The following is a 57,671-nucleotide window of genomic DNA, read 5'->3' as shown; positions in this document are numbered from 1 at the left end:
GCGCCTCAAGTAGTCGTAGTGGATGAACTTGCGCATAGTAATGTTCCTGGTTCTAAACATAAGAAACGTTATATGGATGTGCAGGAATTGTTAGAGGCTGGTATATCGGTATTATCAGCTTTTAATATTCAACATTTAGAAAGTGTTCATGATATTGTAGCTCAAATTACGAATGTAAAAGTAAGAGAACGAATTCCAGATTTTATTTTACAAAAAGCAAATGAAATTCAGCTCGTTGATGCAACACCGGAAGTACTTCGGAAGAGGTTAATAGACGGAAAGATATATAAAGAAGAAAAAATTCAGCAAAGCTTACAAAATTTCTTTACGCTTAATAATTTAGGAGCACTTAGGGAATTATCACTTCGCGAGGTTGCCGATGATATGGACGAGAAAATTAGCCAAACAGTAATAGAACCAATTGGCGTAAAAGAAAAAATTCTTGTTTGTGTACAATACAGTTCAACAGCGGAGAAATTAATAAGACGGGGATGGCGCATGGCTGATCGGTTAAATGCTGAATTGTATGTATTAAATGTTGAAAGAGAAAATATAGACTCTCTTTCAGCTGGTAAAAAACAAACAATTGAAGAGTGGAAGACGCTCACGAATCAATTTGATGCGAGTTTTGTATTAGAAGAAGCAAAGGGAAGAAAGCCAGCGGATGTTATTATTGAAGTCGCGAAAAGATTGCAAGTAACACAAATTTTACTTGGGCAATCAGCGAGAACGCGGTGGGAAGAAATTCGAAAAGGTTCTATTGTAAATGAAATTATGAGACAAACAAAGTATATTGATATTCATATTGTTGCGGATCAAAGAGGGTAAAATAGAGCCAACATTTTTGGGGCTCTATTTTAATTTTTGTACAGCATGAAGGCTTAGCATTTTCATTGTATATAAGATTACAAGTAAAAACATAATTGCGCCTAGGAAGAAAATCCAAAAGTAATTTTGGTTAAATAAAAGAAATCCACCTATAAGTGGCCCTGTGCCCATACCAAGATAGCGGATGAAGTTGTACATACCGATAGCTGTTGCGCGTTCTTGTACGAATTCTTCTGTTAATAAAGTAGTGTGAGTTGGCATAGAAAGTCCCATACTAAAACCGTACAAAGATGTAACGATAATAATGAATGGGATATTGATGCTATATGTGAAAGAGAATAAAACGACACATATAATATTGAAGAAACTCGTAATAAATAAAGCTTGCTTTGTTGTGAGTCGTTTTTGCAAAAACTTGTAGCAAAAACTTCCTAGCATGATAGAAAGAGACATTGGTACAAACATAAGACCAATTTTATTTACAGTTAAATGAAATGAATTTGTTAAAATACTCGGTAAAAAAACGAGAAAGCAAAAGTAAATACAAAATTGAATGAAGCCAATAAGAGTAATAGAAAATCCAGTTTTATTTTTTAAGATAAGAGAGTAATTCTTTTGTGCTTTAGATTGTTTAATTATATTTGGCTTTGTTTCTGGGAGTAGTGAAATGTTTATAATTAATAAGATAATGCCAAGTGTAGATAAAAAGAGAAATACAGATAAGTGACCATTTATACTGCCAAGATAGCCACCTATGAGAGGAGCCATTGCAGGTGCGAGGGCAAGTAACATTTGGTATAGGCTCATCGCTTCTCCGCGTTCTTTTCCTTCAAATAAATCGCCGATAATCGTTGCTGAAACTACAGGTATAGCCGCTATTCCTATAGCTTGAACAGCTCTAAAAAAGAGAAATAAATAAATGTTTGCCGAAAAGGCACATCCGATTGAACCAATTGTACTAATGACTAAACTAGGGATAAGGACAGATTTTCTCCCTTTTGTATCAATTAAAGGTCCATATACGAGCTGCATAATTGCAAGAACGAATGTGAAAAGTGAAACTGTTACATTTACAAGATAAAGAGAAGTGTGAAAAGAATTTTGAATCATCGGTAAGATAGGTGTGTAAATATTTTGAGCGAAGGAACCCAGTAAGGCACTAATACAGACAACATATAAAATGAAAGTTAGTTTAGATTTTTTCATCTTGTTAACCTCCTTGTGATTTAGTTTCCTTGGAAACTAAATTTATTTTAACATGATTTTCTTACTTGTAAAGATGAAAAAATGGTTTTAAAATGGTATATAGTTAAATTGTTTCTTTGGAAACTTAGGAGGCGAACGGATTGAAGCATGCAACGAAGCAAATGGAAATACTGTCGGACATTCGTACACTTTTGCATAAAAAAGAAGAACATTTAAAACGACAAAATGAGAAGTTTCTTCGTGAGACAGGCGTAAGTAGTATGTCTTTATCTGAGTTACATGTAATCGAATGTATCGGAAAAAATGGTTTGATGAATGTAACGGCAATTACGACAGAAATGGGCATGACGAAGGGAGCAATCTCTAAAATTTGTACAAAGTTGTTTCAAAAGCAATTCGTTGAGAAGATGCAAATGTTAGATAATCAAAAAGAAATCTTCTTCAGCTTAACGGAGAGTGGGAATGAAATATATAAAGCTCATGAAAAATTGCATAAGCAAGCTGAAGAAAAGTGGTTGTTACTTTTAGATGGATATACGAAAGAAGAGCAAGACTTTATTCAAAGGTTTATAAAGGATGTCTCCGGTCATTTGGAAATATAATTGGAAGAAAAAACTCCTTTTTCTCAAGTCTTTTAAATATAATTTCTGAAAGAACTCATATATAATAGAAAAAGATACTTAACATGGTGAATAATTAAAGAGTCAATATATATAGAGGAGAGAGTAACATGCTTGAAAATACGGGGTTAGTATTAGAAGGCGGCGGTATGCGTGGTGTATACACGGGCGGGATATTAGAATACTTTATGGAACAAGATTTATATTTTCCATATGTAATCGGTGTATCAGCTGGTGCTTGTCATGCAGCGTCGTATCTTTCCAGACAAAGAAATAGAAATAAAACGGTCAATATTGATTATGCATCACATCCGAAATATTTATCGTATAAAAACTTATGGAGAAAACGTCAGCTATTTGATATGGATTTCATTTTCCACGAAATCCCAGAAAAGCATGTGCCGTTTGATTTTGAAACATACTTTAATAGCCCGGAACGTTTCCTTGTAGGAACGACGGATTGTGAAACAGGGCAATCAGTTTATTTTGAAAAAGAAGGCACGAATGATGATGCGCTAAATTTATTACAAGCGTCTAGTTCATTGCCTTTCATTGCACCAGTAGTAAATTATCGTGGTAAGCAACTGTTAGATGGCGGGATTTCTGATCCAATTCCAGTTCGTAAAGCACAGGAAGATGGATTTAAAAAATCAGTCGTAATTTTAACGAGAAATCATGGTTACGCAAAGAAAAAATCAAGATTTGGGTGGATTGCTGCGAAAGCTTATAAAAAATATCCGAACCTTGTGAACACGATGCTAAATCGTTATGAAGTGTATAATGAAACACTTCACTATATTGAAAAAGAAGAACAAGCTGGGAATTTATTTGTTATTCGTCCAGAAGTACCGCTTCAAGTAGATCGTATGGAAAAAGATACAGCAAAACTACAAAATTTATACGAGCAAGGCTATGAAGATGCAAAGAGGCAATTTGCAGATTTGCAGGCGTTCTTGCAAAAATAAATATTAGGCTGTGGAGATGGAGTTCTCTGCAGTCTTTTTATATTGCTTTTAAAAAAGGAGAATAGAGCATCGAATTTCGATGCTCTACTTTTTATGTATAAAAAAATCCCTCTTTATGAGAGATTTTAATGTGGTAAGAATATCAATTGATAAGCAAACAAAATTCCAAATACATATACAAGTGGGTGAACAGCACGGAATTTACCTTTTGCCACTTTCATAAGTGGGTATGAAATAAATCCAAGTGCGATACCTGTTGCGATACTTGATGTAAGTGGCATGCTTAAGATTACTAAGAATGCTGGGAATGCTTCATCAAATGCGTCCCAATCGATGTGGCGAACTGAACCCATCATAAGACTACCAACGATAATTAATGAGGGTGCAGTAATAGCTGATACACCAGAAACAGCACTTACTAATGGGCCGAAGAATGCTGCTAGTGCGAATAGAACCGCTACTGTAACAGTTGTTAAACCAGTACGACCACCAGCTGCAACACCAGCAGATGATTCAATGTAAGCTGTTGATGGTGTCGTTCCGAACATAGAACCAATAGTTGCTGAGAATGAGTCAGATAGAAGAGCTCGTCCTGCTTTTGGAAGCTTTCCGTCTTTCATAAATCCACCTTGTTGTGCAACGCCAAGTAATGTACCTGTTGTATCGAATAGTGTAACAAGGAAGAATGAGAATACAACGCCGTATAATCCGTAGTTAATTACGTCAGATACAGCAGTAATTGGATTTGAAACGATAATTCCTTCTGGTAAACCAGGCATTGATGTAACACCGTTTGAGAATGATAATTGTCCCGTGAAGAAAGCGATAATACCAGTTAATAGCATCCCGATAAATAGTGCGCCATTTACATTTAAAGACATAAGGATAATTGTAATTCCAAGTCCAGCTAATGCTAGTAGTACTGGAGCAGAGTGAAGATCACCAAGTCCAACTAAGTTTGCATCATTTTTTGTAACGATACCTGTTAAACGTAAACCGATAAAGGCGATAAATAGCCCGATACCAGCAGTAATTGCATGTTTTAAGTTTTCAGGAATTGCTTCCATTAATTTTGTACGGAAAGATGTAAATGATAGCAAAATTAAAATCATACCTGCTACGAATACAGCAGAGAATGCAATTGCGAAAGTCATGCCTTCATGCGCTTTTACAACAGAGTAAGAGAAGTAAGCATTTAATCCCATACCTGGCGCGATTGCGATTGGTAAGTTTGTAAAGATTGCCATAAATAATGTTCCGACAACAGCAGCGATAATTGTTGCTGTAAATGCTTGTTCAAATGGAACACCTGCATCTCCAAGGATAACAGGGTTTACGACAATGATATATGCCATTGTTAAGAAGGTAATAATACCTGCCATAATTTCAGTTTTAATAGAAGTTTTATGTTTTGAAAGGTTAAACATATAAACATCCTTTCTGTTTACGAATAATTTTCACAACAGTTATATATAATATTCGTTTTTTATCTATTTTGCAATAGTTTTGCATAAAAAGTTTATAACAATTCATATTTTGTGTCTTAAATTCGAATATTAATCGTAAAACGATGTGTGAATTTCAGCTTTTTATTGTGCACATGCTAAGGAAAAGGAGTTGAAAGCAGCTATGCCACAGCAAAAAAACTTTATAACAATGCCTGCGCAACATCAAAATAAGCAGCCAGGTATTGAATCATTAATGAGCCCCCTTCCGCAGTTTGAAGATGCAAACTATAAAGGAAGTGAAAAGTTAAAAGGGAAGAATGTGTTAATTACAGGAGGAGATAGCGGAATTGGACGAGCAGTTTCCATCGCTTTTGCAAAAGAGGGAGCAAATGTTGCGATTGCTTATTTAGATGAGGAAGAAGATGCAAATGAGACGAAACAACGTGTTGAAAAAGAAGGTGTAAAGTGTGTATTGTTGCCGGGGGATTTGAGTAATGAACAGCATTGTAAAGATATTGTGGAAGAAACCGCCCGGCAGTTAGGTAGTTTAAATATTTTAGTGAATAACGTTGCACAGCAATATCCGCAGCAAGGGCTAGAGTATATTACAGCAGAACAGCTAGAAAAAACATTTCGTATTAATATTTTTTCTTATTTTCACGTTACGAAAGCAGCCCTTTCTCATTTGAAGAAAGGGGATGTCATTATAAATACGGCATCTATCGTTGCATATGAAGGAAATGAAACGTTAATTGATTATTCCGCAACGAAAGGAGCAATCGTAGCTTTTACAAGATCACTTTCTCAATCGTTAGTGCAAAAAGGGATTCGGGTAAATGGTGTTGCACCAGGCCCGATTTGGACACCGCTTATTCCATCGAGCTTTGATGAGAAGAAAGTCTCTCAGTTTGGGAGCAATGTCCCGATGCAACGGCCTGGTCAACCATATGAATTAGCGCCGGCATACGTATACTTGGCATCTGGTGATTCATCCTATGTTACTGGGCAAATGATACATGTAAATGGGGGCGTTATTGTAAATGGATAGTTTTCATTTATAAGAGCAAAGTAATGTTAATTCCACTTATTATAGGGAGCGCTAGGGGGGATATAGCTGAAAAAGTTATGTTTCATCATACTATTATTTTTCATCCTACCGGTTAGTGCTTTTGCTAATACAGATCATTTAATATTAGTAAATCTTACGACGAACCAGTTGTCTTTTTTTGAAAATGGAAATTACACAAAAACATTTCCAGTAACGACTGGAAGAGATCGTACACCTACGCCTGAAGGTAATTTTTGTATTATAACTAAATTTAAAAATAAAGAATACCATCGAAAAAAAATACCTGGGGGTGCACCGAATAACCCTCTTGGTACGAGGTGGCTTGGACTAGATAAGAATGAATATGCAATTCACGGGACGAACCGGGAATGGACGATTGGAAGTAGGGAATCAAATGGCTGTATTCGTATGCATGACAGGGATATACAATGGTTATATGACCGAGTACAATTACAAACAAAAGTAATCATTTCTCGTTTTCATACGAGCCCCGAATATGAAGCGAATAAACTTGGTTATCGCGTTGTGAGCTGGAATGGTCGAAAAATAGAAAAAGAACAAATTGGAGTACTTACGTTAGTAGACCGCGCGGATATATATTGGCAAGAACCAAATGGACAGTTAACGAAAGTGAAAACGGTATTGCCAAATGAAAGATATCCAGTGTACTCAAAACGAAAAGATGGAATATATTATATAGGAAACAATTCGTATATTATAGATGAAACAGGAGAGAAAGTTCGTTACGAGCAAATTCCTTCTTCGATTTTAAGTAATATATATAAACGGAAATACAATGTTCCGTAATGGCTACCGTATTATAGACGGTAGCTTATTTATACTTGGAGTTTAACTGCAACTATTGTATTTTGCTGAATATAATACAGTACAGATAGGGGGCGGTTATATTATGAAAAGTGAATTTGCGTTTAAAGTTTTCTTAGTAACGACCTGTTTATTTATCGTGTATTTATATGCGTTTCTCGTCTTTTCTTTTTATGTTCCATATGTTGATTTAATATTATTCTTCGGATTTATTTGGGCGTTTGTGAAAGCGAGGGAAGGAGAGAAGAGTATATATCGGCGCATTACCCTATGCGGGACGGCCGTTCTCGTTATTTTGTACTTTTTTATTATGCATGATTTTTGGAGAGGAATGTAAAAAAAGCATACGATTAATCGTATGCTTTTATATCTGTTAATGATGGAAGAGAGGCAATTGCACCGTAATTTGTACATGTGATAGCGCCTACTTTATTTGCAAAGGAGATAAATGCTGTTAAGTCTTTGAAATGATACGAAAGTGTATGTTCACTTTGGGCAATCTGATATAACATTGCTCCAACGAAAGCGTCACCAGCACCAGTTGTATCGACTTGTTGAATGGAAATAGAAGAGACAATAGTTTGACCTTCATTTGTCGCAAGAAGGGTACCGTCTTTTCCAAGTGTAATAGCTACTACTTTTGCGCCATAATTTAATAATTTGAGTGCAGCTTGTTGTAAATCACTCTCTTTAGAGAGCATAGTAGCTTCCTCTTGACTTACTTTTACGAAGTGTGCATGTTTTATAAAGGTTAGACAATCTTGAGAGAATTGTTCTGTATTTGTAATGAGTGCACTTCGATAATTTGGATCAAAAGAAATGAAATGGCCTTTATCTTTCGCATATTGTAACAACTGAAAATACGTTTCTTTTAATGGGCTTGATAGTAAAGCTGTCGCTGAACCGAAATGTATTAAATCATTCGTTTGTATTTTTGATAAATCAATGCTATTGAATTGATATTCACCATCTGCACCACGCATAAAAGTAAAATCACGTTCGCCATCTTGATCGATGGATACGAATGCAAGTGTTGTTTGTTTATCTTTTATGAGCATGGATGTATCGACTTGCGCACGCTGTAAAGTTTGTTCAAGAAACTCACCAAATGGGTCGTTTCCTACTTGCCCCATAAATGTAGCGTGTCCACCTAATTTTGTAATCGCAGCAGCAACGTTAGCGGGTGCTCCACCAGCTTTTTTTTCGAAATCTGAACCGTTTACTAAAGAAACATTAGTATTTCGGCACACAAAATCAATTAATAGTTCACCTATACAAAAGACATTTCTCATACAATCCCTCTTTTCAGCTTATATTGTGTGATGGTAAAGTTTAGTTTTGCATCTGAAAAGATTGCGATATGATGTTTCATGTCTTTTCGAGGAAAAACTCGGGACGTAAAGACTGTTGAACCATCGTATAAGAAAATTTCCACGATGCTTTTATCTACAAATATTTGTAGTTCTATCGTATCTTGAATATCGATTTTTTTACAGCGTTCAAATCCATATTCTCCGCCAAATTGATGGTAGAAGTTGCCCCTGTCTATAGAAATAGTACCTTGTTCCCGATTAAATGTAATGGGGAAACATTCCTCCTCATTGTGGAAGAGAGAAAGACCAAAACGTTTTGCATCTTCTGTTTTAAGTGTAACAATTAATTCATAGGAGTCTTCATCATCAAGCGTTGATAATACATTTAATCCAGCTGTTATATCTCCTGAAATGTCTTTTTTTGTTGTTCGTAGTTTTGTTAATTCTGAAACTGGTTTTTGTTTTAAGATGTTATCTTCTAATGTTAATTCACGTGGAAGTGTTAGGCAATGAGCCCACATATAATCATCAGAAGGATATGTGATTTCACTTGATCCTGCCCAAGCAAACAATAGGCGACGACTAGTAGAGTCTTCTAAAGTTTGAGGGGCATAAAAATCGAACCCTTTATCAGCTTCGTAATAGGAATCAACATGGAAATATAAATTTTTAATATCGAAATGGCCTATAGCATAAACGACATTGTATACATTGTGAAAGTTTTCTCCGTCTTTTTCAATTCCTTGCGGTGAAAAGAGAAGTACATCTTTCCCTGATAATTGGAAGTAATCGGGGCATTCCCACATAAATCCGAATTCTTTTAAGTTTGTTGTAATTTCGCCTTGGAAATGCCAATTGTATAGGTCTTGTGATTTGTATAGTAATAGAGTTCCTGTTTTATTTTCACGTTGGGCACCGAGTAACATATAGTACATATCATTATGTTTCCAGACTTTTGGATCACGTACATGTTTTGTATATCCGTCAGGAATTATATCAATAACAGGATTATTACTATATTTCATCATCGTATATTGTGAATCCATTGTTGCCATACATTGTTTTGCATCACGGGAATCATCAGGCTTTTTTATATTCCCTGTATAAAGTAGATGAAGAAGGCCATCTTTTACGATAGCACTACCAGAATATGCACCGTGTGATTCATAGCTTTCAGTAGGGATGATGGCTACAGGCATACGCTCCCAGTTAATAAGGTCTTTTGACCTCACATGCCCCCAATGCTTCATTCCATGAATGGGACCAAATGGATACCACTGATAAAAAACGTGATATTCATCATTGTAGTATGATACACCGTTAGGATCATTCATTAATCCAAATGGTGGGTGGATATGATAAATTGGTTTCCATGAATCTTGGTTTGCAATTTCATATAAAGAATGTAATTCGTCTTTATTAGATTGCAGTATTGTTTTATATTTTGACATAGGTTTTCACCCCGTTATTATTTACTTTCTTTATATAAAATGAATGTGGCAACAAAAGCAGTGATAACTGCAATAGCGAAACCAATTATATAGTGAATCATGTTCATCATGCCAAGAGGTGCAACAATTGTAAGCATCGGAATACCTGTTAAACCGTATGCATTAGCCGCTACTTGCATCCAAACAACGTAAGCGCCTCCAATTGCGCCGCCAATAGCTGCTGCAATAAATGGTTTACCAAGTTTTAAATTGACACCAAAAATAGCTGGTTCTGTAATTCCTAAAAATGCTGAAGCTGCTGCTGGAATTGCAATTTCTTTCGTTTTTTTGTTTTTTGTTTTGAAATAGACAGCTAAAGTAGCACCGCCCTGTGCAACGTTCGCCATTGACCAAATAGGGAGTAAGAAATTGACACCGATATCTTTATTTGCGAGTAAGCCCGCTTCAATAGCGTGGAAGCTATGATGTAAGCCAGTAAGAACAATTGTTGAATACAACCCACCGAATATAAGTCCAGCTACTGGTCCTGCAAATTGATAAATTGTATTTAAAAGGTACGTAATGCCGTCACCGATTTTATATCCAATTGGTCCGATAATAATAAGTGATAAAAAGCCAGTTATAATAATTGTTAAGAATGGTGTAACTAATAAATCTAAAGAGTTCGGAACACGTTTTCGAAGTTCTTTTTCAATTGTACTCATAACATATACACATAATAAAATAGGTAAAACAGTACCTTGATAGCCAATCATATCAATATCCATACCAAGGAAATGTAAAACTGTGGGTTTTGCATTTGAAAGAGTCCAAGGATTTGTTAAGCTTGGGTGAGTTAATATACCACCAACAACTGCACCTAAGAAAATGTTTCCACCAAATTCTTTAGCGGCACTAACTCCAATTAAAATGGGTAAAATGATGAAAGCTGCACTTGAGAACATATCAAGTAATTGGATAAGTGAGTGATCTCCAGGAACTAATTTAAACGCTTTCAACATTCCGAGTAGACCCATAAGTAAACCGCTTGCAACGATAGCTGGAATAATTGGAACAAAAATATTAGATAGTGTCTTTGCTAGGCGGGCGATAGGATTCATTTTTTTCTTAGGTATATCGTTTGATGTTGTAGAATCTAGTTCGGCTATTCCAATTAGTTTTGAGAATTCATCATATACTTTGTTTACTATGCCAGTTCCAAAAATAATTTGATATTGCTCGGTCGTTGCAAAAGCACCTTTTACTCCATCGATGTTTTCGATTTCTGCAGCGTTTATTTTCGTATCATCCTTTAATATAAGACGAAGGCGAGTCGCGCAATGTGTGGCACGAACAATGTTTTCCTTTCCACCAATATTCTGTATTACTTGAGTTGCAATTTGTTTCATATCCATAAAAATTCCCCCTTACTATAAATTCTCTTTTATGGAACCGGTTCCGTAATAAGTTAAAATAAAAAACAGGGAAATGATGTTGAAAATCCTGTTTTTAAAATGTGGAACCGGTTTTAATTTTATTATAGAGTGCCTTTATATTTTGTCAACGCTTTCTTGGATTTTTAATGTATAACGGGAGTGTAATATTTTTGGTATAGTTTTGTTTTCAACAAGCTGTGAAAGAGAAGTGGCAGCAAGCTTTCCAGCATACTCATAGTCAAACGCAATTGTCGTTAAACTAGGGTGTACCATTTCTGAAATATCATATCCACCGAATCCTGTTACAGAAATATCACCTGGTACAGAAAGAGAGTGGGAGTGAATGACTTTCATTGCGCCAAGAGCGATGTTATCTGTAGCACATACGATAAGAGTTGGGCGATTATTATCTAAAATATGTTGTACTTGTTTCATGGCATCTTCTATGCGGAAAGTTGTTTCGTAATATGAAACGTTGCAAGTCGGTTCTAAATTTTCAATTGCTTTTTGAAAACCATTTTTTCGATTTATTCCAACAGAAATATCATCTTTTTCTATCCCTAAATAGGCAATATGTCGATGGCCTTGCGATAAAACGTATGCCCCTAACTCATAAGCTGCATCATAATCATCGTGAACGAGGCAATATTGATCTTTATATTCTTGCCCGACGAATAAAATAGGGATGTTTGAATTAGCCATAATTTTTTGATGTTCATTCGTCAATGTTTTTGTTAATAAAATAATGCCAGCTACCTTTTGTTTTATAAAGTTTTCAATTGCTTGTATTTCAGTTCCGGTTGTTTGATTTGCATTTGCTACAAGCATTTGATAGTTATTTTCCTGTAATGTTTTATCGATCCCGATAAGTGTTTTCATTGTAGCGAAGGAGTCTAATCGGGGGATGATGACACCAATTAAATTTGTTGTTTTTGCTTTTAAACTTTGAGCAAATGTATTGGGAGAGAAATTTGTTTCTTGAATAATACCTTCGATTTTAAGTTTTGTTTTATCACTTACATATCCGCCGTTTAAGTAACGAGAGACTGTGCTTTTTGCAACTCCAGCCAATTTGGCGATATCTGCAATTGTTTTAGCCATAGTATTTCACCTTCGTATTCATAAAAATGTTAACTTTATTATAGGGAGAATTAGAGATGACGTAAACAAGAAGAGGGAAAGAAAAAACCACCTCACGTATATGAGGTGGAATAATTGTTAATATCTAGGCTTAAATGTATGACAACAAGTCTCTACACTCGTTGCTACAGAACTTTCTAGCGTCTCGTTTGTTAAAACAGCAGCTGTATATGAATCATTTTCAGTTTGACCAGTTTCATCTGCATCAGGCTGAACGATGATCGCACTTGCTTGACAAAAGTTACCTTGTCCCCAAAAAGAACAGTTGGAAACAGAACATCTTACTTCTGGCATAAAACCCCCTCCTTATACATTAGTGTGGGATTTTACGCCCATTTCATGTGTAGAAGGAGTTTCCTTTTCTAATTACTTTTTCGTTTGTTCAAGCCATTCTTTTAATTTGTCTTTCGGCTGTTCACCGCTAATACGGCTCACTTCTTTGCCATCTTTAAAATGAATGATTGTTGGTGTACCTTGAATTTTATATTCATCCCAAGGAGCATCTAATTTTTCAATATCCATAACTTTCATATCAACGTTCAAGTCTTTAGCCATTGGCACTACGACAGGAGATAATTTTTGGCAATGAACGCAAGATGTTTGATAAAAGTATACTGTTTCTTCTTTTTTCTCTTTTAAGTTCTTTTGAAGATCTGAAAGAGAAATTTTATTTGTGTAGTAGTCAGGACCATCTGTTTGACTACCAGTAGCATTATCAATTTTTTGGCTAGTTGAAGCGTTTTTTTCTTCCATTTGTGTTACAGCGAAAATTGCCGCAAACAAGGCGATAATAATACCACCAAATATAAGCATTTTTTTCATTCTTTCATCTCCTTATTTGTTTTTGATGACAATAAAGCTACAAACAGCGATTGTAATAAAGCCGATAAGTGCTAAAAACGGGATTGTCACAAAACCGAACCAGTTTATGTATTCTCCCGTACATGGTACACGTCCACAAGCTGCCCCAGCAGCTGAAAATGCTGCGACTTTTTGAATTGCATAGTGATATAAAGAAATACAAGCACCAATAGTTGCGATTGGTAAAGAATAACTTGCAATGCGATAATCTTTCTTTGCTACAGCGATACCAAGCCATAAAACGAATGGATACATAAAAATACGTTGATACCAACAAAGAACACAAGGCTCAAATTTCATGATTTCGGAAAAGTACAGACTTCCTAGTGTAGCGATAAAAGAAGCTCCCCATGCGGTAAGTAAAGCATATTCTTGCTTTTTTTCTCGTCCCATATTTTATACCTCTCTTATAATAGTTACATACTAAATTATAGTATGAAGTAGTATGGAAAAGAAAGAAAAAATATGTTTATCAATAAAAGTTTTATAAGGAGAAACTTTTATTGATATAAACATTTTAAAAAAGCGCCATTCTCCGGAAGAGAATAGCGCTATATTTTACATTTGAATTTGTTCTACTTCTTCTACATGCGACTTTTGGGATGCGTGGTCAATATATTGAAATAGGAGCTGCAATTGTTTATCCACTTCTGGAAGTTCTTTACTGTATTGATAAGCGTGTAAAAAATGCTCAATACGTTTAGAAAATAATTGATCGTTCGTTTGAACCATGAGAACGAGTAATTTATCCCAATTACAGCAATACGTGTAATAGAGAGCTTTATCATAGTCGTTATATGTTTGCACTGTGTACCCTCCTTACCGAGAGTTATATATAGTGTGTGATAAGTAAGGGGAAATACACTTGAAAGAATTTGTTAAGAAAAAAAGTGAATGAAAAGAAAAAACGAGGAGTTTCCTCGTTTTTTAAGCTTTTGGCATTGGCGTAGGTGTTGGTTTGCCATAGCCTTCTTTGTATTTATTATCGATATAGTTACGAATTTCAAGCGTTGATTTTCCTTTTTGTTTCATGGAAGCAGATTCAACTGCGATTTCTAGGCAATTGACGCAAGTCGTTGCATGGGAGTCCCAAACAACTTCACCATTCTTTTTAATTTCACGAATAAAGCAGTTTTTATTATTTTTATGTCCTACACTTTCACCGCAACCACAATAGCATGGAATCCAATCTAATAGTTCTGCATTTTGTCCAGCGACAGTGTAGATATCTTTCATTTGTGGATCAAGCTTGTCTAGGAAGGTAGGAAGTGTGTCGACTCCTTTTGTTTTCTCTTGAATGTCAGCTTGCTGAGTGTGCGATGCGTGGTCATGTTCTTCTTTTTTTGATTCAGAAGATTTTTGGTCATTTGTACTAGTACTTCCGCATCCAGCAAGAATTAAGCTTAGTACTGCAAGTAAAGAAAATACATACTTTTTCATTCGCTTGTCCCCTTTACAAATGTATTAATCAAATTGTATCAGACTAAGGGACACCTAGGGAGAAGTTTTTTTTGAACGATTTTTGAAGTACCATCTTAGTGAATGAAACAAAAATAAAATTGGGATATAAGCGTATACAATATATAAACCCGCTTGAGATAGTACGGTATTTAATGTGTTGATACTTTCACGGTTTGTGAAAAGTAGAGAAGCTGAAAATATGATGAAAATAAAAAACGGTAATGTAAATTTAAATGAAATATGAAAGGAACGCTTCATCGTTTGACATGATGACCAAATGGTTAAGCAGAGGTTTGGTAAAATAATTAAAAACCAAACGAAAATAATAATATATTCAAAGCGCTGGATAAAAGGAACTTTAATTATTTTTAACATCGTTAAAGTAGGCCAAATAGTACGGTTTAATTGTCCCTCGCTGTAATACATAAAAGATACGATAGCTAAAACTACATAAATTAAGGTGCTAAAAGCAATTCCAGCATGGGCCCATCGCTTTAAAGATTTTCCTTTTTCAATAAAGGGATAAAAGATAAGAATTGTTTCAAACCCCAGAAATTCCAATGCGGATTGTTTTGCAGATATAAGCATGTCAAAAGGTGAATGTGTAAAAATAGGTAAAATATTACGAAAATGAGCATATTTCATTGGATAGATTAAAAAGAATACAACGAAAATAGGAAGAACAATACCCCAAAAACATATCCCTGTCACAGAACGGAAGCCACCTTTTATAATGTAGTAAGTGACTAATAAAAACATAAGCGTAAGTTTCCATAACTTAATGGTAGGGAAAATCCAAACTTGTATCACTTCCATATACGTACGAAGAACCGTAAGGCAAAATAATAAGCAATAAAGAGTGAAAATTACAGAAAATATAGAGCCAACCCATTTTCCAAAGGTTGTTGTATGAATGCTAATTAAATCTCCGTCTTTTTCAAGCATTTTTAACATACAAAACAGCACAATATGAGTTGCAATTCCCGCAATAATAAGAGAAATCCAGGCATCATAACCAGCGTTTTTTAAAATTACACGTTGATATCCGAGAATTCCTATACCAATCTGGAGAGAATGCAATAAAATAAATGCAAAATATGGAGAGACTGTCTTTGTTTTATTCATTGTATTCATTGCTTATTTCACCTCACTATTCTCCGATTCCAGATTGTACAATATTAAGATCTAAATTTACATCCACCGCTACATTTTTATACATATTTCGAATTTGTGTTATATTCCATTTTCTCGTATGGCTTCTAATTTCATCTCGTATTCCTAAAGGATCAATTTCCTTTTCTTGAAATTGTTTTATTAGATCTTCACAGTCTTTTTCAACATTTCGTTCAATTTGTTTTTTTATATAGTTGATATTTGTTTCTTTTCTTAAATCAATCCAATTAGGAGAGTTTTTAATTAATCCATTTAATTTTAAATGGATTTTTACTTTTGGTATGTCGCCAGTTTGATCTATATTATACTTATTTTCCCCAGCTAAGTTTTGTATAACAACCATACCTTTATGTTTATCCTTTTTTATCGCTGCTTCGTAACGTCCATTTTTCGTAGGATTAATAAGTAATTTTGCTAAAACAGAATGTCTTTTATCCGTATACATGACGACTTTATCGCCTTTTAAAAAGGCAAGCCCTTTGACAGCGACAGAATGATTATCGTCCATTTTAATATAAGGAACATAGGCATCACATACGGAAGAGTAATAATTATATAAAAAAGTGTTTAATTCGGTTTGTGGAATGTTTTCATTTCTTATATTTTGTTCGAGTAAGTCAGCAATATATAAAGACCCATTTTTTTTTCCGTAATTTAAAAGCTCTTCAGCTGATCCATCTACAATTGCTAGTTGTACATCACGCCCGATATTTGGGTCACGTTGTAAGTTAGTAATAATCTCTCCCATTCCGCGTTCTCCTAGAGCTTTTCCAAATAGTACGACACGCATTTGACCTACAACGACATTGTGAGGAGATTTTGCATTTAATCGTGAAGCGATTGTCTCAAGTGAACGGGCAGATGTTGATTGCGTTTCTGGTTTAGACTTTACACCATGTGTGTACTCTGGGAATAGAATAGTTCCTTGGAATCTTTTCTTTTTTGTGATGTCAAATCCAGCGATATGAATAATACGCTGCGTATCCACTATATAGGTTTGTGTACAGCCAGTTTGTAAAATGAAGAAGATAATGATAATAAGGTGCAATAAAAATTTTTTCATTCATTCTCACCATCACGTTTTTGCTTCGCTTTGTTTGGATTATAGCGCCATTTTGATTTTGGTCTAAGAAAAGAAGGTCTTTGAGCTGTTTGACTAAATGGTAATCGAAGAAAACCTTCTGCTGTACCTAAACCACGAAATGGATATAAAGGTAATAAATAAGGTGATCCAAGTGATTTTAATTTAATTAAATGAGCTAAAATAAATACAAATCCGACAATAAGACCTAATCCTCCGAATGCACCGGCTAAAAGAATAAGTGGAAAGCGTAATAACCGGATAGTAGAAGACATCTTTACGGTCGGTGTTGTGAAAGATGCAAGAGCGGATAAAGCAACTGCAATTAATAAAATTGTACTAGTCAAAGCTGCCTCCACGGATGCTTGGCCAATTACAATCCCCCCAACAATACCAATCGTTTGTCCGACTTTTGTCGGTAAACGCGCTCCAGCTTCACGAAGCAATTCAATTGTAATTTCTAAAAAGAGTGCTTCTAGAATGGGAGGGAAAGGTACGTTAGCTCTCGAGAAAATAATAGGACCTAGTAAATCAGCTGGAATCATTTGATAATGATATGTTAAAGCCGCTGTATAAATAGCGGAGGAAAAAAGAGAAAATATAGCTCCGAAAAAACGAATAATACGAAAGAACGATCCAATCATCCACGGTAAATAATAATCTTCTGGTGAAATGAAAAAATCCAGTAACGTGGTTGGTCCTGATAAAGCATATGGAGAGCCATCTGTTAAAATTAAAACTTCCCCGTTAATTAATGCAAATACAGCTCGATCTAATCGTTCTGTAGGTAATAGAACTGGAAAAGGTGAATTGCTATTATCACTAATAAATTGCTCAATCATAGTTGAATCAAACGGGACATCAAAGTCAATGTCTTCTAGCCGTTGTATTGCGGTGTTGATAAATTGTTCATTTGTAATTCCTTCTATATAAGCAACTGCTACTTTCGTTTTTGACATAGATCCGACGGTAACTTCTTTAAAAATGAGTTGCTCCGTTACGATATTTCGGCGTAATAAGTGGATATTTGTATCAAGGTTTTCAACGAAACCGATTTTAGGCCCGATTACGCTATACTCATTTTCTGTATCGTTATATAATCGTGTTCCTAAAACAGTACTTTCGGCACGAATTAAAGCATATTGATCAGGATTCGAATTGTTTTTTAAGCGTATTAAAATATATCCACCTAATAATTTCTCACGAATATCATCAATAGAAGGGGAGGTAATAATGTCTTCAATAGAGACGATATTACATAAATCAGAGATGTTTTGGATTTGTTCCGATTCCTTTTTTAGAGGAGTTAAAATGAATTGTTTAATAATAAGTGCTTCCACGACAGATTTATAATAAAACAAGCACAATGTTTCATTTTCAAGTACGTTATGAGAAACAAAGTCGCTTGATTCTTTCATGGTTTGTATAAATTCTGGAATAGAACAAAGTGTTTTTGTATTAGTCTTTTTTGATTTTTTAGATGATAAACCGAACATTTTCTCACCCCTAACTTACATCATTTACTTGTGTTAGTTTTTGGGAAAGACGGGAATTTATACTTAAAAATTGAAAGTTCATAAAGAAAAGGAAGAGTGGTGAATGCCTCTTCCTTTTTAGCATTTTAATTTGTTTTTTGTTCTTTAATAGACTTCACTAATTTCATCATTTCCGCTCGTATATCTTCTCTTTTTACATTTAATTTTTCGGCAATTTGTTTAATGTCCATTCCATCTTTTTTCATCTTTAATACATCATCAAGAGGAGTATTGCTTTTTTGAGAGATGATTGTTAACACAGTAAGATGACGCAATTTGATGTTATATTCTTTCATTTTTTGCTTTAGCTGATCCGGTGTGGATTTTTGCATAGTTGCTAACTGTTGTAGCAGTGCTTGCTTTGTTTCTTTATTCATATGATGCTTTTTCAGCTTACTTGGATCTATACCGAAATGCTCGGCTGTTTTCTCCCAAGATTTATTTTGCTTATAGTAAGCTAAAACATCTTTTATTTCTTTATTACTAATTCTTGCAATATGAGCAGCTTTCCAAATTTCATGTTTGTTATAGCCGAGTTTTTCTAGCGATTGCATTTCTTCTTCTGAAATTGGGTTATGGTGATGCAGTGTTACTTCTTTTGGCGTGGCAGCGGATATAGGGAAGGTGGATATCCCGCATAATAATGCTGCCATAGTCATACAAACAGCAATTTTTTTGTACATGTAAACTCCTCCTAGATGGATAATGTAGAAAACTGTACACATATCATTTCCATAAAATGTGAAATACTTGTGAACAAGTTAAGTTTTTTTATTCACAGCATGGAATGACGTTTTTAGAAGTTTTCCAACATAAAACATTGATTAATAGTAAAAAACTAAGGTATAATCGAAATTGAAAATCAATATCAATACTAATGATAAACTTATACATATAGATAAAAATAAGGGAGAGATAAATATGACTACATATACTTCCATCGCTAATGTGATTAAAGAAAGACGCTCTGTTCGTACATTTACAGACAAAGCAGTAGAAAAAGATTTATTAATTGAACTATTAAACGACGCAACATGGGCACCAAATCATAAGCACCGTGAACCATGGAATTGTAAACTATACATCGGAGAAGGCCGCAAGAAATTAGTAGATGCGGTATTAAACTCTTTCACGGAAGAAGAAAGAGCGAAACGCGGTAAAATTTTATCAGATCGTTTCTTAAGCACGCCTGCACAAATCGTTGTATATATAAATGAAGATCCACGTCAAATTCAACGTGATGAAGATTACGCTGCAACATGTGCATTTATGCAAAACTTCCAACTTCTTGCTTGGGAACGTGGATTAGGTTGCGTTTGGAAATCAGGCGGATTAAACTACAATCCATTATTTATAGAAGGAATCGGTTTAACAAGAGGCCAACGTATCGTTGGAATTCTTCATATCGGCTATTTCGATAAAGCACCAGAAGGAAAAGCTCGTACTCCGATTACGGAGAAGATGGAGATTATCGAAGGTTAATAGATGAGACATTCTCGTTTTTGCGGGGGTGTCTTTTTATTATGCAATCAATCCTCATGAAAGCTTGTTTTTCATCATACACTTTCTTAAGGGAAAGTGTAAGGAGGGAAAATAATGAGAGCAAGTGATGATAAAGCACTGCAATATGCGATTGCGGAAATTACGGAAATTGCGACTGGATTTGGGCTTGATTTTTATCCGATGCGTTATGAAATATGTCCAGCGGAAATTATTTATACATTTGGTGCATATGGGATGCCGACAAGGTTTTCACATTGGAGTTTTGGAAAACAATTTTTCAGAATGAAATTACAATACGATTTAGGACTTAGTAAAATATACGAACTCGTTATTAACTCTGATCCATGTTACGCCTTTTTATTAGATACGAACTCTTTAATTCAAAACAAATTAATTGTAGCGCACGTTTTAGCACACTGTGATTTCTTCAAAAATAATATTCGTTTTTCAAATACGAAGCGAGATATGGTAGAGAGTATGGCGGCAACAGCGGACCGTGTGAAAGCGTATGAGCATAAGTACGGAAAGGCAGAGGTAGAAACATTTTTAGATGCCGTACTTGCCATTCAAGAGCATATTGATCCGTCGCTTATGCGTCCGAAGCTCGCATGGAGTATTGATGATTTAGAAGATGAAGAAGTAGAAAAGAAAAAGGTGTCGCAATACGATGATTTATGGAATTTAGATAATCGCAATAAAAAGCAGGAACGTTCTAATGTGCGTAAAAAGAAGAAAATTCCACCACAACCAGAGAAAGATTTACTGCTCTTTATTGAAGAATATAGCCGTGAGTTAGAAGATTGGCAGCGTGATATATTAACGATGATGCGCGAAGAAATGTTATATTTTTGGCCACAGCTTGAAACGAAAATCATGAACGAAGGCTGGGCATCCTACTGGCATCAACGCATACTTCGTGAAATGGACTTAACCTCTGATGAAGCAATTGAATTTGCGAAATTAAATGCAGGTGTTGTACAGCCATCAAAAACAAGTATTAATCCATACTACCTCGGTATTAAAATCTTTGAAGATATTGAAGAACGGTACAATAATCCGACTGAAGAAATGAAACGACGAGGCGTAAAACCAGGATCTGGCCGTGACAAAATGTTTGAAGTACGCGAAATTGAATGGGACGTATCGTTCCTAAGAAACTACTTAAATAAAGATCTTGTTATGCGAGAAGATATGTACTTATTCCAGCGCCAAGGAAAAGAATATAAAGTCATAGATAAAGAATGGGAGAATGTGCGTGATCAACTCGTAAATATGCGGACAAATGGTGGGTTCCCGTACTTAGTAGTAGAAGATGGAGACTACTTAAAGAACGGAGAATTATACATTAAACATAGTTACGAAGGAATCGAGCTCGATTTAAAATACTTAGAAAAAGTATTACCATATCTTCATCAGCTATGGGGAAGAACGGTGCATATGGAGTCGATTGTGGAGAGTAAGGGCGTTGTGTTTTCTTATGATGGGAAGATGGTGCATCGGAAGTATGTGTGAGGGGAAGAACGGACATAGGATACTGTGTCCGTTCTTTTTATTTGGAACAAAGTTAAATATGCTATTCTTGAAAAAAGGGAGTTACATAGAGAAATGGAGTGATTTAAATGAGCAAAGTAGGGATATGTAAGGTGGATATTACGCCGCCTGTAGGTATTGATTTTGTCGGATATCATAGAGAGACAGGCATAAATAATGTTGAAGAACGTATTTACGGGACAGTTTTTGTATTTGAAAAAGATGAAATGAAGACTGTGTTTATAAGTATTGATAATATTGGGATGCTAGTAGAAGATACGAATATGATTCGTGAGCGAGTAGCAAGTAGGCTTCATGTGCCATTTGAGCGAATAACGGTTGTTTATACTCATACGCATTCCGGTCCAGAGACAGTCGGTGATAATCCGCTAGTGCAGTCGTATAAAACGATTTTAGTAAATAATGTAGTGCATGGTGCTATTACTGCGAATAACAACTTGAAGCCATGTGAAGTTGGCTGGGGTGTTACGACAGGTGATATTGGGGTAAATCGAAGAGAGAGAACATGTGATGGAAGAGCGAAGATGGGAACAAATATAGATGGTGTTGTAGATAAGCGAATTGGTATGTTAGCAATAAGAGATGCTGAAACGAAGGAGTTATCTGGGATTTTAGTATTTTGTACGGCGCATCCGAATGTTTTAAAAGGTGATAGTGATGTATTATCAGCAGACTATCCGGGGATGACAAGAGAGATTCTTGAGAAGACCGTAAATTGTCCTGTTATGATTGTTCAAGGTGCTGCTGGTAATGTGAATGCGAAGTATCGAGGTTCAAGGAAAGCATTAAAACAAATGGCTCACATACTTAGTGGACATATATTAACGATGCTTCCAACAGTTATTTATAGCCCGATTGTAAATGTAAGAACAGTTTCGAGTACGATGCAAATGAAGTTGAAGGATATTCCTGAATTTGATGAGATACGAAGCATGGCTCGATTAGCCGAGAAGCAGTGGGGCGTGAATACGGATGAATGGCTTACTATCGTTTTAGAGAAATATGAGCAAGGTATTCGGCGGTTAAGTATTGATTTAGAAGTGCAGTTATTTCAAGTTAATGATGGTATGTTTTCAGGTTTACCGATGGAACCTTTTTCGGAAACGGCATTAGAAGTGAAAGAGAATCTTCAAAATGAATTAGCTTTCTTTGGTGGATATACGAATGGATATATTGGTTATTTACCAACGAAGGAAGAATTCTTATATGGTGGGTATGAAGTGGAATTAAGCCCTGTTGTGTATGGACCGGTTACGAATTTATTGATACCACCGGAGGAGAATACTGCGGAGTTGGTTGTGAAGAGAGTTATGGAATTATATAACGCGTAAAAAATATATTTAGTAGAATAAAATTTAAAGAAATTAATGATTTTTAATACATCTGTAGAAAACGAATCCATTTTGAAGAAGATGAATCAAAATGGATTCGTTTTTTGTTTACCAGACAGGTCGTATATTTGATGATAATTTCTCTGTATTTTCTTTAGTAACGAATGTTGTTAAATCCTCTTTCAGTATTTGCATTCGTTCTATACCTATGTTTTCAATCCATCGCTGTTCTATTTCAGCTACTATTTCTTCTTTTACTTTCATTACTGACAAACCACGTTCGGTTAAAACGATGATTTTACCTCTTTTATCAGTAGGATGTGTTTTACGTGTAACGTAGCCATTACTCTCAAGAGAATCCACCATTTTACTTACAGCTTGTTTGGAAATCCCCAAATACTCAGCTAGCTCTATACCAGTTGCCCCATTAGGAAGGATGCGTTTGAACATAAAACCATGTGCTGGCCTAATATCTTCAAATCCTAATTCACTTAATTTGTCATGTAGCTCAGTGATTAATGTGCTAAATGATAATGATAAAAGCGATGTAAGATCTAACTCGTTAAATGTTTGATCCATGTATATAACCTCCGCGCTTGTAGTCAATTAAGTTGACTATGTGTAATGCCTATTGTACTATACATAATATAGTCAATCAAATTGACTATATTATGTCGGTAGAACAAATAATGATTTATATAATATAGAATCAATGGAGGTTTCACATGGTTAATATCGTGAAAATTAGAGGGAGTGTATTTGCACCGTATGCATCGCTGGAACCTATTAAGGACCCTGCAACAGGAAGAGTGTTTGAATATGCTGGAGATGCACGTGAGTTTACACCACAAGCTGTGAACACAAAGCGTTCAAGGTTAGAACAAGAAGTGAATATTGATTTTTATAAAAGAGAAATTTTCACATATGCAGATGCTTGTATCGTCACCGTGAAGATTACAAATTCAGATGGCTCAATTGAGTATCAAAAGGGAGAAACAAGTACAGAAAACATTGTATGTACAAATATTGTATGGAGTGAAGATGAAGTTTCATTTGAAATGAGAGCAAGTGCAAGTAATCCTTTAAACGCAGCAGCACCTGCAGCTGATTATTTTTTGACTATACGAGCTAATGAAAGTGGCACTGTGAATATTGAAGGTGTACATGATGGTTTCCCTTGCTATGAATTTTATAAACAAGTAGATTTTGGTTCGTTTGAATTGATATACACACATGATTTCAGAAAAACGGATGATACCCCAGCAGCACTAGCTGGAGAGATGGAATATAGCTTTAAAACGACAGTCTAAACATAAATATAGCGCTATTTTTTAGAAGGAAATAGAAAAGTAAAAGAGAAATCTATTGGTTTTAGGATTGAAATTATGGTCTGTTTTATTTAATAAGCATTCAGCATCTAAAATAAAATTATAGAGGTGTTTCTTATGACTAATATCGTGAAAATTAGAGCCAGTGTATTTATTCCAATGTCTTGGACTGAGGCTAAGAAGGATATGGAAACAGAAAAAGTAATTCAATTCGAAGGTGATTCACGTGAATTCACACCGTATGCGGTAAATGCAATGCGCTCTAGAGTTGAGCAAGAGGTAGTAGTTGATTTCTATAAAGAAGAAGTGTTTTCATATGCGAACACGGGTATTACGACCGAGAAGATTACAAGTCCAGATGGTTCTGTGAGTAAAAGAACAGGGAAAGCAAGTACAGAAAATATTGTGTGCACTGATATCACATGGAATTCTGAAGGTGTGCAATTCAAAATGAGTGCGAGTGCAAGTAATCCATTAAATGTATATGCACCTCCTGTGGATTATGTATTAAATGTATGTGTGAAACAGGATGGTAGTATTGATATTCAAGGGGAGCATGATGGATTCCCTTGTTTTGAATTTTATAAGCAAGTAGATTTCGGTTCATTTGAAAAAATATATACACATGATTTTAGAGAAACTGGTGATACAGCGGCAGCCCTAGGCGGAAACATGGAGTATAGTTTTACAAAGAGATTATAGGAAGTATGATAATAGAACGATGGATTGATTCATTCGTAAAGAACTTGGAAATATCTAAGTTCTTTTTTTGTTTCAAATTTGTGAAAGACATATTGATTGAAATTAAATTTTTTATAATTTATTATATACCCGTACAGGTATAGGTTTTATATGTGTGATATATGAGGGAATTAAATAATAAATAGTATGGAGGTTTGACATATGTCTAGAAAAATTGTTGTAGTAGGCGGAGTTGCTGGCGGGGCATCAGTAGCTGCAAGGCTTCGTCGTTTAAGTGAGGAAGATGAAATTATTATGTTTGAACGCGGTGAATACATTTCGTTCGCAAACTGTGGATTGCCATATTATATTGGCGGTGTCATTACAGAAAGACAAAAGTTATTAGTACAAACTGTTGAAAGGATGTCAAAACGTTTTAATTTAGATATACGTGTATTGAGTGAAGTTGTAAAGATTAATAAAGAAGAGAAAACAATTACGATAAAGAATGTAACTACAGATGAAACATATAACGAGGAATATGATGTTTTGATTCTTTCACCAGGGGCGAAACCAATTGTTCCACCTATTCCGGGCATTGAAGAAGCGAAGGCGTTGTTTACGTTACGAAATGTACCTGATACAGATCGTATAAAAGCGTATATTGATGAGAAGAAACCACGTCATGCGACGGTTATTGGTGGAGGATTTATTGGAGTGGAAATGGTTGAGAATTTAAGAGAACGCGGGATTGAGGTTACTCTTGTAGAGATGGCAAATCAAGTGATGCCACCAATCGATTACGAAATGGCGGCATATGTACATGAGCATATGAAGGTGCACAATGTTGAGCTTGTTTTTGAAGATAGTGTAGATGCGTTAGAAGAGAATGGGACTGTTGTACGTTTAAAAAGTGGCTCAGTTATAAAAACAGATATGATTATTTTAGCAATTGGTGTACAACCAGAGAGTAGTTTAGCGAAAGATGCAGGATTAGCATTAGGAGTTAGAGGAACGATAAAGGTAAATGAGAAATTTCAAACATCTGACCCATATGTATATGCAATTGGTGATGCGATTGAAGTGAAAGATTTTGTTACAGAAACAGAAACGATGATTCCTTTAGCGTGGCCCGCTAATCGTCAAGGTCGCATGTTAGCAGATATTATTCATGGTCATACGGATTCTTTATATAAAGGTACGATGGGAACTTCTGTGGCTAAAGTTTTTGATTTAACAGTTGCTTCGACTGGAGTAAATGAGAAAATATTAAAACGATTAAATATACCCTATGAGGTAGTACATGTACAGGCAAATTCTCATGCGGGATACTATCCGAATGCTACGCCAGTGCTAATAAAATTAATCTTTAATAAAGAAAGCGGAAAAATTTACGGAGCACAGGCTTTAGGGCGTGACGGGGTAGATAAGCGTATAGATGTTATCGCGACGGCAATGAAGGCAAACTTAACTGTAATCGATTTACCGGATTTAGAATTATCATATGCCCCGCCGTATTCTTCTGCAAAAGATCCAGTAAACATGGTGGGGTATGCCGCAAGTAATATAGTAGATGGTTTTGTGGAAACGGTACAATGGCATGAAATAGATCGTATTGTTGACAATGGTGGATATCTTATAGATGTTCGGGAGCCCAATGAACTAAAACAAGGAATGATTAAAGGTTCTATTAATATTCCGTTAGATGAATTACGTGATAGATTGGATGAAGTGCCAATGGACAAAGAAATATATATCACTTGTCAACTTGGTATGAGAGGGTATGTTGCAGCACGTATGTTAATGGAAAAAGGATATAAGGTAAAGAATGTAGATGGTGGTTTTAAATTGTATGGGACAGTATTGCCAGAACGTGTTGTATATTGATATTTTTCATCTTCTACTTCAAGATTTAGTGAAAGATGAAAACCTATAGATTAAGGTTTTAATTTTTGTTTCGCGAACATATAAGACAAAAATTAAAAATAGGGGTTTACAAAATACCCTATAGGGTATAATATATTGTCATAGGTTATAAATGGTGACATAATGGTAATGAGGTGATTATAGAATGGAATATAATCAAGATATGAAAAATAGATTGAAACGTATTGAAGGTCAAGTTCGTGGTGTGCTTCGTATGATGGAAGAAGGAAAAGATTGCCGAGAAGTTATTACACAGTTAACAGCATCTCGTTCTGCACTTGATCGTACAATTGGACTCGTTGTTGGAACGAATTTAGAGCAGTGTTTGCGTGAACAGTTTGAAAGTGGTAATGGTTCAAATGAAGAGTTAATTAAAGAAGCTGTTCAATTACTTGTAAAAAGCCGATAATCTGTCAAACGTAAGTGTTGACAGATTTTCAAAAACGTTTTAATATACCCCTACAGGTATGTGTGTATGAATTGTGGAGGAATCGATTATGAGTATAAAAGTGGATATGAGTTTAGATTGTAAAGGTTTGGCTTGTCCGATGCCGATTGTGAAAACGAAGAAGGCGATAGAAGGATTAGCACCAGGGCAAGTGATTGAAGTTAAGGCAACAGATAAAGGATCTACGGTAGATATAAAAAGTTGGGCGAGTAAAGTAGGACATCAATATATCGGAACGAAACACGAGGGTGATGTATTGGTGCATTATGTTAGGAAAGCAAACGAGCATGAAGTGAATGAAGTTGTGAAATATCCACATACAATTACGAATGCAGAATTACAGTCTATATTGTCTCATGGAGAAGAGAGCATTGTATTAGATGTTCGCGAAGCAGCGGAATTTGCTTTTGGCCATATTCCATCCGCCATTTCGATACCATTAGGTGAATTAGACAGCGCAGTATTAGATAAGATGAAGCAAATTTATGTTATTTGTCGAACTGGTAACCGTAGTGATGTAGCTTGCCACATGTTGAAAGAGAAAGGTTATGCAAATGTGAAAAATGTCATCCCAGGCATGTTAGAGTGGAAAGGGAATGTGGAAAAATAAAATTTTTTAAATAAAAATATACCTATGGGGGTAATGAGATGGATGTTAAAGCATTACAAGCAAAAGATGTTGCAGAGAAAGTTTTATTCGGAGAGTTATTCATTTTAGATGTTCGTAATGAGGCGGATTATGAAGATTGGAAAATTGAAGGGAAACAAGTTTCTTCTATTAATAAACCTTATTTTGACTTGTTAGATGGTGTAGATCATATTGTCAGTGAACTACCTAAAGATAAAGATGTTTTAGTAGTATGTGCAAAAGAAGGGTCTTCTATATTTGTGGCAGAGCAATTAACAGAGGCTGGATTAGAAAATATTTATTATTTATCTGGTGGTATGAAGGCTTGGAGTGAATATGTAAAGCCTATAAAAGTGGGAGATTTAAAAGATGGCGGAAGTATGTATCAGTTTAACCGTCTTGGAAAAGGTTGTTTATCATATATGGTTATTTCAAACGGTGAAGCAGCAGTTATTGATGCGGTAAGGACAGCCGAGGCATATGAAGAGTTTGCGAAAGAGCATGGCGTTACGATTAAGAATGTAATGGATACACATTTACATGCAGACCATATTTCTGGAGGACGTAAGTTAGCGGAAAAAGTAGGGGGTACGTATTGGTTACCGCCAAAAGATGCGGAGGAAGTCGTTTTCTCATACGAACCGCTCGTTGAAGGATCTGTTATTACGGTGGGGGGTACTAAAATTGAAATTGACGCGTTATACTCACCAGGGCATACGATTGGAAGTACGTCATTCATTGTAGATGATTCTTATTTATTATCAGGTGATATTTTATTTGTAGATTCAATTGGGCGTCCTGATCTTGCTGGTAAGGCTGAAGATTGGGTGAGTGATTTACGTAATACTTTGTATAGCCGATATAAAGAGCTATCTCAAAATTTAGTTGTGTTACCGGCTCATTATTCAAAAGTAAGTGAAATGAACGAAAGTGGTATTGTTAGCGCAAAATTAAAAGATTTGTTTGCGAATAATGCGGGGTTAAATATTGAGGATGAGGGAGAGTTCCGTAAAGTTGTAACAGAAAACTTACCACCTCAGCCAAATGCATATGAAGAAATTCGTCAAACGAATATGGGGAAAATTCACCCAAGCGTGGATAAAGAGCGTGAAATGGAGATTGGTCCAAATCGTTGTGCAGTGCACGAATAATGAAATAAATAAAAAATGGAGGAATTGATGATGAATATAAAACAAGTATTAGATGCGAAAGGTTTAGCATGTCCAATGCCGATTGTAAGAACAAAGAGAGCAATGGATGCTCTACAAACTGGAGAAGTGTTAGAAATACATGTAACGGATAAAGGGTCAGTTAAGGATATTCCAGCGTGGGCAAATAAATGTGGCCATGACATCGTAAAGCTTGAAGAAGAAGGCGATGTGCTGAAGTTTTGGATTAGGAAGGCGTAGTGAAGCAATAGTTTTGTAAATATAGAGAGGTTGGTTATATGAACATAATATTAAGTACGCTTTTCATTGTACTTGCTGCATGGTTTGTTATTTCACGATTTTTACCAGTGAAAGGTGTTCAAAATATAAATGGCAAAGAATTGAAAAGTATAGTGGGGAAAAAGGGGAAGTATTTTATTGATGTCCGTACAGTAGGTGAATATAGAGGGAATCATATGAAAGGCTTTCAAAATATCCCCCTAAATGATCTAGCAAGTAAGGCGAATCAATTAGATAAGAATAAGGAAGTAATCGTTATTTGCCAAAGTGGAATGAGAAGTAAGCAAGCAGCAAAGGTATTGAAGAAATTAGGATTTCAGCACGTTATCAATGTTTCAGGCGGTATGAATGGTTTGTGAGGAGGGAATTTAAAATGAAAGAAATGACAGTAAAAGAATTGGAAGAAAAATTGTTACGTAAAGAAGCAGTAAATATCGTGGACGTACGTGAAGTAGAAGAAGTAGCCGAAGGGAAAATTCCAGAAGCGTGTAATATTCCACTAGGACTATTAGAGTTTCGTATGCATGAGTTGGATAAAAAGAAGGAGTATATTATCGTTTGTCGTTCTGGCGGGAGAAGTGCAAGAGCTGTTCAATTTTTAGAAAGTTACGGTTTTCAAGTAATCAATGTGGTAGGTGGTATGTTAGCTTGGGAAGGAAAAGTAGAATAGGGAGAAACAATTTCCATGAAAAAATACCCCTATAGGTAATTGGAGGGAGAACAATATGGAACAACAGAAGAAAACAACAATCGTTTTATTTAGCGGAGATTATGATAAAGCAATGGCTGCTTATATTATTGCAAATGGTGCAGCAGCGTATGATCAAGAGGTAACTATTTTTCATACTTTCTGGGGATTAAATGCTTTAAGGAAAGATGAATATGTGAATGTAAAGAAAACATTTATAGAAAAAGTATTTGGAAGAATGATGCCACGCGGTGCTGATAAGATGGGGTTATCCAAAATGAATTTTGCTGGTATGGGACCAAAGATGATTAAAGGCATTATGAAAAAACATAATGCAATGCCTTTGCCAGATTTAATTGATTTGGCAAAAGAACAGGGGATTAAACTTGTAGCTTGTCAAATGACAGTAGATTTATTAGGGTTAAAAGAGAAAGAGATTATGGAAGGCGTAGAGTTTGCAGGTGTAGGGGCATATTTAGCAGATGCTTCGGATGGGAATGTAAACTTATTCATTTAATCACCTTCTTTTTAGAAGGAGGGGGATGTAAGGTGAGTGGAGTATTATTACTTTTTATAATTGGGTTTATAGGATCGTTTATATCAGGAATGGTTGGAATTGGCGGTGCAATTATTAATTATCCGATGATCTTATATATTCCAGTATTGTTAGGATTTACTGGCTATACGTCACATGAAGTGAGCGGTATTACAGCGGTACAAGTATTCTTTGCAACTTTTGCAGGCGCCTGGGCATATCGGAAAAGTACTGATATGAATAAAATGTTAGTTGTGTATATGGGAGCTAGTATATTAATAGGAAGTTTTATAGGAAGTTTTAGTGCAAATCTATTAGATGAACACGCTGTAAATGTTGTTTATACAGTATTGGCGACCATTGCAGCTATGATGATGTTTGTACCAAAGAAAAATAATAGTGGAGCAGTTAAGTATAATAAATGGTTAGCAAGTGTGTTAGCGTTTATTGTAGGAGGTGTTTCGGGCATTATTGGAGCTGGAGGTGCGTTTCTTTTAGTTCCTATTATGCTAGTTATTTTAAAATTACCATTGCGCATGACGATAGCGACATCTATCGCTATTACGTTTATTTCCTCAGTAGGGATTACGACTGGAAAAGTGATTACTGGACAAGTAGTTATCATTCCAGCTCTAATTATTGCGGTTGCAAGTATATTTGCTGCGCCACTTGGAGCGCGAGTCGGGAAGAGGATAAATCAAAAAGTACTACAATATATGTTATCGATTTTAATTGTCGGCACTGCTATTAAGATGTGGATTGATATGATATCGAAATAAAAGGATGGGCTGCTTGCAGCCCATCCTTTTATTTATGCCCAAATAACTTTCATTAAGTTTTTATATTCGTCATTCGCTAATTTATATAGCATTCTCGTATGTTCAAAGACAAGTGCTGGATTAAAGTTTGGTTCTGAGAATGCAAGAGATGTTGAAATATCAATTGCATTTTGCTTATTTAATGTGAATTTTGCAAAGCGATAAGATGTATTTAATTCATTGATGACATGTAAAATATCATTTGTTGATGTTGCATCAGGTACGTGAGCAACATTGAAGCAGTATATATCCACCGTAGGATGTTCGTTTTGGAAAGCAGCGATAAGTTGAATTTTTGCGCCAGCTTCAGTCTCTAATCCTACTGAAAAATGAACAGAGCCATCATTTTCATCTATATTTTCTTCCATGTATATATCGTTGGATTTTAAGTAGTCTTTAAAATCTGAGATGTTATGTTTTACTGCAGCTTTCATATGTATGAGCCCCCTGATAATTGGAATAGATTGCTACTATTTATTATAATTTAAAAATATTAAAAAAGATAGTTAGAAAGTTCTGATTTTTAATTCTGAAGAAATAAAAAGAAGCCGTACTCTACCTCCATAGAGTACGGCTTCTTTACTATTCATTGTCGTTAGACGATGTTTCTGTATCTTCACTGCTATTTTTGTTCTTATTTTTCACTTCATTGTTACTTGATTCGCGTTCACTTGAATTTTCAGACTTAGATTCTTTTGTCTTTTTCGAATCAGAGTCTGAGTCAGACTTTGTATATGCAGGTAGCCCAAGATGAGTACGAAGTTCATTTGTAACATTAGCTAATTCTTTTTTATCTGGATTGTAGTAGTAAGTTCGACCACCACCAGCAGATTTGCTACATGTATCGTCACCTTTTGCCATATAGCAATCATCACCTTGGATTTGTAATTTCTCAATTTCCGAATCCGATCCATATTTATAGAATGAAAGCATATCATCAAATGTTAAGTTTGTAACGAATTGTCCGTTAATATCATCAATGATGTTGCCAACTTTTGTTACAGAACCAACACTTGTTAGTTTCTTTAAAATAGCCTCGATAACGAGTTGTTGACGTTGTCCACGCATTGCATCGCTATCGATGTGTCTTGTTCTAGCAAGAGCAAGAGCTTCTTCGCCATTTAACTTTTGAACACCTTTTTCTAGATGAATTGCCTCAGCATTATCATTGCTATCTTGCTCAGTAAATTCAACTGGTACATCAACTTCAACACCGCCCAAGTCATCGACGATTTTTATAAATGATTTAAAGTTAAATTTCACAAAATAATCGACAGGAACATTCATTAATTTTTCAACTGCATCAATGCTTGCTTGTGGTCCACCATTTTTTCCGTTTTTAGCAGAACCGAATGCATGAGCGTGTGTAATTTTATCTTTTTTCTTTTCTATTGGGATATAAGTATATGTGTCACGTGGGATACTTAATAGTTTAACAGTTTTGCTATCTTTATTAAATGTTGCAAGTAAAAGCGCATCTGTTCTTATAGCTTCACCATATTCTTTTCCTCGGACATCGCTTTCATCAACACCCATTATTAAAACAGAGACGTTATTTGTAATAGGTTTTACAGCTTTATCTCGTAAATCAGATTTATCACCGCGTGCTAAATCGTGTGCGGCATTTCGAACAGCAGAAGATGCTTTATTTACTAAAAACCAAGTATAACCGCCGCCTATTAATAAAACGAATAGTATAGCGCTTATAATAATTTTTATTTTTTTCTTATTTTTTTTCGGTTTATTGCGTGTATTTTCTTGCAAAGATGGGTTTTGCTCCATTTCCTGTACTCCTTCATTTGGATTGAAATACGACACTCATATCCACTTATTATAATGAAATTTAGCGAAAAAAAACATTACAAAACATTTACATTTCGTAAAAATTCAATATATTTATAAAAAGTCAGATTTTCTATATTATCTTTTTTAGATGTAGAATAAGTATAAGTTGTTTTAGTAGAAATGAAAATATGTATTGTGAGAAAGTGATAGAGAAGTAAGATTTGTTGAAATATAGCCAAGAAGAAATGAGTAAGCTTACTTATTTCTTCTATATAATAAAGAAGAATTTGACGGATAAAGGAGAGAGCATAATGAATCATACATCATTCCGAGCAATCGTTGTGAACGAAACGGAAAATCATCAGTTTGTAAGAAAAGTTGTTGAGAGAGAAGTAAGTAGTTTACCTGAGGGAGACGTATTCATACAAGTTCATTATTCTTCATTAAATTATAAAGATGCTCTTTCAGCTACTGGTAATAAGGGTGTTACGAGAACATATCCTCATACGCCAGGAATTGATGCTGCAGGAGTGGTTGTGAGTAGTGAAGATGCTACCATTAAAGCAGGAGATCAAGTTATTGTAACGGGATATGACTTAGGTATGAATACCTCTGGTGGTTTCGGAGAATATATTCGCGTGCCATCATCTTGGGTCGTGCCTTTACCGGAAGGAATGTCATTAAAGGAAAGTATGATGTATGGGACAGCAGGTTTTACTGCGGCTTTGTCGGTATATAAGCTTATTGGAGCAGGAGTCAAGCCTAGTATGGGAGATGTTTTAGTAACGGGTGCTACAGGCGGCGTAGGGAGTGTAGCTGTTAGTATATTAAGTAAGCTAGGGTTTAACGTAGTAGGAGCGACAGGAAAAATGGAAGAGGAAGATATGCTGCTACGTCTAGGAGCGAAAAAGGTGATTCATCGCGCGGAATTGAATGATGAATCAGGAAGACCGATGTTAAAAGGGATATACGCGGGAGTTATCGATACTGTAGGTGGACATATGCTAGAAACAGCTTTAAAAACAGTAAAGTATGGTGGTTGTGTAACGACATGCGGTAATGTGGCAGGCCAGGAACTACAAACAACGGTATATCCGTTTATTTTACGAGGTATAAGCCTTTTAGGGATAGATTCCGTGCAATGCCCAGTAGATGTGAGAAGAGATGTTTGGACGCTTTTAGCGAAAGAATGGGGAAATAAAGAGTTACTATCTTATACAGAAGAATGTACATTAGAAGAATTAGAGAAGAAGTTTGCACTTATATTGCAAGGAAAGTTAAAAGGAAGGACAGTTGTTAAAATATAATAAGAAAGAGACGCTTAAGTTAGCGTCTCTTTCTTATTATAATGATTGTTTTAGATTAATTTTTCCTTGTTCACCTAAAACACCGTCAGCGATATTTACAGCGTGATCACCAATGCGCTCTAAGTTACTTACCATATCGACGAAGATGATACTTGCATCACCTGAACAGCTGCGTTCGTTTAGACGTAATACGTGACGTTTACGAAGAACACGTTCCATTTGGTCGATTTTGCGTTCTTTGGCAATAACAGTTTGAGCTAGTTCAGTATCGAAGTTTGTTAAAGCTTCAACTGAGTCTTGCAGTGTTGAAATTGTTAACTCAAGCATTTCGTTTAATTCAGCTAATGCTTCATCTGATAGTGAAACACGGTTTGAAATTTGGAAATCTACAAGTTCTACAAGATTTTCTACATGATCACCGACACGTTCAATATCTCCAACAACACCTGCTAAAACAGAATGTTTTTCAGAATCCGTAGGTGAAAGTGGCTTTTCTGATAGTAAAACTAAATACTCGGTAATTTTTTTATCTAAATTGTTAATAGCTCCTTCTAATTGAGTAGCCATGTTTGCGTGTTTTTTGTCTTGTGTATTTAAAAATTGATTTGCTTCTTTTAATCCATGTAATGAGAACTCAGCCATACGGATAATCTCTTTTTGAGCTTCAGTTAAAGCGATGGCTGGAGATTGTTCAATAAAGATTGGATTTAAATGTTGTGGTTTGAAGTCAATCGCTGCATCTTCACCACGAATAATTTTTGTTACAATCCATGCTAACACTGCAATGAACGGGAATTGAATGATTGTATTTGTTACGTTAAATGTTCCGTGTGCAAATGCAATAGTCATTTCTGGATTCAAGTTTAATGATGTTTGGAAATATTGAATTAAACTTGTAAATGGTATTAATAAAATTGTAAAGATAATTGTACCGATAATATTAAAGATAACGTGAACTAATGCTGCACGTCTTGCTGCAATTGAAGTACCGATTGCTGCTAATACAGCTGTAATTGTTGTACCGATGTTATCACCGAATAATACAGGAAGAGCTGCTTGTAAATCGATTGCACCTTGACCGAATAGTTCTTGTAAAATACCGATTGTTGCACTTGAACTTTGTACAATTAAAGTAAAGACTGTACCGACAACAATTCCTAAAATTGGATTATCACTCATGCTCACTGTTAATTCTTGGAATGATTCTAAAGAACGAAGAGGTTTCATACCTGCGCTCATTAATTCTAAACCGAAGAATAACATACCAAAACCGAATACAACTTGACCTACAGAATGTACTTTTTTATTTTTAAAGAAGAATAGTAAGATTGCTCCAACTGCCATAACTGGGAGAGCATATTCTCCGATTTTAATTCCGATAATAAATGCAGTAACTGTCGTACCGATGTTTGCACCCATAATAACACCGATTGCTTGTCTTAATGTCATAAATCCGGCACTTACAAGTCCGACTGTTAAAGCGGTTGTTCCTGAACTGGATTGGATTAATACAGTAACTAACATACCTGCTAGTACACCCATAAGTGGGTTTGTTGTAAAACGATCTAGAATATCGCGAAGACGATCTCCAGCTGCTTGTTGCAGTCCATCGCCCATGTATTTAATCCCGAATAAGAAAATACCTAATCCACCAATGAACTGGAAGATCATATCTTGAACATTATATTCCACGCATTCCACTCCTTAAATTTCATGTACGATGTAATTATTAACTGAACCTTGAGTCACTGTAAACGGTTTGCTAGTAAAATTTACACTAAATTTACAAAGGGAATAAAAGTTTACAATCCCTTAAAGAAACAACTGCATTTCATTGGTTTTTATCTTGTATAAATCTTAATTTTGTAAAGAAATCACACTTTTTAGAATAATGTTGTTCAGTCGAATATCAAGGAAAGCGTATGCAAGTTCATCGTATATTTTTTGATGAACGTTAAAAAAATATGTAGGGAAATGCATGTAGTTTTAGAACAGCAAAATGAGGGAAAACAATTCTTTTAACATGATAAAAAAGCCACTGAATTATCCAGCAGCTTTTTCCGTGTTTTTATCGCCATGCTTTTGTTTTCTTATGCTTGTAATGTAAATGAAGAGAAAAGCAATAAGTAATAGAGAGGAGTAACGATATACAGTTGCATAGTTTGTAAAGTGAGCAATAAATCCAAAGATAATCGCTCCAGCGCCGATTCCAAGGTCAAATGCGGAGAAGAATGTAGCAGTTGCTACGCCGCGTCGATGCGGTGCTACGCGGTCAATCATCCATGCTTGTAGTGCAGGTTGGATCGCTCCAAAACCACTTCCGTAACATGCTGCAGCAATAATTAAGCTCGGAATTGTCGTCGTATACGACAATAAAATAATACCTGTAAACGTTATAATAACTCCCGGAATGATGACGAATGTATGGCCTTTCGCATCATATAGCTTTCCAGAGAATGGACGTGTCACAGCGATTGCTAGTGCGTTACATAAAAAGAAGAGACTAATATCAGCTATGCCGACTTCTGTAGCAAATAGTGTGATAAAACTTCCGATTCCTCCGTACATTAATGTAATACATAATATTAATAATGAAGGAAGTAAAGCTTTACGCTCAATAAATCCATCGAGAAAAGTACTAGATGATTGTTGTGGAGGCTGTTTCGTTTTTTGGATTTGAAGTAGTTTCGTTAATATTAATGAAACAATTGTGCACGATAATGCACATAAAAAAAGAATTGTGAAGTTATATGTTTGCATAAGCCATAGTCCGATAAGTGGACCGAGGGCCATTGCAAGTGTTCCAGAAAGACCAAAATATCCCATGCCTTCTCCGCGGCGAGCTGAGGGAATTAAATCAGAAACGACAGTTCCATATGTAGTCGTTGTAATGCCGAAACCAGCTCCGTGCAAAATACGAACAGCAAGCAAGAGAAAAATAGTTGAGGCGAAAAGGTAACTGCCCATAGCGAGTAAACAGATAGCAGTACCGATCATTAAAATGATTTTTTTATTGAATTTTTGCAAGGCGTTCCCAGTTAGCGGTCTAACAAAAAGTGCCGCAACGGTAAACATGCCGACAACAAATCCGATATTTGAACTTGTGCCACCAATTTCTTTCACATAAACAGGTAAGGTTGGAATTAACATTTGAAACCCTAAAAACATACATAAGTTTGCAAAAATTAAAGCAACAAACTCTTTTGTCCATAACGGTTCTCGTTTTACGAGTATTGCTTCTCCCATATATTCATCCCCTATATAAAATTTTCTCTTTTCTTTCGAGTATATGTATTGGCCAATGCAACAGTCAAGGAAGGTGTCTTGAAAACGGATAACAATTTTTAAGGTGAAAAACTGACAAATTTGTGTAAAGGCTACACAACTATGAAAAAAAGATGTAAAGTATAGATGTATAGACTTGTAGGTGTTAAGAATGATAGAAATTGTTTTTTCTTTAAAGAAAGCGGATTCAAAGGAGTAGTGAACAAGAAGGGGATATATACTTTTTCACTACATATATTTGAAAAGGTTTACAATATGATGAAGAAAGAGGCGTGTACATATGAGACGATTAGGTATTTCTATTTATCCAGAACATTCAACAGTAGAGAAAGATAAGGAGTATTTAACATTAGCAAGTAAATATGGGTTTACACGTGTGTTCACATGTTTATTATCTGTGGATGGAGAAAAAGAGAAAATTATTGAAGAATTTAAAGAAACGATCTCACATGCGAATGCATTAGGGTTCCAAGTATTAGTGGATATTAGTCCATCTGTTTTTGAACAATTAGGTATTTCGTATAATGATTTATCATTCTTCCATGAATTGGGTGCGTACGGTATTCGTTTAGATGTTGGTTTTTCAGGATTAGAAGAATCAATTATGACTTATAATCCGTATGGTTTGAAAATTGAGATTAATATGAGCAATGGTACGAAGTATGTAGATAACATTATGAGTCATAGACCAAATCGTGAAAATTTAATTGGTTGTCATAATTTTTATCCGCATCGTTATTCAGGGTTATCATACGATCATTTCATTAAATGCTCGAAACAATTTAAAGATTACGGTATGAGAACGGCTGCTTTTATTTCATCATTTGATGCAACATATGGACCTTGGCCAGTAACAGAAGGGTTATGTACATTAGAGCAGCATCGTGAATTACCGATGACAACACAGGCGAAACATTTATTCGCGACGGAATTAATTGATGATGTTATTATTGCAAACGCATATGCGTCAGAAGAAGAATTACAAGCACTAGGTGCATTAAATAAAGAGAAACAAACATTTGATATAGAAATATATGATACAACGACAGAACTAGAAAGAATTATCGTATTAAACGAACCACATTTTTATCGCGGAGATGTATCTGAATATATGATTCGTTCTACACAAAGTCGTGTGAAATATAAAAAAGAAGAGTTTAAACCTCATAATACGCGTGAAATTAAGCGTGGGGATTTATTAATTGATAATGAACAATATGGTCAGTATAAAGGCGAATTACAAATTGCATTAAAAGATATGGTGAATACAGGAAAAACAAATGTAGTTGGTCGAATTGTAGAAGAAGAGATTTTCTTACTAGACTATTTACAAGCATGGGATAAATTCGGATTTACATTAAAGAAATAGAGAGAATATAAAGGGGAAAAACTACTGATTTCAGCAGCTTTTCCCCCTTTATATATAAAGAGCGAGAGGAAGAGCTATGACAAAGGTGCATCAGCGATTAATTTCTATTTTAGAGGGATTTTTAGAAGAGAAATCGATGTTAAATCGAGCTTTTTTAGCGGGCCGTTTACATGTATCGACGAAGACGATTCAAAAGGATATAAAATTATTAAATGATATATTGGAAGAAAACGGAGCGAAAATCGAATCGCAAAGAGGGACTGGGTACGAATTAGAAATTATACAAAAGAAGAAATTTGAAGACTTTTGTGTGAGTCTATTTCAAAAACAGACGGAAAAGATCCCAACTTCTTATGAAGAAAGAATGGCGTACATTCTGCAGCGTGTTTTAATGACAGAGGGATATGTGAAGCTTTCAGAATTAGCGGAAGAGATGTATGTGAGCAAATCAACGGTCAATTTAATTATGAAAGATGTTACAGATATATGTGGTCGCTATAAATTACAAATTGAGAAGAGACCGTATTATGGTATACGTATTGTTGGAGAGGAATTTAATATTCGTTCTTGTTTATCACAATATGGTTTACCGCGTTATGACCATACTCCGTTTCATGAGCAATTTGAGCAGACGGAGACATATTTATCGCTACCGCATATATCACTCATTCGTTCAATTATATTAAAGTATATTGAAGGCGGAACAATATATTTATCTGATATAGAAATTGATAATTTAGTCATTCATATTGCAATCGCATTAAAGCGTTGTCAAAGTCAACATTATATGAAAGGACTGCATGCGGAGCAATCAGAACTTATAATAAAGAAAGAATATACAATTGCGAAGCAGATTTTAGGAGATTTAGAGAAAGCGTTAAAATTTTCATTTCCAGAAGAAGAAGTATTATATGTGACGATGCATTTATTAAGTACTGCTGTTACAACGAGAAATCGCTATGAAAATATAGAAGAGCTATTAGGGAAAGATATATATGCATTTATGCAACATATTCTTTTTAAAGTAGCGGAAGAACGGAATCTTATTTTTTATTATGATGAAGAATTATTATTTGGATTTGGTATTCATTTAAAAACGTTATTAAATCGTTTGAAGTATAAGTTAAATACGAGAAATCCTCTTTTGGCAGAAGTGAAAAAGAATTATCCGTATGCTTTTGAAATTGCGGTTCTCGTTGGAGATATCATTGGTGAATATACGGGTGAATCGATCCCTGAAAGTGAAATTGGTTATATTGCAATTCACTTCGGTGGAGCTATGAGCCGTTTGCAGGAGCAAAATCAAAAGAAAAGATGCTTATTAGTTTGTGCGACTGGTCAAGGAAGTGCCCAACTATTAAAATATAAAATTTTATCACAGTTCCGAGATAAATTAGAGATTGTAGGTATTACAGGCTATTATCAATTGAAAGTAGAAGATCTTTATAAAGAAAAAATAGATTGTATTATTAGTACGATTCATATACCGAGTGGCTTGCCTGTTCCAGTTATAAAAGTGAATTCAATATTTGATGATAAAGAGATTAAATCGATTGGTCAGCGGTTGTTTACGCATGTGAATACTAGTGTGCAGCCTTATATTAAGGAAGATTTAATCTTTTTAAATTATAGTGCTTCTACGAAAGAGGATGTTATTCAGTTTTTATGTGAGAAAGCTGCTGAGAAACGCTATGTACCAGAAAACTTTTATGCTTCTGTTATGGAAAGAGAAAATACGTCTCCGACAGCGGTTGGGAATTCAGTTGCAATCCCGCATCCGATGCAGTTATTAAGTGAGGAAACTTTTTTGATGTTTTGCACACTTGAAAAGGCTGTTGATTGGGGAGATAAAAAAGTACAAGTAATTATTTTATTTAGTGTAAAGCGCAATAATAATGAAGATTTGCAAAGGCTTTATGATTTTTTATATGATATTATGTCTAGTCAAACTACGATAGAGAAACTTACTCAGACCGAGGTAATTGAAGATTTTCAAGAGATTTTATTATCATTTTGAAAAAGTATATAAAAACTTCCGTTACATAACGGAAGTTTTTTATGTTTAATTGTATGCGTTTTCATAATAAGATGGAAATATAGAAAACATATAGCTTGGGGGAATTTAAAATGGCTGATATGCAAACTCCATTTGCGTTAATTTTACATGGTGGCAATGCGAGAAGTGCGGCGCTTGAAGCAATTGCTTTTGCAAGACAAGGAGATTTCGGGAATGCCGGTGAAAAGATGAAACTTGCTAGTGAGGAAATTTCAGCAGCGCATCGTATTCAAACGGATTTAATTCAAGAAGAGGCAAGAGGAAATCATGCAGAAATTAGTTTACTGTTGGTGCACGCACAAGATCATTTAATGAATGCAATTACAGTGAAAGAACTGGCTGAAGAATTTATTGCTCTTCATAAACGAGTAGAAGAGAAAGTGACCGTATAAGATGTACATTTTATTATGTTGTGCAGCAGGTATGTCAACGAGTATGGTCGTAAGAAAAATGCAAGAAGAGGCAAAGAAACAGGGGAAGAATTATAAAATTAAGGCAGTTGATTCAGAACTAGTGAAGCTTGAAATTAAGGAAGCCGATGTCGTTTTAATTGGCCCACAGGTGAAATATTTATTTCCAGCTGTAGAGTTTCTTGCAAATTCATACAATATACCAGTTGCGATTATAGACCAACGAGATTATGGCATGTGTGATGGTTTGAAGGTGCTTAAGCAAGCAGAACAATTAGTTTTAGCATAATTATATCTTTTTAAATATAAACATTATAATGTTATAAAGTTTATTTCGTTCTTTTATAGTAGAGAGAAAGAGGAGGGCTATTAATGAATGGGTTTATGAGTTTTATGGAACAAAAGATTATGCCAACAACGCAAAAGATTGCAGGACAACGACATTTATTAGCAATTCGAAACGGGGTTATTTCTACATTACCGTTAACGATCGTCGGATCATTTTTTGTTATCTTTTTAAATTTACCAATTGATGCATATATGGAATGGATCGCACCGTTTCGCCATATTTTAGATATTCCATTCCGATTTACAGTAGGACTAATGGCGTTATACGCAGCGTTTGGTGTAGGGGCTTCGCTCGCGAACTTTTATCAGCTCAATCAGTTAAGTGCAGGGTTATTATCTGTACTCGCCTTTTTACTAGCATCAGTTGAACCAATTCAAATTACGAAAGCTGTACCAGGTGTTATTGATGCAGGGAGATATATTTCAGTAGGAACATTAAGTGCAACGTCTTTATTCGGCGCAATTGTTACAGCATTAATTGCAGTAGAAATTTATCATTTTATGATTAAGCATAATATCTCGATTAAATTACCAGATAGTGTACCACCAGCAGTTTCAAATTCGTTTGCAGCATTAATTCCAACATTAGCAGTTATTCTTTTATTCTGGGGCATTCGCTACGGTTTGAAATTTGATGTGAATACAACGATCACATATTTAATCGCACCATTAAAATCAGTATTAGTAGGAAATAATTTATTCGGTGGTTTATTAACAGTATTCTTAATCGTGTTTTTCTGGTCATTCGGTATACATGGACCAGCGATTTTAGGACCAATTATTCGTCCGATGTGGGATTCAGCAATTCTTGAAAATATGGAAGTATTCACGGCTACAGGAAATGCACATCAGTTACCAAACTTATTTACAGAGCAATTTATTCAATGGTTCGTATGGATTGGCGGATCAGGCTCAACGTTAGCTTTAGTAATTATGTTTATGTTCTCTAAATCTAAGTTCCTAAAAGAGTTAGGTAGATTATCATTCGTACCAGGTTTATTCAATATTAACGAACCAATTATTTTTGGGGCACCGATTGTAATGAACCCAATTCTAATTATTCCGTTCGTTATTACACCGTTAGTGACAACGACAGTATCATATTTTGCAGTTGTTTCAGGTATGATTCCACTTATGATGGCGAAACTGCCATTTACGATGTTAGCACCAATTGCAGCGGTAATTAGTACGGACTGGACAATTATGGCTGGTGTACTTGTACTTGTTAACTTTGTCATCTCATTCGTTATTTACTATCCATTCTTCAAAATGTATGAGAAACAACAATTAGCAGGAGAGGAGAAAACAGAATGCTCGGAGCAATTATCATCTTAATTACATTCGTGGTCGGACAGTGTATTGCCCATTATTCGAAATGGGTACAAAGTAAATCTTTATTAGTGTTACTACTAGTATCAGTTTTATTTATCGGTTGTTCAATGGGTGCATATGTAATGTTAGGATTGCAATCACCGTACGTAATTATTGTACCGACAATTTTATGTGCAACGTGTTTATCTGCAAAATATAGATTTACGAGCATGGCATTAATACAACGTGTGAAGGAGATGCAAAAGCATGGAGCGTAAATTAGGAATTTCACTTTATCCAGAACATTCAACGAAAGAAAAAGATATGGCTTATATTTCCGCAGCGGCACGACACGGTTTCTCAAGAATATTTACTTGTTTGTTATCTGTGAATCGTCCGAAAGAAGAAATTGTAGCTGAATTTAAAGAGATTATCAATCACGCAAAAGATAACAATATGGAAGTTATTTTAGATGTAGCTCCAGCTGTGTTTGATCAGCTTGGTATTAGTTATAGCGATCTATCATTTTTCGCAGAATTAGGCGCAGACGGTATTCGTTTAGATGTAGGTTTTGACGGATTAACGGAAGCGAAAATGACGAATAATCCGTACGGTTTAAAAATTGAGTTAAATGTAAGTAACGATATTGCGTACTTAGAAAATATTCTTTCGCATCAAGCGAATAAATCAGCTTTAATTGGTTGCCATAATTTTTATCCACAAAAATTCACTGGTCTTCCATACGATTATTTCATTCGCTGTAGTGAACGCTTTAAAAAGCATGGTATTCGCAGTGCAGCCTTTATTACATCACATGTCGCAAACATCGGTCCATGGGATATTAACGATGGATTATGTACATTAGAAGAGCATCGTAATTTACCAATTGAAGTACAAGCGAAGCATTTATGGGCAACAGGGTTAATTGATGATGTCATTATCGGAAATGCTTATGCGAGTGAGGAAGAGTTAGAGAAACTAGGAAACTTAAATCGCTACATGTTACAGCTAAAAGTGCACTTTGTAGACGAAGCGACTGAAGTAGAGAAGAGAGCTACGCTGCAAGAATTACACGTAAGGCGCGGCGACATAACAGAGTATATGGTACGTTCTACAGAAGTACGTAAAAAGTACAAAGATTATGACTTCCCAGTGCGTGAAAGTGTGCTGCAGGAAAGAGGGCAAGTTGTAATTGGAAACAATTCATTTGGTAAGTATAAAGGTGAACTGCAAATCATTCTGAAAGAAATGCCGATAGATGAACGGAAAAATATTGTCGGTACAATTGCAGAAGAAGAGTTATTCTTACTAGATTATGTAGGAGCTTGGACGCAGTTTACTTGTGTGGAATAGGGAAGATAGGGGGCGTTCCAAATTTTGGACCGCCTTTTTAATATTAAAGTACTTTTAACGTCAAAATTTGTCGGTAAATCGATATCTCTTGTCGAATCGTTGATATATTATAAGTTACGATAGATATATTCGAAAAATCGTTGATATATTGTAGGTTACGATAGATATATTTGAAAAATCGTTGATATAATTTCATTTACTATGTTATTTTTCAGTAGTTTAATAGAGTAAAAAAAGAGCCAGTCTCAACGATGAGACTGGCTCTTTTTTATAACTAGTTTAATACTTTAACTGTAACTGTTTTACGTCCCCAGCTACTTGATGAACCTTTATCTGGCATTAAAACGTCGATTTTATTACCTTTAATAGCTCCACCAGTATCACCAGCGATTGCTACTCCGTAACCTTCAACCCATACTTTTGAACCTAATGGAATGACACTTGGATCAACTGCAATTAGTTTCATGTTTGGATTAGCTGTTAAGTTGTGGCCTAAAGCTGATTTTACTTGGTCGCCTGCTTTATAACCATTTTCAAGTGGATCTGCTGTGTAAGCTGTTGCTACAACACGTAACTCACGAGAAGATGATGGTGCACTTGTTTCAGTTTCTTTTGCAACAGGTTGTTGTGTAGCTGGTTTTTGAGCTTTAGCCGCTTCTTGAGCCTTAGCCGCTTCACGAGCTTCAGCTGCTTCTTGAGCCTTAGCTGCTTCACGAGCTTTAGCTGCCTCTTGAGCTTTAGCTGCTTCACGAGCTTTAGCTGCTTCTTGAGCCTTAGCCGCTGCTTGAGCTTCAGCATCTGCTTGAGCTTTAGCTGCTTCACGAGCTTTAGCTGCCTCTTGAGCTTTAACTTCTGCTTGAGCTTCAGCATCTGCCTGAGCTTTAGCTGCTTCTTGAGCCTTAGCTGCTTCACGAGCTTTAGCCGCTTCTTGAGCTTTAACTTCTGCTTGAGCTTCAGCTGCTTCGCGAGCTTTAGTTGCTTCCACTGCTTTAGCTTTTGCTTGAGTTTCAGCTACTTCCTGAGCTTTAGCTGCTTCACGAACTTTAGCTGTATCTTGAACTGTAGTCGTTTTTTCAACTTTAGCTACTGGTTGAACTTTAACTGGTGCTTTACCTGTTAAGTAAGGAACATGAACATAAGCTGTTTTTCCGTTATATTCAAATTGAATCCAATCATTTTGTACTTGGTGTGTTGTTTCAATTACATCATCTTTTTTCAACTTACCAAGAATCTCTGAGTCTGTGTTTGCCCCAGCACGTACGTTTAATACGTTTGCTGTTACGTAGTAAGTGTCTTTTGTATAGTCAGCGCTTATGAAAGCTTCTTTACCGCTATTCAATTGAACTTTTGACCAACCATTTTCTGTATGTAAAACATTTACTTTATATCCATCTAATAATTTTCCTACAACTTTTGATTCAGTAGTTGGGTTTTCTCGTACGTTTAGTACGTCAGTCGTTACGATTGTTTCTGCTTTAGCAGATGTTGTGAAAATCCCAAGACCAAAAACCGCTGCTGTTGCTATACCCATAAATTTTTTCATAATAGCCTCCATTGCATTTGTTTTCGTTGACCTCATTATAGCAACCATTATTTTCTTATTTGCGAAAAACATAAAATTACAAAGCTTTCGTAACGGGGCATTAATATTCTGTAACAATTCCATAAATATCCTGATAGCGCTTCCTTGTTGTTTTTTGGCGTATTAGGGCATATGAAACACAAAATGAGTAGTATTTCAATTACTGTAACGTTAATAATGTTACGGTAATATTTCTTGATGATATCTATAGCTTTACAAAAATAGCTTATTTTACTGTTTGAATGGAAATTTAGTTATGAAACGATAATCTTTTTAGGCGTGAAAATATATAAATGAGGTGAAATTTAATAAAATATCGATATAATTGTTACAAAATCAGTCGAAGTATGGAAAAAATTACGCCTTGATTTTCGTCTGTTACATAGTATTTTTGCAATAATAGAATTAGATAATAGCCTTAGTACCTATAAATAATGAAGAGTATTATAATGGTAGTTGTAACGTGAAACATATATAATAGAAGAAACTCAATTTAGTAGATAAATAAAAAACGCAGGAGTGTAAACTCCTACGTTTTTGTTTATTCATATCGTAAACATTCAATTGGATCCAGTTTGGCAGCTTTGTTAGCTGGTAGTAAACCGAATAGTATACCGATTAACATAGATAGGGCAACGGAGATAAGTCCTAGTTTTAGTGAAACGACAAGTGGCCATCCTGCAAACATTGCGACAATCCATGCGAAGAAGATTCCAAGCATAAATCCGACAAAACCACCTAATGCTGTTAAAATGCAAGCTTCGATTAAGAATTGCATTAATACTTTACCACGTGTTGCACCTAATGCTTTACGAATACCAATTTCGCGTGTACGCTCTGTTACAGATACTAGCATAATGTTCATTACACCAATACCACCTACAAGTAAGGAAATAGCGGCAATACCACCGAATACACTTTTTAATATACCTGTGAAGCTATCAATTTCTTTTAAGAATTCTTGTGGATCTGGTACTTCAAATTTACCTGAATGCTCTGGTTTTTTTGCTTCATTTAATGATTTTACAACTGCTTCTTGAACAGTTTCCTTATCTTGACCAGGAGCAATTTTTACCGTTACAGAATCGTAGTTGTTTTTCCCGAATAGTACAGGCCAGTTTTCTGCTGAAATGACACCTTCTTTAAATGTCATGCCACCCATCATTGCTTTTATTGAATATACGCCAACTACTTTGTATGGTGTACCTTTTATATCTACATATAAGTTTGGTTCCCATGAAGAATATAATTTATCAAAAGCATCTGTATTTAATACAATTGTGTGTTCAGGTCTGTCTAAATCAGCTGCTGTTAAAAATCTGCCGTGCTCAAGTTTGAATTTAGATGTATCTTCAAAATAATCACCTTTTGCACCGGTAATATCAAGATCTAATTCTTTTTTTCCTGCATATACTTTTTCTTTTCCTTTTACATCTGGATAAACTTCTTGCACACCAGAAATTTTGGATATACTTTCATACATGCTTGAGGAAATTTTGCCGTCCATATCTGAGTAATCTTCTGTCTTATAATTTACAGAAAACTGATCTTTTTTTTCATTCCCGATTTGTTCGCGGAACTTTGCGTTTGTTCCATCCCCAATCGAGATAATAGTAATGATGGCACTAACCCCAATAATAATACCTAGCATCGTTAATATAGAACGCATTTTATGAGCAAAGATAGAGGAAAGGGCCATGCGTATATTTTCACTCGTATTCAAAATTAACCTCTCCAATCTTGGACGATATTTCCGTCACGAATTACAATTTGACGTGCTGCAGCTTCCCCGATTTCACGGTCATGGGTAATCATAATGATTGTTGAGCCTTGTTTATTTAATTCGTAAAAGAGGTCCATAATTTGTGTACTTGTTTTCGTATCAAGTGCTCCCGTCGGTTCATCGGCTAAAATGAATTTCGGGTTATTTACGATTGCGCGGGCAACGGCGACACGTTGCTTTTGACCACCGGATAATTCGTTCGGTAAGTGAGTAGCGCGATCAGCTAAACCGACTTTTGTTAAAGCGGCTAATGAGCGCTCGCGTCTTTCTTTTTTATCGACTCCAGCGTAAATAAGAGGTAGTTCTACATTTTGAAGCGCTGTAAGTCTCGGTAATAACATGAAGTTTTGGAATACGAATCCGATCTCTTTATTACGTACGTGTGCAAGTTCTGTTTCAGTCATGTTTGAAATATTTTGACCGGCTAGTTCGTACGTACCTGTCGTCGGTTTATCTAAGCAACCGATAATGTTCATTAATGTTGATTTACCAGAACCAGAAGGTCCCATAATTGAAGTGAATTCTCCTTGGTTCAGTGTTACGTCAATTCCGTGTAATATTTGAACGGACTCTGCACCATTTTGGAAGGATTTCGTGATGCCTTTTAAGTTAATCACTGGGCGACAACCTCCATACCATCTTTTAAGTCTTTTTCAGGTTTAGAGATAATTTCCTCTCCTTTTTTCACTCCAGAAACTTTTGCTTCGCTATCAGTCTCGAATTCAACAGTAACTGCTTGTTCTTTCGCCTTACCGTCTTTTACAACGAAGACAACATTTTTGTCACCTTTTTTCACGATACTGCTTTTCGGAACAATTGTACCAGTTGCTTCGCCAGATTTACTTGTTACGTAAACGTGGAAGCCGTTTTGTAATTCGTCACTATTATCTAATGTGACAGTGAATTGATAGTTAGAAACAGTTTTATTTTCATCCATGCTCTTTAATGGTGTAGAACCGATTTCTGTTACTTTTCCTGTCCAAGTCTTACCAGCGACAGTTTTTGATGAAACAGTTACTTCTTGCCCAACTTTCATACTAGCAAGCTCATATTCAGAAATTTGACCTTTTACTTTAAATTGACCAGCGTGACGAAGAGTAATTCCGCTCATACCTGTTTTTTCGTCAGCAGTTTTTACGATATCATCAATTACGCCATCAGCAGGACTTGTTACAGAAAGATTGTTTACTTTCTCTTTTGCTGCTTTAATCATTTCATCAGCTTTTTCAACTTCAAACTTTTTCATTTCAATTTGTGATTCTAATTGCCCAACTTCGGCTTCTGATGCTTTTAATGCTTCAGCAGGAAGGCCTGCATTTTTATCTTTTTGTAATTTTTGTTTCGCTACATCAATTTGTTTTTGGAGCAACGTTACTTCTTTTTGTGCGATTTTCTTTTGCATTTCTGCTTCTGTTACACCTTGTTTCGCAGTCGGATCATTGTATTTAAATAGAAGCTGACCTTTTTTCACTTCATCGCCTTTTTTCACAGCTAATTCATATGTTCCTTTTGTTGGATCGAATGAAATAGTTTCAATTCCATTTGGAATAACTTCGCCACCAAATTTTTGCGCGTTTTGGATTTGTTTTTCGGTTACTTTATATCCGCTATATGCCATTGCTACATCTGAACCGCCACCAGCAAATGCAAAGTATGATCCAGCTGCAATTCCGATTGCTACTACACTAGTAATTAACACTTTATTTTTCTTCTTCATCTATTTATCACCTTTTCGTTCGTTTTAGTATCTACATTAAGTATAGAAGAGGTAAAGAATCTGACAAATCGTTTTAGCTTACAATAACCTTACAGTTTTGTAAGGTATGAATATGTAAATGTAAGGTAGAGGTTGTCCTAGTGTAAGCAAATGAATTGACTCGTCGTTTCTTTCTTACAATAATATTGTATGGAGGAAAGGAGGAAAGGAGGAAGGAAGATGGAAGCTTATTTTAGCGCACACCCATTAAAACCATTTATTCCATACTCAAGGCAACATGCCCTTATATTATTTATTATGTTGGTGGGGATATTTTTTCTGTATCAATACCAAGATGTATTACGTCAAAGTGAGTGGAATATAACGGTTCGATATGCAATTGCATTTTTATTTATAGGTAGTGAAATTGGGCTTCATATGTGGGAGTGGAAAGCGGGGATTTTTGAGCTAGCTACTTCATTACCGTTTGAATTATGTACGATTAGTTTATTATTAGCGTCGATTATGATCGTAACGAAAAGTTACCGCATATATGAGATTGTATTTTTCACGGGAATTATTGGTGCATCACAAGCTATTTTAACGCCAAACTTGCAGTATGCTTTTCCGCATTTTCGTTTCATTGAATATTTTAGCGCGCATATATTGCTCATTTGGGCACCACTCTTTATGACTTGGGTGGAAGGCTATAGACCGACCTTGCAATCTATTAAGCGTACGATGATATTTTTAAACATATTGATTCCGCTTGTTTCGTTTGTGAATTATAAAACAGGCGGTAATTATATGTTTTTAGCTCATAAGCCAGAAACAGCTTCATTACTCGATATGTTAGGACCGCATCCTTACTATATTATTTCATTAGAACTCGCAGCGCTTATTGGGTGTTTTATTTTGTATATGCCGTTTGCAAAAAGAGAAAGGCATGCGCATAAAGAATCACTAGGATCATAACCTAGTGATTTTTTATGTTTGAATATTTACAATTCAGAAAATTAAGAATAAAATTAGAGAGTAAAATATAAAGAGAGAGAAGGGAAAACGTGGTCAAAAAAGTTTTTCTGAATGGGATGGAAGTGACAATTCAATTTATTATTTCGATTTTGGGGATTATTATGTTAGGGGCTCTGCCGAAATTGTTTTATGGATTTAAGCTGGATGTATCAAAGTACATACAGAGTTTAAAAGAAGTGTTTGTGAACTTAATGGATATTTCCAATTTGCAATATGTGAAAGGTAAATTTTTATTTCCGCAGCTGTTCGTCCATTATAAAGAAACGATTATTATTTTTTTAGCTGCTTTTTTTATTTCATTATTTGTAGCATTTTGTATTGTTTATGTAATTATGAGTAGTTCACCGCGTATACAACATCGAATTAAATCATTTCTTATCTTCCTAGAATCTATTCCAGATATCCTTCTTATTTTAGTATCACAAATTTTAGTTATATGGTTTTTTAAACAAACAGGTTTTTTACCTTTTCAAATTGCTTCAATTGGAGGCGAGTCAATTAGAGGATTGCCGATACTTTGTTTGAGCATCCCGACTACGATTATGTTTGTAAAAATGGTCGTGCTTCGTTTTGAAAATGAACTAGAAAAAGATTATGTACTATTTGCTAAGGCGAAAGGGCTGGGGCGCTTTCATATTTTAAATCGTCATATTTTACGAAATGTGTTGCTTAGTACATTATTCTTTGCGAAAACGAATATCTTTTTTATGTTATCTAATTTATATATTATAGAATGGATTTTTAATACGGGTGGTATTTTTATGTTTTTGAAATCTTATTTTGGTATTAGAGTTGAGGTTTTCATCGTTAGTGTGCTTCTTATATATATTCCGATTTTTATTTTATTTAAATTGTTTCATTATCTCATTCCGGCTGCGATGAAGGAGAGATTATAATATGTGGACGTATATAAAACGTGATAAAAGATTTTGGATAAGCATTGGGTTTCTTCTCCTATTAGTTCTTTTGAGCATCGGAAATACGTTATGGAATGATGGACATATTAGACAAGTTACATTGCAATATGATGCGGATGAAAATCCACAAGTGCCACCGTTTTCACCTTCATTCCAATTTTTACTCGGGACAGATCGGAAAGGATACGACCTTTTACATTTAGTTATTGAAGGCGCGAAGTGGACGATTGGTATATCTATTTTAATTGCGGCACTTAGAATGGTAATAGGTGTGTTTTTCGGTGTCGTACTCGGAACGTATATAAAAAGAGGATTTTCAAAAATTGAGGCTTTCTTTGATAGTTTTACAGTTATTCCGACAGTTATGATTGCATATTTTTTTCTTCAATCTGCAAATGCATTTGGAAGCGGGGAGGAAACAACAACCTTTTTTGAAAGGGCTTCGTTTCAAGTTGTCTTACTTGTAATGCTTGTAATGCCAGTTATTGCACTGTATGTTGCGAAGGAAGTTCGTAAATTGCGAACGGAGGAATTTGTTGATGCCGCACGCATATTAGGTGGATCGAGAAGACATATTGTTATAAAGCATCTTTTCCCGCACCTTTATATGACGTTTATACTTGTATTTTTTCAGCAGTTTACGCAGACTCTTACTATTTTACTGCACTTAGGGTTACTAGAAATATTCTTTGGCGGAACGGTTAAGTTTTTAGGACCGATAGAAGAAATAGAATCTTACACACATGAATGGTCAGGGCTAATTGGAGTCTATTTTAGATCTTTAACAGTGCATCCATGGATTCCTCTCGTCCCAATTACATTTTTCGGGCTTACCATTTTTTCAGGAAATATGATTGTAAAAAGTCTAGAAGAGGCGATGTTGAAAGTTCGATTAGGGGGAGAGATAAAGAAGGAAGTTGTAGAAGAGGAACAATCTGCTGTACAGTCAAAGGAAGAGTTGTTTACGTTTAAACATACGATGTGAAGAGAAAAAGAAGCAAGCATGGATTTCATGCTTGCTTCTTTTTACTTTGCAGAAACTTCACCTTCAGCTTCTGTTTGCGGAATAAAGTATCCGATTATACCACCAATTATTGCTGGAACGATCCAGCCGATTCCTAAGTTATAAAAAGGAATCGTGTGTACGATATTAGCGATAAAACTTGGTATCATTCCCACATTATCGAGTGCATGAATACAGCTAATAATGAATGCTGCGATCATTGCTCCGATGTAGACAGAAGGTTTACGTTTCGTATATTTATCGATAAATGATACGAAAATTAAAATGATTGTAATTGGGTACAAAATAATTAATACAGGTAGTGTGATTTTAATTAATAAGCTTAATCCTAAGTTTGAAATAACGAAACTAAAGATACAAACGTATAGTACGAGCTTTTTGTAAGAAACATTTGTTAATACTGTTGCGAAATAGTTGGCGAATGCACTTACAACACCAATTGCTGTTGTTAAACAAGCGAAGATAATGGCGATACTTAATAAAACATTACCGCTTGTCCCAAAGAATTGGTACATAACAGTTGCTAATAGTTGACCACCGTTCTCGAATTGTCCCAAGTTTCCGTTTGAAGCTCCGATATAACCGAGTAAGAAGTAAACAATTGTTAAGAATAGAGCAGCGATACTTCCGCAAATGATTGTATATTTCGCGATAGATTTCTTCTCGTGTATACCGTTTTGACGAATTGCATTTACAACAATTGTTGATAGTACGAGAGCGCCAATTGCATCTAACGTTAAAAATCCTTCAAGAAATCCTTTGAAAAACGGGATGTCTTTATAGTCACCGATAGGCTCTGCAAACGTTCCTGGTGAAAGAATCGCTTTTGTTGCCATAATTGCAATAATTACAAGTAAAATTGGCGTTAATATTTTACCGATATGATCTACTAGCTTGGATGGATTTAATGATAAGAAGTAAACGACTGTAAAGAAAATCGCACTAAAAACTAACATAGAATACCATTGATCTGGGAAAAGTGGTGCAATCCCAATTTCATAAGATACAGATCCAGTTCGTGGAATAACAAATAGTGGGCCGATTGAAAGATAAATAATGATAGCGAATACTGCTGCGAATTTTGGATGAACACGGCTCGCTAAAGTGTTAAAACTACCACCAGCAAGGGCAACAGCAACGATAGCAAGTAAAGATAAACCGACGTCTGTAATAATAAACCCTGTAATGGAAACCCACATATTTTCTCCGGAAGAAAGACCAAGAAGGGGCGGGAAAATCATATTACCAGCACCGAAGAAAACTGCGAATAGTAATAAACTAATCGAAAGTATTTGCGCTGGTTTCAAAGTTGTACGCATATAAAGAAAATCCTCCTAATGAGTATTTTTGTCGAAAATTCAAATAATTTGTCGAGTAACTGTTATTATTTTAAAGGTCTGATGACTAGAAAGCAATAGGGAATTTTGAAAAAATTAAAAAATAATGCATTAAATCGAATAAATATACTATTTGTATGTTTAATAGGGAGGATTTAACTTTTAACGTAAAAAAACACATATCGCTAGGATATGTGTATTAAAAATATATTTTTCTATCGCGTTCTTCTTTTAAAATTTCAACGGCTTCTCGGAAGCGTTGTGAATGGACAATTTCTCGTTCGCGTAAAAAGCGTAAGCTGTCATTTATGTCGGGATCGTCAGATTGGTTGATAAGCCATTGATATGTGGCACGCGCTTTTTCTTCAGCCGCAATATCTTCGTATAGGTCGGCAATTGGATCACCTTTAGCTTGTATATAGGTTGCAGTAAATGGAACACCAGCTGCGTTATGGTAATGAAGTGCGCTGTCATGATCGACGTAATGAGGGTCGAGACCAGCTGCCTTCATCTGTTCAGGAGTCGCATCTTTTGTCAGCTTATAAACCATCGTAGCAATCATTTCAAGATGCGCAAATTCTTCTGTACCAATATCGGTAAGGAGGCCAATGACTTTATCCGGGATTGTATAACGCTGATTTAAGTAACGTAGTGCAGCAGCTAATTCTCCATCTGCACCACCGTATTGCTCAATTAATAATTTTGCAAGTGCTGGATTACAAGTTCCTACTTTAACAGGGTATTGTAATTTTTTTTCATAAATCCACATAGTTTCTCTCCTTTATATTTGCCATGGCCAAGGACCTTTGCTCCATTCCCAAGGGGCATTAGAATAGCTATTTCCATACTGTTGAAGCGGTCCATATTTTTCTTCCATCTGTTGTTTTAATACTCTTCGTTTATAGGAAAAATCATTAAATTGGTTAATAGCTGCTGTATCGTCTGGGTGGGTGTCTAAGTAAAGGGTTAGTTCAACTAATACAAAGTCTAATTCTTGGAGATTCTCTAAAAGTCGATAATACTCTTCTGGTAGTGGCTGGTTCACGTCAGTAGTCACCGCCCTTTTTTATAAGGATTTTCGTAATAATCATAAAAGATAGGCCATAAGGTTCCTTTTTGTAGTGCTTCTTTCGGTGAGAATTGTGGTAAATTTGGCGGTTGAAAACCTAAATATAAATTAGGAGGGGTAGAGTAATATTTTTTACCAATAGGAGGACAAGGATCTTGAGGACTATGATATGGCACATATGATTTCATATATTTATCCATTAATAAACCTCCCTATATTCTTCATCACTACGTATTGTATTCAGACATAATAGGCCTTTATGACACATATAAAAAAGTAATAGGTACGGGGGGAATGAATGTGGAGAATGTGAAACAATTCATTGTATTGGAAGTGAAAAACTTAAAGGAAACTTTGTATTTTTATGAAGGGATTTTAGGAATCAAGCCTAGTTTAGAAAGACCCCAATTAGATGTAACAGGGGTTTGGTATGATGCTGATTCAATGAGAGTTAGTTTTGTAATGAATCGTAGTTTGGGTGGGCGTGAGAAGAGTGTTACGGATTCGGTTGATGTACTAATGTTTTCAATTTCTAACATAGAGAACTTAAAGAAGAGGTTAGTGTTTTATAAAATTGCATATACAGAAAACAAAAGTGAGAAGAGTATTGTAGTACAAGACCCAGATGGATATAAAATTCAAGTGATAGAGAAGGACGAATAAACGGAGGGGATTTAGTGGAGAGGAATTATGAAGAAAGTGCATTGTTTGAGCATCAATTTTGGCTAAAGGTGCTTACTGATCATTCGCAATTTTTACTTGATGCATTAGCTCCGAAGGAAAAAGAGGATATAAAAAAGGCCACTTATTTTGTTGAAACATTTACGAATCTGTTAAATAAAGTTCGTAATGTGAATCTCATTGCGTTTTCAAAAGAGGCAGAACGAGCCGCAAAGGAAATACGAACGTTTAAATTAAGTATTATACAGAAACAACTCGAGGGAAAAATCACTATTCATTTTACGCCAACTTTCATCAATCATATGGTAAACGAAGTAGAAGAGTATATAACAGTGTTAGAATTTTTAAATAAAGGAGAAGTTCCGCCTGTTTTTCATGAATTACATTATCATCTCGTTTGGTTAACGGATGCGGTTGGCCATGCAGGGTCTATTTCTGGTGGATTAGATCTTGTTGAAAAAAGATTAAAAGAGAAAAGCGAAGAATTTACGAAGCACTTTGAACAATTTTACTTAAAGGCAGTTGAAATGACGGGGTATTTACGGACAGAGCTTCATCATTTTCCTGCATTAAAGAAGTTTACAAAAGATGTTTCACTTGAGTTAAAATTATTTTCGCATTTTCTCCATGAGGTCGAAGAGCTGGAGTTATCGAATGAAATATTAAGTGCATTATCTGCTAGAATGGCGGATCATATGGCAAGAGAAGAATGTTATTACTTATTAAAATTAGCACAATCGTCTGGACTTGAGATGCCAAAATGTAATCCGCTTTAAAGAAAAAAGAGGTCAATTTTATTTGGCCTCTTTTTCTGCTTTATTTTCTCTTTTTATTTTTGCTTGTTCAATACTTGCCTGTAATGTCTCCATAATATTGATGATGTTTGGAGTTGGAGAGATTGTTTCGGTTTTTTCCTGTTGTTCAATTTTGTTTTCGATTAGTTCGGTAAGGGCTTCTTTATACTCATCTGTATACATCTCTTGTTCAAAAGGATTTGTAAGATGGTGGATTAAATTGATTGCTGCTGTGAGTTCTTGTTTTTGAATCGGATAATTTTCGTTACTTGGTAAGTTAGGTGTATTTGTTATATCGCGAATTTCATTAGGGTAGTGAATAGTTTGTAATATAAGCCCATCTTCAAAGTTACGGATAATAGCTAAATGTTGTTTTTTTCTAATGGAAATATGGATAAGACCAAGTTTATTCGTACGTTCAAGTGCTTCTTTTAATAATAAATATGATTTTTCATGTCCTGAGGTAGGGCCTATAAAATAAGAACGATCGTAGAGAACAGAATCAATTTCGTTATTTTGGACAAAAGATATAATACGAATAGATCTTGGTTCGTGAGCTTTTTGCAACTCAGCTAATTCTTTTTCATCCATAATAATGTACTTATGGGGTGCGTATTCATAGGCTTTTACAATATCTTTATCCTCAATTTCTTCATCCGTACAATCAGGAGCAAATTTTTTATATTTAATAGGTGTTAAGCATTCTTTATGAAGACTTAAAAATTTTATATCGTTTTCTTCTACGGCACTGTATAGTTTGATTCCTATATTTAATAGTCCAAGTGAAAGTGCGCCTTTCCATACGGTATGCAAATGAAACATCTCCTTTCATTCAAAAACGATTATGTATATTATGAGATAGTAAGAAATTTCCTATACGTTTATTTGTTTTTAGTAAAGAGTAAGCGAGAGAGCTTGAGATATAAAATATATTGACAAGCCCCCCAAAATATTTTAATGTGATTGTATAAAATTGTGTATATAAAGGGGAGTAACTTATTACAGTAAAGTCGTCATTACAGGGAGAAACCCTCGGCTTTATTGGCAACGTTTCGTTGTTAGTGAGACCTTTACCAGCAATGGTAAAGGCCCCTTATTGTCTTTTTTAGGACCCTTACCATGTTTGGTAGGGTCCTTTTTGTATACAAAGAGAGGAGATATAAAAATGAAAAAACTTATTAGTAGATTAAGAGTTGTATTTCATGTTCGCCGATTTGTTCCATTCCTATTTGACTTTTTCACTTCAAAAGAGG

Annotated in this window: 63 protein-coding genes (2 of these 63 only partly in view); 34 read left to right on the top strand and 29 right to left on the bottom strand. The window is 35.3% G+C overall.

Annotated elements, in window-relative coordinates; translation table 11 throughout:
* Positions 1 to 828 carry the 3' portion of a KdpD-like non-kinase potassium sensor gene (gene kdpDN, locus MR136_RS18345; RefSeq protein WP_078421194.1) on the top strand. Its footprint begins 327 nt before the window's first position, so 828 of the gene's 1,155 nt are visible here — the last part of the coding sequence; the start codon falls outside the window, past its left edge; it ends in the stop codon at positions 826 to 828.
* A 24-nt stretch (positions 829 to 852) separates the two neighbouring features.
* On the opposite strand, the gene MR136_RS18340 is transcribed toward kdpDN, so the two are convergent.
* A complete protein-coding gene (locus MR136_RS18340; RefSeq protein ID WP_000748728.1) occupies positions 853 to 2,034 on the bottom strand; it encodes an MFS transporter in 1,182 nt (393 codons plus the stop codon).
* A 140-nt stretch (positions 2,035 to 2,174) separates the two neighbouring features.
* On the opposite strand from MR136_RS18340, the gene MR136_RS18335 reads away from it, so the two are divergent.
* Both MR136_RS18335 and MR136_RS18330 read left to right on the top strand, forming a co-directional pair.
* Positions 2,175 to 2,636 (top strand): MarR family transcriptional regulator, encoded by a 462-nt coding sequence (locus MR136_RS18335; RefSeq protein WP_000679681.1) that lies wholly within the window; start codon positions 2,175 to 2,177, stop codon positions 2,634 to 2,636.
* Between the two features lie 128 nt (positions 2,637 to 2,764).
* Positions 2,765 to 3,619 (top strand): patatin-like phospholipase family protein, encoded by an 855-nt coding sequence (locus MR136_RS18330; RefSeq protein WP_000892679.1) that lies wholly within the window; start codon positions 2,765 to 2,767, stop codon positions 3,617 to 3,619.
* Between the two features lie 125 nt (positions 3,620 to 3,744).
* On the opposite strand, the gene MR136_RS18325 is transcribed toward MR136_RS18330, so the two are convergent.
* Positions 3,745 to 5,046 (bottom strand): NCS2 family permease, encoded by a 1,302-nt coding sequence (locus MR136_RS18325; protein ID WP_017673680.1) that lies wholly within the window; start codon positions 5,044 to 5,046, stop codon positions 3,745 to 3,747.
* Between the two features lie 202 nt (positions 5,047 to 5,248).
* Between MR136_RS18325 and MR136_RS18320 the strand changes: the two genes are divergently transcribed.
* From MR136_RS18320 to MR136_RS18310, 3 genes are all read left to right on the top strand, one after another.
* On the top strand, positions 5,249 to 6,115 hold the full coding sequence (locus MR136_RS18320; protein ID WP_001136261.1) for an SDR family oxidoreductase: 867 nt from the start codon (positions 5,249 to 5,251) through the stop codon (positions 6,113 to 6,115).
* Between the two features lie 66 nt (positions 6,116 to 6,181).
* On the top strand, positions 6,182 to 6,943 hold the full coding sequence (locus MR136_RS18315; protein WP_025921749.1) for a L,D-transpeptidase: 762 nt from the start codon (positions 6,182 to 6,184) through the stop codon (positions 6,941 to 6,943).
* A 103-nt stretch (positions 6,944 to 7,046) separates the two neighbouring features.
* The gene (locus tag MR136_RS18310; RefSeq protein ID WP_000834195.1) at positions 7,047 to 7,298 is read left to right on the top strand and encodes a hypothetical protein; all 252 of its coding nucleotides are present in this window, start codon (positions 7,047 to 7,049) and stop codon (positions 7,296 to 7,298) included.
* A 13-nt stretch (positions 7,299 to 7,311) separates the two neighbouring features.
* Here MR136_RS18310 and MR136_RS18305 read toward each other — a convergent pair whose 3' ends face one another.
* The 13 genes from MR136_RS18305 to MR136_RS18245 all read right to left on the bottom strand — a co-directional run bounded on the left by MR136_RS18305 (position 7,312) and on the right by MR136_RS18245 (position 19,074).
* A complete protein-coding gene (locus MR136_RS18305; RefSeq protein WP_001246640.1) occupies positions 7,312 to 8,253 on the bottom strand; it encodes a carbohydrate kinase family protein in 942 nt (313 codons plus the stop codon).
* On the bottom strand, positions 8,250 to 9,725 hold the full coding sequence (scrB, locus tag MR136_RS18300; RefSeq protein ID WP_086408021.1) for a beta-fructofuranosidase: 1,476 nt from the start codon (positions 9,723 to 9,725) through the stop codon (positions 8,250 to 8,252). The genes MR136_RS18305 and scrB overlap by 4 nt, the downstream gene beginning before the upstream one ends.
* Before the next feature lie 17 nt (positions 9,726 to 9,742).
* On the bottom strand, positions 9,743 to 11,119 hold the full coding sequence (locus MR136_RS18295; RefSeq protein ID WP_000367320.1) for a sucrose-specific PTS transporter subunit IIBC: 1,377 nt from the start codon (positions 11,117 to 11,119) through the stop codon (positions 9,743 to 9,745).
* A gap of 135 nt (positions 11,120 to 11,254) precedes the next feature.
* Entirely contained in the window at positions 11,255 to 12,241 is a 987-nt protein-coding gene (locus MR136_RS18290; protein ID WP_001140402.1) for a LacI family DNA-binding transcriptional regulator, read from the bottom strand.
* 117 nt (positions 12,242 to 12,358) lie between these two features.
* Complete coding sequence (locus MR136_RS18285; protein WP_001115482.1) at positions 12,359 to 12,574, bottom strand: DUF1540 domain-containing protein; 216 nt, start codon at positions 12,572 to 12,574, stop codon at positions 12,359 to 12,361.
* 72 nt (positions 12,575 to 12,646) lie between these two features.
* Positions 12,647 to 13,102: a thioredoxin family protein gene (locus tag MR136_RS18280; protein WP_000738435.1), complete on the bottom strand. Its 456-nt coding sequence runs from the start codon at positions 13,100 to 13,102 to the stop codon at positions 12,647 to 12,649.
* Between the two features lie 12 nt (positions 13,103 to 13,114).
* Entirely contained in the window at positions 13,115 to 13,534 is a 420-nt protein-coding gene (locus tag MR136_RS18275) for a disulfide formation protein C (protein ID WP_000532265.1), read from the bottom strand.
* A gap of 165 nt (positions 13,535 to 13,699) precedes the next feature.
* Complete coding sequence (locus MR136_RS18270; RefSeq protein WP_001195459.1) at positions 13,700 to 13,948, bottom strand: YhdB family protein; 249 nt, start codon at positions 13,946 to 13,948, stop codon at positions 13,700 to 13,702.
* 120 nt (positions 13,949 to 14,068) lie between these two features.
* Entirely contained in the window at positions 14,069 to 14,581 is a 513-nt protein-coding gene (locus MR136_RS18265; RefSeq protein ID WP_000761036.1) for a PCYCGC domain-containing protein, read from the bottom strand.
* A gap of 54 nt (positions 14,582 to 14,635) precedes the next feature.
* Positions 14,636 to 15,736, bottom strand: a complete 1,101-nt coding sequence (locus MR136_RS18260; RefSeq protein WP_001095038.1) for a GerAB/ArcD/ProY family transporter — start codon at positions 15,734 to 15,736, stop codon at positions 14,636 to 14,638.
* A 16-nt stretch (positions 15,737 to 15,752) separates the two neighbouring features.
* Positions 15,753 to 16,838, bottom strand: coding sequence for a Ger(x)C family spore germination protein (locus MR136_RS18255; protein WP_000714133.1), 1,086 nt, complete (start codon positions 16,836 to 16,838; stop codon positions 15,753 to 15,755).
* The gene (locus tag MR136_RS18250; protein ID WP_000467483.1) at positions 16,835 to 18,352 is read right to left on the bottom strand and encodes a spore germination protein; all 1,518 of its coding nucleotides are present in this window, start codon (positions 18,350 to 18,352) and stop codon (positions 16,835 to 16,837) included. The genes MR136_RS18255 and MR136_RS18250 overlap by 4 nt, the downstream gene beginning before the upstream one ends.
* Positions 18,353 to 18,477: 125 nt before the next feature.
* The gene (locus tag MR136_RS18245) at positions 18,478 to 19,074 is read right to left on the bottom strand and encodes a hypothetical protein (RefSeq protein ID WP_000276964.1); all 597 of its coding nucleotides are present in this window, start codon (positions 19,072 to 19,074) and stop codon (positions 18,478 to 18,480) included.
* 238 nt (positions 19,075 to 19,312) lie between these two features.
* Here MR136_RS18245 and MR136_RS18240 point away from each other — a divergent pair, with 238 nt between their 5' ends.
* The 3 genes from MR136_RS18240 to MR136_RS18230 all read left to right on the top strand — a co-directional run bounded on the left by MR136_RS18240 (position 19,313) and on the right by MR136_RS18230 (position 22,776).
* Entirely contained in the window at positions 19,313 to 19,873 is a 561-nt protein-coding gene (locus tag MR136_RS18240) for a nitroreductase family protein (protein ID WP_000214819.1), read from the top strand.
* Positions 19,874 to 19,987: 114 nt separating this feature from the next.
* Positions 19,988 to 21,406, top strand: coding sequence for a stage V sporulation protein SpoVR (gene spoVR / locus MR136_RS18235; RefSeq protein WP_001202693.1), 1,419 nt, complete (start codon positions 19,988 to 19,990; stop codon positions 21,404 to 21,406).
* A 107-nt stretch (positions 21,407 to 21,513) separates the two neighbouring features.
* Positions 21,514 to 22,776 (top strand): neutral/alkaline non-lysosomal ceramidase N-terminal domain-containing protein, encoded by a 1,263-nt coding sequence (locus MR136_RS18230; protein ID WP_017673120.1) that lies wholly within the window; start codon positions 21,514 to 21,516, stop codon positions 22,774 to 22,776.
* Between the two features lie 108 nt (positions 22,777 to 22,884).
* On the opposite strand, the gene MR136_RS18225 is transcribed toward MR136_RS18230, so the two are convergent.
* The gene (locus MR136_RS18225) at positions 22,885 to 23,355 is read right to left on the bottom strand and encodes a MarR family winged helix-turn-helix transcriptional regulator (RefSeq protein WP_000372891.1); all 471 of its coding nucleotides are present in this window, start codon (positions 23,353 to 23,355) and stop codon (positions 22,885 to 22,887) included.
* A 146-nt stretch (positions 23,356 to 23,501) separates the two neighbouring features.
* On the opposite strand from MR136_RS18225, the gene MR136_RS18220 reads away from it, so the two are divergent.
* The 11 genes from MR136_RS18220 (at position 23,502) to MR136_RS18170 (ending at position 31,237) form a co-directional block, all read left to right on the top strand.
* Entirely contained in the window at positions 23,502 to 24,086 is a 585-nt protein-coding gene (locus tag MR136_RS18220; RefSeq protein ID WP_000247265.1) for a DUF3238 domain-containing protein, read from the top strand.
* A 135-nt stretch (positions 24,087 to 24,221) separates the two neighbouring features.
* Positions 24,222 to 24,806, top strand: coding sequence for a DUF3238 domain-containing protein (locus MR136_RS18215; protein WP_000182101.1), 585 nt, complete (start codon positions 24,222 to 24,224; stop codon positions 24,804 to 24,806).
* 201 nt (positions 24,807 to 25,007) lie between these two features.
* Positions 25,008 to 26,672, top strand: coding sequence for a CoA-disulfide reductase (gene cdr / locus MR136_RS18210; protein WP_017673121.1), 1,665 nt, complete (start codon positions 25,008 to 25,010; stop codon positions 26,670 to 26,672).
* Between the two features lie 184 nt (positions 26,673 to 26,856).
* Positions 26,857 to 27,120, top strand: a complete 264-nt coding sequence (locus tag MR136_RS18205) for a metal-sensitive transcriptional regulator (RefSeq protein ID WP_000456206.1) — start codon at positions 26,857 to 26,859, stop codon at positions 27,118 to 27,120.
* Positions 27,121 to 27,208: 88 nt separating this feature from the next.
* Positions 27,209 to 27,769 carry a sulfurtransferase TusA family protein gene (locus tag MR136_RS18200; protein WP_017673122.1) on the top strand — a complete coding sequence of 187 codons (561 nt, stop codon included), beginning with the start codon at positions 27,209 to 27,211 and terminating at the stop codon, positions 27,767 to 27,769.
* 38 nt (positions 27,770 to 27,807) lie between these two features.
* Positions 27,808 to 28,938, top strand: coding sequence for an MBL fold metallo-hydrolase (locus MR136_RS18195; RefSeq protein ID WP_000382623.1), 1,131 nt, complete (start codon positions 27,808 to 27,810; stop codon positions 28,936 to 28,938).
* Between the two features lie 27 nt (positions 28,939 to 28,965).
* A complete protein-coding gene (locus MR136_RS18190) occupies positions 28,966 to 29,196 on the top strand; it encodes a sulfurtransferase TusA family protein (RefSeq protein ID WP_002093886.1) in 231 nt (76 codons plus the stop codon).
* Between the two features lie 38 nt (positions 29,197 to 29,234).
* The gene (locus MR136_RS18185; RefSeq protein ID WP_001021479.1) at positions 29,235 to 29,594 is read left to right on the top strand and encodes a rhodanese-like domain-containing protein; all 360 of its coding nucleotides are present in this window, start codon (positions 29,235 to 29,237) and stop codon (positions 29,592 to 29,594) included.
* Positions 29,595 to 29,608: 14 nt separating this feature from the next.
* The gene (locus MR136_RS18180; protein ID WP_000661817.1) at positions 29,609 to 29,905 is read left to right on the top strand and encodes a rhodanese-like domain-containing protein; all 297 of its coding nucleotides are present in this window, start codon (positions 29,609 to 29,611) and stop codon (positions 29,903 to 29,905) included.
* 55 nt (positions 29,906 to 29,960) lie between these two features.
* The gene (locus tag MR136_RS18175) at positions 29,961 to 30,440 is read left to right on the top strand and encodes a DsrE/DsrF/DrsH-like family protein (protein ID WP_017673123.1); all 480 of its coding nucleotides are present in this window, start codon (positions 29,961 to 29,963) and stop codon (positions 30,438 to 30,440) included.
* Positions 30,441 to 30,472: 32 nt separating this feature from the next.
* A complete protein-coding gene (locus MR136_RS18170; protein ID WP_000017249.1) occupies positions 30,473 to 31,237 on the top strand; it encodes a sulfite exporter TauE/SafE family protein in 765 nt (254 codons plus the stop codon).
* Positions 31,238 to 31,269: 32 nt separating this feature from the next.
* Here the strand turns inward: MR136_RS18170 and MR136_RS18165 are convergent, their stop codons facing one another.
* On the bottom strand, positions 31,270 to 31,710 hold the full coding sequence (locus tag MR136_RS18165; protein WP_000642362.1) for a hypothetical protein: 441 nt from the start codon (positions 31,708 to 31,710) through the stop codon (positions 31,270 to 31,272).
* Between the two features lie 148 nt (positions 31,711 to 31,858).
* Entirely contained in the window at positions 31,859 to 33,058 is a 1,200-nt protein-coding gene (locus MR136_RS18160; RefSeq protein ID WP_000437391.1) for an LCP family protein, read from the bottom strand.
* Between the two features lie 314 nt (positions 33,059 to 33,372).
* Here MR136_RS18160 and MR136_RS18155 point away from each other — a divergent pair, with 314 nt between their 5' ends.
* Positions 33,373 to 34,368 (top strand): YhdH/YhfP family quinone oxidoreductase, encoded by a 996-nt coding sequence (locus MR136_RS18155; RefSeq protein WP_001016967.1) that lies wholly within the window; start codon positions 33,373 to 33,375, stop codon positions 34,366 to 34,368.
* Between the two features lie 36 nt (positions 34,369 to 34,404).
* Here the strand turns inward: MR136_RS18155 and MR136_RS18150 are convergent, their stop codons facing one another.
* Together MR136_RS18150 and MR136_RS18145 are read right to left on the bottom strand one after the other, a co-directional pair.
* Positions 34,405 to 36,060, bottom strand: a complete 1,656-nt coding sequence (locus MR136_RS18150; protein ID WP_000456278.1) for a Na/Pi cotransporter family protein — start codon at positions 36,058 to 36,060, stop codon at positions 34,405 to 34,407.
* A gap of 351 nt (positions 36,061 to 36,411) precedes the next feature.
* On the bottom strand, positions 36,412 to 37,614 hold the full coding sequence (locus MR136_RS18145) for an MFS transporter (RefSeq protein WP_000503245.1): 1,203 nt from the start codon (positions 37,612 to 37,614) through the stop codon (positions 36,412 to 36,414).
* Between the two features lie 319 nt (positions 37,615 to 37,933).
* Between MR136_RS18145 and MR136_RS18140 the strand changes: the two genes are divergently transcribed.
* From MR136_RS18140 to MR136_RS18110, 7 genes are all read left to right on the top strand, one after another.
* Positions 37,934 to 39,022, top strand: a complete 1,089-nt coding sequence (locus MR136_RS18140; RefSeq protein WP_001253349.1) for a DUF871 domain-containing protein — start codon at positions 37,934 to 37,936, stop codon at positions 39,020 to 39,022.
* A gap of 76 nt (positions 39,023 to 39,098) precedes the next feature.
* Positions 39,099 to 41,039, top strand: a complete 1,941-nt coding sequence (locus MR136_RS18135) for a BglG family transcription antiterminator (protein WP_017673125.1) — start codon at positions 39,099 to 39,101, stop codon at positions 41,037 to 41,039.
* 110 nt (positions 41,040 to 41,149) lie between these two features.
* Positions 41,150 to 41,470 carry a PTS lactose/cellobiose transporter subunit IIA gene (locus MR136_RS18130; RefSeq protein WP_000774631.1) on the top strand — a complete coding sequence of 107 codons (321 nt, stop codon included), beginning with the start codon at positions 41,150 to 41,152 and terminating at the stop codon, positions 41,468 to 41,470.
* 1 nt (position 41,471) lies between these two features.
* Entirely contained in the window at positions 41,472 to 41,777 is a 306-nt protein-coding gene (locus tag MR136_RS18125) for a PTS sugar transporter subunit IIB (RefSeq protein WP_000275642.1), read from the top strand.
* An 83-nt stretch (positions 41,778 to 41,860) separates the two neighbouring features.
* Complete coding sequence (locus MR136_RS18120) at positions 41,861 to 43,171, top strand: PTS sugar transporter subunit IIC (protein ID WP_001013053.1); 1,311 nt, start codon at positions 41,861 to 41,863, stop codon at positions 43,169 to 43,171.
* On the top strand, positions 43,147 to 43,425 hold the full coding sequence (locus MR136_RS18115; protein WP_000900048.1) for a hypothetical protein: 279 nt from the start codon (positions 43,147 to 43,149) through the stop codon (positions 43,423 to 43,425). The genes MR136_RS18120 and MR136_RS18115 overlap by 25 nt, the downstream gene beginning before the upstream one ends.
* Positions 43,415 to 44,500 carry a DUF871 domain-containing protein gene (locus MR136_RS18110; RefSeq protein WP_000440054.1) on the top strand — a complete coding sequence of 362 codons (1,086 nt, stop codon included), beginning with the start codon at positions 43,415 to 43,417 and terminating at the stop codon, positions 44,498 to 44,500. The genes MR136_RS18115 and MR136_RS18110 overlap by 11 nt, the downstream gene beginning before the upstream one ends.
* 274 nt (positions 44,501 to 44,774) lie before the next feature.
* Here the strand turns inward: MR136_RS18110 and entC are convergent, their stop codons facing one another.
* From entC to MR136_RS18090, 4 genes are all read right to left on the bottom strand, one after another.
* On the bottom strand, positions 44,775 to 46,166 hold the full coding sequence (gene entC, locus MR136_RS18105) for a cell wall-binding protein EntC (protein ID WP_017673126.1): 1,392 nt from the start codon (positions 46,164 to 46,166) through the stop codon (positions 44,775 to 44,777).
* A 457-nt stretch (positions 46,167 to 46,623) separates the two neighbouring features.
* Complete coding sequence (locus tag MR136_RS18100; protein ID WP_002197439.1) at positions 46,624 to 47,781, bottom strand: ABC transporter permease; 1,158 nt, start codon at positions 47,779 to 47,781, stop codon at positions 46,624 to 46,626.
* Between the two features lie 26 nt (positions 47,782 to 47,807).
* Positions 47,808 to 48,482 (bottom strand): ABC transporter ATP-binding protein, encoded by a 675-nt coding sequence (locus MR136_RS18095; RefSeq protein WP_000609104.1) that lies wholly within the window; start codon positions 48,480 to 48,482, stop codon positions 47,808 to 47,810.
* Positions 48,479 to 49,582, bottom strand: coding sequence for an efflux RND transporter periplasmic adaptor subunit (locus MR136_RS18090; RefSeq protein WP_000728807.1), 1,104 nt, complete (start codon positions 49,580 to 49,582; stop codon positions 48,479 to 48,481). Before MR136_RS18090 ends, MR136_RS18095 begins: the two co-directional genes overlap by 4 nt.
* A 219-nt stretch (positions 49,583 to 49,801) precedes the next feature.
* On the opposite strand from MR136_RS18090, the gene MR136_RS18085 reads away from it, so the two are divergent.
* From MR136_RS18085 to MR136_RS18075, 3 genes are all read left to right on the top strand, one after another.
* Positions 49,802 to 50,536 (top strand): YwaF family protein, encoded by a 735-nt coding sequence (locus tag MR136_RS18085; protein WP_000388701.1) that lies wholly within the window; start codon positions 49,802 to 49,804, stop codon positions 50,534 to 50,536.
* A gap of 89 nt (positions 50,537 to 50,625) precedes the next feature.
* On the top strand, positions 50,626 to 51,492 hold the full coding sequence (locus tag MR136_RS18080) for an ABC transporter permease subunit (protein WP_000239670.1): 867 nt from the start codon (positions 50,626 to 50,628) through the stop codon (positions 51,490 to 51,492).
* A gap of 1 nt (position 51,493) precedes the next feature.
* Positions 51,494 to 52,498, top strand: coding sequence for an ABC transporter permease (locus MR136_RS18075; protein WP_000269966.1), 1,005 nt, complete (start codon positions 51,494 to 51,496; stop codon positions 52,496 to 52,498).
* 41 nt (positions 52,499 to 52,539) lie between these two features.
* On the opposite strand, the gene brnQ2 is transcribed toward MR136_RS18075, so the two are convergent.
* The 4 genes from brnQ2 to MR136_RS18055 all read right to left on the bottom strand — a co-directional run bounded on the left by brnQ2 (position 52,540) and on the right by MR136_RS18055 (position 55,143).
* The gene (brnQ2, locus tag MR136_RS18070) at positions 52,540 to 53,856 is read right to left on the bottom strand and encodes a branched-chain amino acid transport system II carrier protein BrnQ2 (protein WP_001260929.1); all 1,317 of its coding nucleotides are present in this window, start codon (positions 53,854 to 53,856) and stop codon (positions 52,540 to 52,542) included.
* 217 nt (positions 53,857 to 54,073) lie between these two features.
* Positions 54,074 to 54,643 carry a spore coat protein CotJC gene (gene cotJC, locus MR136_RS18065; RefSeq protein WP_000265278.1) on the bottom strand — a complete coding sequence of 190 codons (570 nt, stop codon included), beginning with the start codon at positions 54,641 to 54,643 and terminating at the stop codon, positions 54,074 to 54,076.
* Between the two features lie 12 nt (positions 54,644 to 54,655).
* Positions 54,656 to 54,919: a spore coat protein CotJB gene (gene cotJB / locus MR136_RS18060; RefSeq protein WP_001075543.1), complete on the bottom strand. Its 264-nt coding sequence runs from the start codon at positions 54,917 to 54,919 to the stop codon at positions 54,656 to 54,658.
* A gap of 8 nt (positions 54,920 to 54,927) precedes the next feature.
* Positions 54,928 to 55,143 carry a spore coat associated protein CotJA gene (locus tag MR136_RS18055; RefSeq protein ID WP_000362187.1) on the bottom strand — a complete coding sequence of 72 codons (216 nt, stop codon included), beginning with the start codon at positions 55,141 to 55,143 and terminating at the stop codon, positions 54,928 to 54,930.
* A gap of 34 nt (positions 55,144 to 55,177) precedes the next feature.
* Between MR136_RS18055 and MR136_RS18050 the strand changes: the two genes are divergently transcribed.
* Together MR136_RS18050 and MR136_RS18045 are read left to right on the top strand one after the other, a co-directional pair.
* The gene (locus tag MR136_RS18050) at positions 55,178 to 55,606 is read left to right on the top strand and encodes a VOC family protein (protein ID WP_162837398.1); all 429 of its coding nucleotides are present in this window, start codon (positions 55,178 to 55,180) and stop codon (positions 55,604 to 55,606) included.
* Between the two features lie 14 nt (positions 55,607 to 55,620).
* Positions 55,621 to 56,400 carry a DUF2935 domain-containing protein gene (locus MR136_RS18045; protein WP_017673128.1) on the top strand — a complete coding sequence of 260 codons (780 nt, stop codon included), beginning with the start codon at positions 55,621 to 55,623 and terminating at the stop codon, positions 56,398 to 56,400.
* An 18-nt stretch (positions 56,401 to 56,418) separates the two neighbouring features.
* On the opposite strand, the gene ku is transcribed toward MR136_RS18045, so the two are convergent.
* Positions 56,419 to 57,231: a non-homologous end joining protein Ku gene (gene ku / locus MR136_RS18040; protein WP_016125512.1), complete on the bottom strand. Its 813-nt coding sequence runs from the start codon at positions 57,229 to 57,231 to the stop codon at positions 56,419 to 56,421.
* 352 nt (positions 57,232 to 57,583) lie between these two features.
* Here ku and MR136_RS18035 point away from each other — a divergent pair, with 352 nt between their 5' ends.
* On the top strand, positions 57,584 to 57,671 hold the 5' portion of the coding sequence (locus MR136_RS18035; protein WP_000733844.1) for a YkvA family protein. The gene runs 194 nt beyond the window's last position; the window shows 88 of its 282 coding nt (coding positions 1-88); its start codon is at positions 57,584 to 57,586; its stop codon lies beyond the right edge, outside the window.

The organism is Bacillus cereus group sp. BfR-BA-01311 (assembly GCF_022664295.1).
Lineage (GTDB): Bacteria > Bacillota > Bacilli > Bacillales > Bacillaceae_G > Bacillus_A > Bacillus_A cereus.
This window is presented reverse-complemented; position numbering and strand designations above follow the sequence as displayed.

Coding starts and splice junctions, on each gene's coding strand:
- MR136_RS18340 (WP_000748728.1), bottom strand. CDS start 2,034: ATGAAAAAATCTAAACTAACTTTCATTTTATATGTTGTCTGTATTAGT.
- MR136_RS18330 (WP_000892679.1), top strand. CDS start 2,765: ATGCTTGAAAATACGGGGTTAGTATTAGAAGGCGGCGGTATGCGTGGT.
- MR136_RS18325 (WP_017673680.1), bottom strand. CDS start 5,046: ATGTTTAACCTTTCAAAACATAAAACTTCTATTAAAACTGAAATTATG.
- MR136_RS18320 (WP_001136261.1), top strand. CDS start 5,249: ATGCCACAGCAAAAAAACTTTATAACAATGCCTGCGCAACATCAAAAT.
- MR136_RS18310 (WP_000834195.1), top strand. CDS start 7,047: ATGAAAAGTGAATTTGCGTTTAAAGTTTTCTTAGTAACGACCTGTTTA.
- MR136_RS18305 (WP_001246640.1), bottom strand. CDS start 8,253: ATGAGAAATGTCTTTTGTATAGGTGAACTATTAATTGATTTTGTGTGC.
- scrB (WP_086408021.1), bottom strand. CDS start 9,725: ATGTCAAAATATAAAACAATACTGCAATCTAATAAAGACGAATTACAT.
- MR136_RS18295 (WP_000367320.1), bottom strand. CDS start 11,119: ATGGATATGAAACAAATTGCAACTCAAGTAATACAGAATATTGGTGGA.
- MR136_RS18290 (WP_001140402.1), bottom strand. CDS start 12,241: ATGGCTAAAACAATTGCAGATATCGCCAAATTGGCTGGAGTTGCAAAA.
- MR136_RS18285 (WP_001115482.1), bottom strand. CDS start 12,574: ATGCCAGAAGTAAGATGTTCTGTTTCCAACTGTTCTTTTTGGGGACAA.
- MR136_RS18280 (WP_000738435.1), bottom strand. CDS start 13,102: ATGAAAAAAATGCTTATATTTGGTGGTATTATTATCGCCTTGTTTGCG.
- MR136_RS18275 (WP_000532265.1), bottom strand. CDS start 13,534: ATGGGACGAGAAAAAAAGCAAGAATATGCTTTACTTACCGCATGGGGA.
- MR136_RS18265 (WP_000761036.1), bottom strand. CDS start 14,581: ATGAAAAAGTATGTATTTTCTTTACTTGCAGTACTAAGCTTAATTCTT.
- MR136_RS18260 (WP_001095038.1), bottom strand. CDS start 15,736: ATGAATACAATGAATAAAACAAAGACAGTCTCTCCATATTTTGCATTT.
- MR136_RS18255 (WP_000714133.1), bottom strand. CDS start 16,838: ATGAAAAAATTTTTATTGCACCTTATTATCATTATCTTCTTCATTTTA.
- MR136_RS18250 (WP_000467483.1), bottom strand. CDS start 18,352: ATGTTCGGTTTATCATCTAAAAAATCAAAAAAGACTAATACAAAAACA.
- MR136_RS18245 (WP_000276964.1), bottom strand. CDS start 19,074: ATGTACAAAAAAATTGCTGTTTGTATGACTATGGCAGCATTATTATGC.
- MR136_RS18240 (WP_000214819.1), top strand. CDS start 19,313: ATGACTACATATACTTCCATCGCTAATGTGATTAAAGAAAGACGCTCT.
- spoVR (WP_001202693.1), top strand. CDS start 19,988: ATGAGAGCAAGTGATGATAAAGCACTGCAATATGCGATTGCGGAAATT.
- MR136_RS18230 (WP_017673120.1), top strand. CDS start 21,514: ATGAGCAAAGTAGGGATATGTAAGGTGGATATTACGCCGCCTGTAGGT.
- MR136_RS18225 (WP_000372891.1), bottom strand. CDS start 23,355: ATGGATCAAACATTTAACGAGTTAGATCTTACATCGCTTTTATCATTA.
- MR136_RS18220 (WP_000247265.1), top strand. CDS start 23,502: ATGGTTAATATCGTGAAAATTAGAGGGAGTGTATTTGCACCGTATGCA.
- MR136_RS18215 (WP_000182101.1), top strand. CDS start 24,222: ATGACTAATATCGTGAAAATTAGAGCCAGTGTATTTATTCCAATGTCT.
- cdr (WP_017673121.1), top strand. CDS start 25,008: ATGTCTAGAAAAATTGTTGTAGTAGGCGGAGTTGCTGGCGGGGCATCA.
- MR136_RS18205 (WP_000456206.1), top strand. CDS start 26,857: ATGGAATATAATCAAGATATGAAAAATAGATTGAAACGTATTGAAGGT.
- MR136_RS18200 (WP_017673122.1), top strand. CDS start 27,209: ATGAGTATAAAAGTGGATATGAGTTTAGATTGTAAAGGTTTGGCTTGT.
- MR136_RS18195 (WP_000382623.1), top strand. CDS start 27,808: ATGGATGTTAAAGCATTACAAGCAAAAGATGTTGCAGAGAAAGTTTTA.
- MR136_RS18190 (WP_002093886.1), top strand. CDS start 28,966: ATGATGAATATAAAACAAGTATTAGATGCGAAAGGTTTAGCATGTCCA.
- MR136_RS18185 (WP_001021479.1), top strand. CDS start 29,235: ATGAACATAATATTAAGTACGCTTTTCATTGTACTTGCTGCATGGTTT.
- MR136_RS18180 (WP_000661817.1), top strand. CDS start 29,609: ATGAAAGAAATGACAGTAAAAGAATTGGAAGAAAAATTGTTACGTAAA.
- MR136_RS18175 (WP_017673123.1), top strand. CDS start 29,961: ATGGAACAACAGAAGAAAACAACAATCGTTTTATTTAGCGGAGATTAT.
- MR136_RS18165 (WP_000642362.1), bottom strand. CDS start 31,710: ATGAAAGCTGCAGTAAAACATAACATCTCAGATTTTAAAGACTACTTA.
- MR136_RS18160 (WP_000437391.1), bottom strand. CDS start 33,058: ATGGAGCAAAACCCATCTTTGCAAGAAAATACACGCAATAAACCGAAA.
- MR136_RS18155 (WP_001016967.1), top strand. CDS start 33,373: ATGAATCATACATCATTCCGAGCAATCGTTGTGAACGAAACGGAAAAT.
- MR136_RS18145 (WP_000503245.1), bottom strand. CDS start 37,614: ATGGGAGAAGCAATACTCGTAAAACGAGAACCGTTATGGACAAAAGAG.
- MR136_RS18140 (WP_001253349.1), top strand. CDS start 37,934: ATGAGACGATTAGGTATTTCTATTTATCCAGAACATTCAACAGTAGAG.
- MR136_RS18135 (WP_017673125.1), top strand. CDS start 39,099: ATGACAAAGGTGCATCAGCGATTAATTTCTATTTTAGAGGGATTTTTA.
- MR136_RS18130 (WP_000774631.1), top strand. CDS start 41,150: ATGGCTGATATGCAAACTCCATTTGCGTTAATTTTACATGGTGGCAAT.
- MR136_RS18125 (WP_000275642.1), top strand. CDS start 41,472: ATGTACATTTTATTATGTTGTGCAGCAGGTATGTCAACGAGTATGGTC.
- MR136_RS18120 (WP_001013053.1), top strand. CDS start 41,861: ATGAATGGGTTTATGAGTTTTATGGAACAAAAGATTATGCCAACAACG.
- MR136_RS18115 (WP_000900048.1), top strand. CDS start 43,147: ATGCTCGGAGCAATTATCATCTTAATTACATTCGTGGTCGGACAGTGT.
- MR136_RS18110 (WP_000440054.1), top strand. CDS start 43,415: ATGGAGCGTAAATTAGGAATTTCACTTTATCCAGAACATTCAACGAAA.
- entC (WP_017673126.1), bottom strand. CDS start 46,166: ATGGAATTGTTACAGAATATTAATGCCCCGTTACGAAAGCTTTGTAAT.
- MR136_RS18100 (WP_002197439.1), bottom strand. CDS start 47,781: ATGGCCCTTTCCTCTATCTTTGCTCATAAAATGCGTTCTATATTAACG.
- MR136_RS18090 (WP_000728807.1), bottom strand. CDS start 49,582: ATGAAGAAGAAAAATAAAGTGTTAATTACTAGTGTAGTAGCAATCGGA.
- MR136_RS18085 (WP_000388701.1), top strand. CDS start 49,802: ATGGAAGCTTATTTTAGCGCACACCCATTAAAACCATTTATTCCATAC.
- MR136_RS18075 (WP_000269966.1), top strand. CDS start 51,494: ATGTGGACGTATATAAAACGTGATAAAAGATTTTGGATAAGCATTGGG.
- brnQ2 (WP_001260929.1), bottom strand. CDS start 53,856: ATGCGTACAACTTTGAAACCAGCGCAAATACTTTCGATTAGTTTATTA.
- cotJC (WP_000265278.1), bottom strand. CDS start 54,643: ATGTGGATTTATGAAAAAAAATTACAATACCCTGTTAAAGTAGGAACT.
- MR136_RS18055 (WP_000362187.1), bottom strand. CDS start 55,143: ATGGATAAATATATGAAATCATATGTGCCATATCATAGTCCTCAAGAT.